The following is a 57671-nucleotide window of genomic DNA, read 5'->3' on the forward strand; positions in this document are numbered from 1 at the left end:
AAGCCGGGCATGAGCCTGCAAGCGGCCGTCGTTTCCCAGCTTTGGAAGGACGGCAAGAAGGAGCAGGTGGAGACGAAGGTAGATTTGACCGAGACGAAGGAAGCGGGCATCTACACCGGCGATTATCCGATCGCTATTGGTACGGCGAGCATCGATACCGTCGAAATGCTGGTCGACGGAGATCGCACTCTGACACCTTTTCCGATTCATAAAAATGTGGCAGGTCGCTTGAAAATCAGCCTGGACGTTCCTGAGGGCAAGGTCTGGAGAGATCCGTTCCAAAGCACATTACTCGAGGTCATGTATTTGAACGATCAGGATTACAAGAGGCGCTACTATACCTGGCAGCAGGTGATGAACGACGTCTGGAGCTACGATTTCGATGTGCCTTACAACGATATTGCATACCGGATGGTTCTGACCCATGGCTCGGGGGTGGTTCCATTAGACATGAATTCGCCGCAAATCGACTATGGGCAAATGACCGAGTTGAAAATCGTCCCTAAATATAGGATGCAGTTTTACGGAGATGTGAGGGGGCCGCAAGGAGAACCGGTCCGTTCGGATTATACATTAACCGATTCCGACGGGAAGGTGGTCCTTCAAGGCAGCATGTACAGCAGCTACGATCTGCGCGTGACGGCGGAGAAGGATAAGGAATACACGCTAAAAGTCATGCCGAATGATGCTTACTACCTCCCTAAAGAGATGAAAATCAGTGCAAATGGAATTATCGTAAAAGGGAACATGACCCTTGACGTAAAGTCTTCACGGAAGCTGGAGGGAATAGTAACGGGTACGGACGGTTCCCCGGTGCAATCCGCCAATGTTACCGCCGTTCTGGAGGGTAGCGGCAAGGCTTTCCAAGTCTATACGAACAAGGACGGGAAATATAGCATCGATATTCCGGCCGGAAATGTGAAAGTGCGGGCCAGCCACAATGGCGCCAAGGGCAAGTTGTCCAAGTTTGTCAACGTAACCGTGCCGGATGGCGGCAATGCTGCCGCAAACTTGCAGCTTTTGGATTTTGCCACGGTGAATTACAAGCTGTATACCGCCTTGAACGGTGTCAAGGAAGGCCCCGTTACCTTCGATTGGCGGGTGGCGACCCATTACCACATGGAGACCTCCCTTCAAATCCTCAGCTATGGACCGCCTTTTCAGGTGGCTGGCGTAGCGGGGGATAAATTCCGCGTATGCGTGGATGGACGCGAAGTATCTATGCCGGCGGCGTGTGATGAGGTGACGATTCCGGAATCAAATCAAGCCGAACTGGAAATGACCCTGCAAGGTATTGGCGCGCAAGTGACCGCCTCCTATATCAATGAGGAGAAGCCGGCGGAGAACAATGTGAGCTTGCAGGTGTACCGTTACGAGAATGGTAAGCTTGCTTACAAGAACGTGAACTATCGCCGGGTAAACGGCAAATACTTGATCGATATTCCCCAACCCGGAGACTACCGGTTGGTCGCGTACGGGGAGGGAGGCAAGACGGCCGTAACGGAATTTGAAGCGGCCGCCTCGGATAACAAGGAACTGCCGCCTCAGAAGCTCAGCGCCAAAGGGAAGTTTGCCGGACAGGAAGGCAGCGGCGTTTACCTTTCCCGGGATCTGACTACTCCAGGCAACTTGATTGTTGCTCGAGTACTGTACGCGAACCGGGACCCACTTTTTTCGGTGTCCGCCGAGCAGGCGGTCGTGACCGTGGAGCTTCCGGAAGGCTTGGAATATATCCCGACGTCGCTCCTCGTGCGCGGCATGCCTGCCGAGGGTACGTTATCCGGCGGCAAGCTGACCGTGCCGGTGGGGACAATCTTGGGCGGAATAGCCGGCGGCGTTCAGTTCTCGCTGAAGGTGAAGGAACAGTCCTTGAACGACGCGACGTTCATGGCCTCTATTTCATACAAAGGGGCACCGCAAGAAGAATTGCTTGGCTCGGCTACAATCCGGCTTGCCTACGCCACCATCCAGGCACCTGAGGTGATGGCCAAGAAGGAGTTTACGGTCAGCGGAATATCGTTCCCTGGCGCTAAAGTAGATGTATACGACGGGGATCTGCTGCTCGGAGAAGCTCAGGTTTCCGAGCAGGGCCGCTGGATGCTCGATATCCAGTTGCCGGAATTGGAAGTGTCGAGCCATGAGCTGCGCACCATCGTGCAAATGGGCGGTGGGCCCGGCATACCCGGACAAACGGCGCTCGTACGGGTTGATCCGGATGATCCCGGCATGGAGCTGGTCTCGATGCGCCAGGGCGACGGTCGGGTGCAGACTTTCCGGACAGACAGCGGCGTGGCGGTATTTCCGTTCGTCTATGTACCTGGAGAGCCGTTCCAGTATAAGCTTACGTTCCGTACGCCGGACCGCATTTCGAATGTGAAGGTGTGGATGGGCTCGGAATCGGCGCAGGCTATACGGGTTGGTAATGAGTTTGTCACCTCCATGATTCTCAAGGGCGATCCAGGACCGATTTCGGTCACGTACGATAAGAAAATGAAGGGGTTTCCGGAGAAACCGCCGACAGAGCAGGAACTGCGGAATACGCTGCCCCGCAGCGTGCGGAACTATGAGGTCGATTGGCTGACGCTTCCGGAAGAACCGACACCCGGAGGTCAAACGCTGCCGCTCGGCACGATTAGCAGTCTGATTCATTTGAATGAAGACATTGACGCGAAGGTTACGATTACCCGGGCAACGGCAGTTGACAGTTCTCCAACCTACCAGGAGCAGCAAAAGATGGATCGAACCGGAATACCAGTGTACGGCATATCATTCTCACATACCCGCGGAGCCAAATCCGGAACCTTTACCTTTAAGATGACGGTGCCCGAATCGGTCGCCGCAGCATTGACGGGAGAGACGGGTACCACCCCGTTCTCTGTTGCTCCTCTGGTTGACCCGGTAAAAGCAGTAAATATCCTTTTTGTAATTGACCTCGCATTCCGGGGCACACAAATCTTTGACATGGGGAGCGCTATCTATTCTCTGATAACCCCTGGCGTGATCGAACGGGTCAATGCAGATTACGAAGCGGCTCGGGCTCTTTGTGATCCGAGAGATGCCAAGTACTATTCCGATTGGGCGATGGACATCAAATATGGTATTGCTATTACCGAGGCTTTCAAGATTGTATTAACTATCATAAGTTCGCGGTTTCCACCAGGCGCGTCTATCATCTTCTGGGGCGAAAACTACTGGGCAAACAAGACAATCGACGAAGGAACAAATGCTGAGTTGGAAGAACTAGAGTCTTTTTTAATACATTACAGCAAATGCAAAGATGTCTACAGGCCGCCGCTGAAGAAAAAGCCGCTGGCAGATCCGAAGTATATTTACGACCCAAGCGGGTACGTATATGAGGGCATGACGGGCAACAGACTGGAGGGCGTTACCGCTACTGCTTTGGAACTGGATCCGGATTCCGGCAACTGGAATGAGTGGGACGCTTCCTGGTATGAGCAAGTGAACCCACAGACTACGGACCTCCATGGAATGTACGGTTGGGATGTACCTCGAGGGAAATGGAAGATCAAGTATGAGAAGGCTGGGTACGAGACGGCTTATAGCGAGGAGATGGATGTACCGCCTCCACGCTTCGAGGTTAACATTCCGCTTGTATCGAAGCTGCCCGCCAAGATCGAATACATCCGGGCTTATCCGGCAGAGGATGGAACCCGCATCAAGGTCCGCTTCACCAAGCCGATCGATATCACGGAGGTAGATCTGAATAAAGCGATAACAGTTACGGAAGGCCTTTATACTTCCGACAATACCGCAGCAGTGGCAGGAACGGTCAAAGCGGTCAACTCCGAGACGATCGGCGGCAAAACGCTGACAATGGAGCTTGAATTTACGCCGACTTCGAACTTGACCGCAGGAGGAGAATATGGGTATGCGGTAAGCGAAAGCCTGTTTAGCTATGCCGGCGTTCCGATCGGCGGCGAGCTCGTCGGTACCGTTATCGCAGGAGATTCGGTTGCGCCGTTAGAAGTGCAGGAACTTAGCGCAAGCATTTCGGGCGGTAAAGCGACCGTCATGTGGTCGATCCCGCACGATGACCTGTCGAACGAGCCGGTGGACCGCGATTTGAGAGCATTTAAAATTACCGTGACAGAGCAGGACAAGGACGGCGCCACCTACGAGTGGACCGTACCCGCTTCACAGAAATGGGCGGTGAAGGAAGGCTTGTCGGATACGCAAGCTTACGTGATCAGCGTATCCGCGGTGGATGAATGGGGTAATGAGTCCAAATCGGTTTCCCAGGTATGGGCGCCGGCAGCAAGGCAGGATTGGTCGGCCCCTCCTATGGTCACTGGCCTTAAGGTCACCTCAACAAGTACCGACCGAATTGCAGTTGCATGGAATGCTTCTTCAGCGCCCGACCTCGATCACTATATCGTAAGCTGGTCGGAAAAGGGAGGGAAGGAACAAGTCAAAACCGTTTCCAAGTCCGAAACGAACTATACCATTCTTAGCCTTAAGCCAGGCACAGATTATGTCATCAGCGTTCTTGCAGTGGATGGGGCAGGAAACAAGTCTGGAGCCGATTCATTGACGGCTGCCACGAAAGTTTCCGGCGGTGGGAATAACGGCGGAGGAAACAACGGCGGAGGAAACAACGGCGGTGGAAACAACGGCGGAGGAAACAACGGCGGAGGGAACAACGGCGGAGGCAACAACGGCGGAGGGAACAACGGCGGAGGCAACAACGGCGGAGGGAACAACGGAGGAGGGAACAACGGCGGTGGGAACAACGGCGGAGGCAACAACGGCGGTGGGAACAACGGCGGAGGCAACAACGGCGGAGCCCACCAGTCCGACACGTTCTGGACCGTTCGCCCGGCGGGTGGAACGTTCCGCACCTCCGACGGTGTGTGGCAGCTCGAAATTCCGGATAAAGCCTTCAACGGGGTGACGAAGCTGGGATACTTCTCTAAATCCGACGGTACGGGTACGCTGCCTGCAGGCTACCAAGCATACAGCGGCACCTTATTGCTGAGTGGTGGAAGCAATGTTCCGAAGAAGAGCTTGAAGCTAGCCGTCAGCTACGACCCTGCGGCTCTGGGGGTGATGGACCCCCGCCGCTTGGGTCTCTACAAGAAGGATGCATCGACATCCACAGGCTGGCGGTATATCGGCGGGACTGCGGATGCGGCGAACCACCGTGTCACAGTACAGATCAAAGAGCTAGGCGAATACGCTCTGCTGGTCTATGATCATTCCTTCGGCGATATGAGCGGTCATTGGAGTCTGCCCGAAGTCAATGTGTTGGCAAGCAGGCACATTGTGTCCGGGGTATCCGGGAGCGAGTTCGAGCCGGGGCGCCAGATTACAAGGGCGGAAGTGACGAAGCTGCTCGTATCTCATCTGCAGCTTAGGACGTCGGCAGCGGGAGAAACGCTTCCGACCGGACAAGGAACAACATTTGCGGACGTAGCAGACGATGTCTGGTACGCCCCGTACGTGAAGACGGCCGCCGAAAGCGGCCTGGTCCAAGGGGAGAACGGAAAGTTCCGTCCCGAGGATCCGGTATCCCGAGAGGAGCTAGCGCTCCTCTTTTCCCGGTTCGCCCGGTTGGCGAAACTGAGCTTGCATGAGCCGGATACGAGTGTGCTTGAGTCATTCCGCGATGCGGACAGGCTGTCCGCTTGGGCTAAAGATGACTTTGCCCAAGCTGTGGCCATGGGTTGGATCGGCGGCGTGGGGAATGACGCCGCCGATCCGGCGGGTAAAGCAACCCGCGCCCAGGCGGCCGTTATGCTTCTGCGGGTATTAGAGAGCTTGGGAGAGTAAAAAGAATAGGACGATACCCCTGGCGATGATTCGCTAGGGGTATTTTTTAAACAAAAATGTTGGCTTCTTCAGGGAAATGGAATCCTTTGATAAATCTTGCATGAATATTATATGATCGAAGTAGGCATGAACATCGAGGAGGAGACCTTAATGGAATAGGTCTTGTTTTCAAGGAGGATAGACATGGATTGCATTTCACCGAAAGAAGCGGCGTTAAAGGTGAAACGGTGGCCTAAAGATACTATAGCGGCGGGGCGTCGTCATACCGTTGGGCTTAAATCGGACGGCACGGTGACGGCTGTGGGTGATAACAAATATGGCCAATGTGATGTAAGCGGCTGGCGCGATATGGTGGCGGTCGCGGCCGGTAATGTTCATATGGCGACGAACACGGGTAATGCTCATACAATCGGGCTTATATCAGATGGTACTGTGGCGGCTGTGGGTTGGAATAAGCATAACCAATGCGATGTAAACGACTGGCGCGATATTGTGGCGGTCGCGGCGGGTTGGCGTCGTACCGTCGGGCTTAAATCGGATGGCACGGTTGTAGCTGTAGGTCGAAATAATGAGGGCCAATGCAATGTAAGCGGCTGGCGTGATATGGTGGCGATAGCGGCGGGTGACTGGCATACCGTCGGGCTTAAATCGGACGGCACGGTGACGATTGTGGGTAATAATCGGTATGGCCAATGCAATGTAAACGACTGGCGCGACATCGTGGCGGCAGCGGCGGGTTACCTTCATACCGTCGGGCTTAAATCGGACGGTACGGTGGCGGCTGTGGGTTTGAATAAGCATGACCAATGCGATGTAAGCGGCTGGCGCGGTATTGTGGCGATAGCGGCGGGGAGTTATCATACGATCGGCCTTAAATCGGATGGCAGGTTGGTTGGTGTGGGCCGAAATAATGAAGGCCAATGCAATGTAAGCGGCTGGCGGGACATTGTGGCGGTTGCAGCGGGGTGCGCTCATACTCTCGGCCTAAAATCGGACGGCACGGTAATTGCTGTGGGTGATAACGAATATGGCCAATGCGATGTAAACGGCTGGCACGGCATCCAGCTGCCCGGCAAATAGTTGCCCTTAAATACCTAGAAAATGAAAAGGTCACTCTATCAGATGCAAGAGTGGCCTGCTCATTTCCGAGGCTATATTCACTTCACTGGGGTTTCTTGAGTTAGGGTTACCCCGGTCACATCCGGTTCGTCCGGATTCGTGACGCTCAGCATTACGATCAGCTGCTTTCCGTTTAGGAATCCGATTCCTATATACGAATCGTCGACCACCGTTTCTTGCATATCCGTGTAACCCGCCGACTTGAAATAGTCTTTGTAAACATCAAGTACTTCTTTAAAGGTTTTCTTCACTTCGTATGATACCGTAATGGCTTTGTCCGATGACATGGCAACCAGGGAGAAAGGGTCCTTGAGGATCGGGATTTCCTTCGGAAACCCATCCGGTATTGTAGCATTCGCCGATACCGAACTATTACTTTCATCCGGGTTATTTGCTTTGGCTTCATCCGGTTTCTCTGCCTTGGCCTCGATTTGGTTTTGGCCGCTACCGCTGGTACTGGCATCCTCGCTTCCACAGCCGGCAATGCCGGTGCACCCCAAGATTGCCAAAGTCATGACAAGAAGCTGTTTTTTAAACAATCCACTCATTCCTTTTTCTATACAGTTTCCAGTGCGGTTTGCAGCCGAGTCCAGCTTAATTGATCAAGTCGGGATTGAGCTAATGCCAACATACCCTTGTAGGCTTCTGGCGGCGCGAATTTTTTCATGTCACCGAACATCCCCAACAGCTCCATATGGCTGATCGACGGAATCATATAATGCATGAAAATGGCCATCGCCTGTGGCGGAATAGAGGATCGAATATTCAAGGAAATCACCTTTAATTCGTCGTCCGTCAGATGCTCCCATAACGCATGCATGCCCGGACCTTCTTCACGCTCCAGATGGGTGAAGTACGCTGCCGTGAAGCGGTTTAGATCTTTGCCGATTCGGTGCCAGATCTTCTGATGCTGGGCAGGCTGCTGCTTGCTGGCTTCTAATTGATCCACCAGTTGCCCGAGTTTCTCGAGCTTGTGTTCCAAACCGGCATGCTCCTCCTCCAATTCGTTCAATGTCTCAGGAGCATATTTCTGATACGATTCATTGATGTGGGCGTCCTCATCTCTCGAATGGGATTCCAGAATAATGACAACCCTTCTGAATTCCTCGACGAACGAATTCACCTTCTCGTCCTCCGTGCTGTCAACCGATCCCGCCTGATAGCATAAGCCGCTCAATGCCGAGCGGATCCCCTTATGGACGGGAGCATATAGATCAAATCGACCGAACATATTCAACTCTCCTTTTAGTTTAGGTTCATTTCGAAGTGCGTCCTGCACAGTTATAAAATTACCATGTTTGCAAAGGAGGTCCTATCGAGTAAATGACGTATTCATGCGAAGACGTATAACGTATTCCAACGCTCATAACATTGTGATTGATACGTAAAAAAACCGCTCATCCTCATCCCGGATCACAGTCGGGTCGAGGAGCAACGGTTTTCCATTAGATGTTTCCCATCAAATATTTAACGAGTGAAGCTCTGGAGTTGATGTCTAGTTTCCGGTAGATTTTCTCAAGGTGCGTACTTACGGTTCGCGGACTAATAAACAGCGCCTCCGCGATTTCGATGTTTGTTAATCCTTCGGCCACCAGACGGGCAACTTCCATTTCCCGGTTGCTCAATTCGGATTCTTTATCATTGACGCTAGTTTTGTTAAGCTTCGGCAAACGCACCCCGAGCTTTTTCATCAGCGCTTGGGTCTTGTTCAAATCGTAATCGGCATGTAGCTGTTCAAAGAACTGCATGCATTGAAGCAACGCGTTTTTGGCTTCCTCGGGATCGTCATCCAGCATCACGTCCGCATAAATCAGCAAGCAGCGTGCATGCTCCAATGGCATTTGCAGCTCTGCAAAATAGCCCGCTGCTTCCTGTATGTGTACCCGCGAAGATTCCCTGTTCCCGAGCCAAAAATCAACTTTGCTGTATAACCGCTTGCCAAGCGCCCAAGCGTAAAGGATTTCTTCCTTCGTCCGGGCAAGCAATTCCTCGGCTGTTTCCATCGCCCCGATCGGATCGCCTGCCGCCAGCTGAATTTCCCCCCACAGGGCAAGGTTATCAATGGGTAATGCGACGTAATAGGGGCGCGTTCGATTCATCGAATCGTAATAGACCGCCGCGGACTCCGTACCGATCGCAATCATCATCTCGGTTGGAGAAATCATATCCTTGACGTGCCCGTCTTTCAGCGGAAAGGCCGGGATCAGCCGTTTCATTTCGTCCAGGCAATGCTGAGCATCCGCATATTCTCCCATCCATGCATGGACGATTGCTTTGGTAATATAGGCGTAGATTAACGGTCTGCCAACGTCGATTCTTCTTGCTTTGGAGAAGCTCATCTCGATTTTGGGCAATGCCGACTTCCAATTTCCGCTGAGCAGATCCGCTTGAACCTGTATCCAATAGCTGCGGATCTCATATTCCAGAATCCGCATTCGCTTCGCGACTTCCAAAGCTTTGTGCGAATAGGTTGCGGCGAGCTCATGCTTGCCGCTGAAGCAGAAATTGATCGCGCTGAGGAAGTAACCGCGAAACAGCGCTTCATCCTCGACTTCCATCTTCTCCAGACTTTCGATCAGTTCCCGAGCTTGATTTGGGCTGAAATTTTCCTTATAAACGTGACTCGTCCAATAATCGATCTCCGCTACTTTTGCCCGTGCGGCAGCCTGAGGAGTACCGATCAGCTTATACACCTGCTGGATTTCTTCAAAGACCTGGCAATATTGCTCCGCTCTTTTGAGTCGGCTAAGAAACATAATACTGGTATGCAGCAGCTCATAGCGGGTTTCAAGCATATCGTGATGTTGTCTGGCGATCGCAAGGCCATCCTCCAAATATTGCACCGACTGCTCGATTTCTCCCGACTCCCAAAATATTAAGGCTAACAACCCATGGAGACGGGCGATTTCTTTCTGATCGTTATACTGCACATACGTGCGTATGGCCTCCAGACAATAACGCGCCGCGTCGTTGTACTCGCCTAGCATTCTATGAGCTTCACCCAAGCGGTTTAGAAGCCGGGGAATGAGAACTTTTTCTTCCGTCATCTTGCTTGTTTGGATGAGCTGGAGGGCGGATTTATCATACTTGGCGGCAGTGGCATAAGCGTATAACAAACGGGATCTCTCCGCATGCCGAAGAAATACGTCGAGAGTCCGTGCAGGATCGGCTTCAGCTCCGGCGCCGTAATACAAATGAGCAAGATGCTCAACATCGTCAAAGCCGCTTTCTTCCAATACATCGATGAATCGCTTGTAGGTACGCCGGCGAACCATAATCGGAAGTTCTTCATATACGACTTCCTTCACCAAAGCGTGGTAAATGCCGTAATGAACTTCCATATCCTGAATCTCTTCAAACATAAGTCCCGAAGATTTCAGTCTTTGAATGGCGGACAATAATTCATCTTCATTCATTTGGGTCAGTCGGCAGAGAACGCGGTGAGATACGGTGCCCTTCGATAGGGCTGCGTACATAAGGACTTTTTGATCTTGGGCATCAATTCTTTGAATTCGCTCTTGAATCAGCTCTTTAATTCGAAAGGGAATCGTCTCGATGGAGTGGACGGACAGCTTCCAAATCCCTTCTTGCTTAGACAATACGTTCGTTTCAAGTAAAGAAAGGAGCAATTCATCAACAAATAACGGCACCCCTTCGGAATGCTTCATGATCAAAGGCAGAAGGCTATCCGGCAAAGATGTGCCTAGACGGTCTGCAAGTAAACGGGCAACGCCTTGTTCGCTCAGGCGGCTGAGGTGGAATGGCTTGAAAAATTGTTCCTTTTTCAAGGATTGGAGAAAGCTGTTCACATTCGCCCGGGCAGACAACTCAAATGAATCCATCGTAAAAACAAGGATCAGCGGAGAAGTATTCATGCCGCGGCACAAGTAGTGAAGGAACTCCAGGGAAGCAGGATCGGCATAATGCAGATCCTCCTGGACGATCACAAGGGGGCGACCTTCCGCCATCCGCTCCACCAGACAGACCAATGATTCGAACAGACGCAGTTTTTCTAGGGAAGGATCGCCGACTCTCGGCGGATCGGGAAGCTGAAATCGGCGCAACAGTTTGCCGAGGTCCGGCAGGTCCTTCGTCCAGGCGGTTACCTTCGCCGGATTGGCGCTTCGAAGCTCCCGATTCAACATTTCAATAATCGGGGTGTAGGCCGTATCGCCGCCTACCAAATAAGAGCGGCCGAACAAAATTTTGCATCGATGCTCATTTGCAATATGGGTGATTTCTTGGGTAAGCCGGGTTTTTCCAATCCCCGGTTCCCCGATGATCCCTACAATAGCGCTCTTTCCATCTATGAGGTTTGCAAGCAGCGCGGGAATCTGGTTGATGTAATTTTCCCGCTCCACGATTTGTGATGGTTGTAATGCCATAACTGGAACACGACCCTTCGCCAGGAATGGATGAAATACGTTATTCACCGGATAGATGAACGTGAACATTTCACATAAAATAGAAGTACGACCGATATAAGGAGTGTTCGATTGTGCGTAGGCTGATTCCTTTTTCAGAGGTACGGGAAAACGACGACATCGGCGCAAAGGCCAAAAACCTTGGGCTTCTGTTTCAATCTCATTTCCCAGTTCCCCAAGGCTTCGTTATCGCGGCTGATGCGTTAGCGCTTGCCGTTCAGGATGCGCAGTGTCCCGATTGTTGGGATTTCCCCGCATCATTTCGTCAAGAAATTGAAGAAGCGTATATCAACTATATAATTCCCCCTGCGGTCGTTCGTTCCTCCTGTTCCGCGGAAGATTTGAGTTCGGCCTCGTTCGCCGGGCAATATCGGACGATTCTGAATGTTACATCCGCTAACCTGCCGGAATCGATCAAGCAGTGCTGGCTTTCGATCCATAAGGACCATGCCCGCTCATACATGGCACACCGATTTTCCACGGATGTTCAGGCGCCTGCCATGTCCGTCATTGTCCAGGAATTCGTAGATGCAGACGTGTCCGGCGTCGTTTTTGGACAGAACCCGATTACGGGAAGCAAAGACGAGGTCCTCATTAATTCCAGTTTTGGATTGGGTGACGCAGTCGTATCAGGCCACGTAACGCCAGACTTTTTCATTCTAGCCAAACACGCCCCCTTAACGTATACAAAGAAGCTTGGCGAAAAAACGTGCAAAACGGTTCCCTATCCGGGCGGAACGCATTTGGTCGAAACGACCGCATATGAAAAATCGAGCTTTAGTTTGCTAGACGAACAGTTGGTTGAACTGAAAAATATGACATTGGCGGTTGAAGCACGCTTCGGTCACCCCGTCGATCTTGAATTTGCGTATCGGAAAGGTAACTTATATCTATTGCAAGCCAGACCTATCACATTGTAAAGGAGAGAAACCGGAATGAACAACCGGATATCGAAATGGAAGGAAAGCTTGATATTGAGCGAAAGCGACAAGCAGCAAGGGTTTTGGATGCTGGACGACACGCACTTCTCCAGACCGTTAACGCCTCTGTTCGCTTCTTTTATGCTGCCCTCCGTAACGATTGGAACGAAAAGGGCCTTTGAAAATATGAAAATGCCGATCGAACAATTCATCGTGAAAACCGATCAGGGCTATTATTATCAGATGATGCCGCCTCATCCTGAGCCGTATGAGGAACGAATAATGAAGCATAAGAAAAGAATGGAGGAGTTTTTCCCCCAGATCAAATCTTATATGGAGCATAAGATCAACGAGTTCTATATGCCATTTTACGAAAAGCTAACCGAACGATCCGTCATGCCTTTATCGATGACGGAGGCGCTGCAGTATGTCGAACAATTGCGGCAGTTCTATGAGAAGGCATGGGAATATCATTTTGAAATCTCGATGCCTCGAAATTCTCTCGCGATCGCTTTGGAGGAAATGTACGCTAAGGTGACGGGATCGGCGGATGCCAGCGAAGTGTACGATCTGCTGCAGGGGGTGATGAATATGTCCCTGGAAACCGATCGCGGATTATGGCTTCTGGCCAAGCAAGTTAAAGCTTCCGCTAATTTGCGCGCCGTATTCGAAACTTCCGGGAATCCAATCGAAACGCTGGCGTCTTCGGTTGAAGGGAAGAAATTTATGATGGAGCTGCAGGATTTCCTGAGCATTTATGGCCATCGTACGGCAAACACCCATGAGTTTGCGGAGGAATCCTGGTTCGAGAATCCATCCTATGCCTTGTCTTTGATCCGGAACTACGTGCATCAAGATTACGATTTCGACGCGGAGTTCAAGCATGTCGTGACGGAACGCAAAGCGAAGGTGAAGGAGCTGTTCGAAAGCCTTCCGGATAGCGAAATGACCGAACTTTTTAAAACGATGTATAAGTGGGCAATCGATTGTTGGGGCGTTGATGAGGACCATCATTTTTACATCGATGCGATGATTGCTGCCAAATCTCGCTATTTCCTTAAGAATATAGGACGCACCTTGGTTCTGCAACATATTATTTCGTGCGAAGAGGATATTTTCTTCTTATACCTAGATGATTTGCTGGATGTTTTGCAGCACCCCAAGGCACTTCACGAGGTCGTTCTTCACAATAAAGAAAGATTCCAAGAATATCAGACAACGCAGCCCAAGCCGTCATTCGGCACCCCGCCAATATCTTCGGACCCGGTAATTGAACGTATTTTTGGCATACAGCGCCATGTCACGGGAAGTCCAATCACTTCATTCGAAGGATATGCCGCTTCCGCCGGTACTTATACCGGAAAAGTCAAGGTATTATACGGCCAGGAGGACTTCGCAAAGCTGGAGAATGGCGATATCCTGGTCTGCAAAACGATGCTGCCGCCATGGACCGTTCTATTCCCCATCGCGGGCGCCCTCATTACCGATGCCGGCGGAATCTTGTCTCATTGCGGCATTGTGGCCAGAGAATATAAGCTGCCTGCAGTCGTCGGGACGAGGGTAGCGACATCGATGTTGAAGGATGGAGATCGAGTTACCGTAGACGGTACGAATGGGGTTGTTTATGTCCAGTCGTAATACTTTCGCCATGTTCCTTCGGATTGAAATGAGCGATTATAGAACCTGTAGGACGCATGTGTACGGTGTAAACGCCACATCGTGTCATACATCGGTTCTTATTCGGACGGTCGTAACGAGGCGGGGATATCGAGTTATCCCGCAGTGCCGTGCATGGTATGTTACGGTATCCTGTACGATCGGGTCGGAAGAACACGATTTGGGGTTCGATTCCCCAATCGCCTTGGGAGCGATTCTGGTAGAGCACTCGACTTTCAATCGAGCGAAAACATTGAACAAAGGACCAAAGGATAGAATCCCTGGCGGCTCGTTTAAGCGCACTGCAGGTAAGGCTTTGCAATCCGTGGATACCGATAGTGCGAAATTCCGGGAGGCTTTGTAGGACGGAAGAGACCGCTTATCTAAAACGAGATTCCGCCTGTACCGCAGTGGGATTCTAATCTAATGGTCGAACATTGAAGGGGGTAATTCCTATGTTGAAAAAAGTAACGATTCAAGCTGACCAGCGTGGTTTGCTCTTTCATAAAGGAAGTTATGTGAAAAAGCTAATTCCGGGGACTTATCATTTTTTATTGTGGTCACAAACCACTGTTGTCGTATTGAATATCGCTAAACCGTTCGTTGTAGAGGGGAAAGACGTGCAGTTGTTCCTTCATGACGAAGACCTCATGCGAGAACTCGATGTTGTAAGAGTGCAAGACCACGAATATGTCCTGCATTACGAGGATGGGCATTTCGTACAACTACTTAAACCCGGTGTCTATGCCTTTTGGAACGTGCTTAAGAAACATACCTTTCTGCATGCAGATATCAGACATCCTGATTTGCCTGCCGAGGTAGACCGTTCGATTGTACCGAAGCTCACAACCTATACCCAGTCTTATGAAATCGCGAGTCACGAATCCGGATTTTTGTTCTATGATCATGTTTCGCAAAGAGAGCTTTCTCCGGGCAAGTACTACTTCTGGAGAGGTCCCGTTTCGGTTATGGTCAAGACGATGGATTTAAGACAACAACAAATGGATCTCATCGGCCAAGAAATGATGACAGAAGACAAAGTTACGCTGCGATTGAACTTCGTTTGCCAATACAAGATTGTAACTCCATTACGTGCTTTACAAATGAAATCGTTCGACGAGCAAATTCATATCCAGCTTCAGCTCGTGCTTCGGGAATATGTCGGAACCCTGAAATTAGACGATCTGTTGAAACGAAAAGAGGAAGTTGCGTCGTTCATCCTATCCCGTTTACGTGAGAAGAGCGAAGAGTTTGGAGTCCAATTCTTGAGCGCGGGAGTTAAAGATATCATTTTGCCGGGGGAAATGAAAGATATCCTAAACACCGTCCTGCTTGCGGAAAAGAAGGCGCAGGCGAATGTAATCACCCGTCGGGAAGAAACAGCCTCGACCCGAAGTCTGCTGAATACGGCGAAGCTGATGGACGAGAACCAGACGTTGTTCCGTCTGAAAGAGCTGGAATTCCTGGAGAAAATATGCGAGAAAATCGGATCCATCTCACTCACTGGTGGCGGAGATCTGTTGGAGCGGTTGAACTCTTTGCTCGGTGAGAAAAAAGCAGCAAGCAAATAACGAACTGGATGAGCTAGCGAAACTCAATTAAAAGAGGCCGATTATGGCCTCTTTTGTGCGCTTGGCGGCAGCGGGAGGAGATCAAACTCCTTCCGGAGACCGATGCCCAAATACATCGGCTGCAGGAGGTAGCTTTTTCTGGTTGGTATATTATGGAGGTGAATACAGAACAGGGGGAAAATAACGTGAACAAGCTCATCGAATTCTCAAAGGTAACGAAAGAATACAAAATCGGAGAAGTGCCCATCAAAGCGCTGGATGGCGTTGATTTCACGATATCGGAAGGGGAATTCGTCGTTATATTGGGTGCAAGCGGCGCGGGCAAAAGCACGATATTGAATATACTTGGCGGCATGGATACGGCGACCTCGGGTCAAGTGTTGGTCGGCGATCAAGAAATAACCAAACTCAGCGAAAAAAAACTAACCGCATACCGCGGCGAGCAGGTGGGCTTTGTCTTTCAATTTTATAACTTGATTCCGAATTTAACCGCGCTGGAAAATGTCGAATTTGCCACGGAAGTATGCAAAGACCACCTGGATGCCCGAGATATTTTACATCAAGTCGGCTTGCAGCATCGGATCAAAAACTTCCCTTCCCAGCTCTCCGGAGGGGAACAGCAGAGGGTGGCTATCGCAAGAGCCGTTGCCAAAAATCCGCTGCTTCTGCTCTGCGACGAACCAACGGGGGCTTTGGATTATGTGACCGGCAAGTCCGTCTTGAAGCTGCTTCAGGATTTGAACAGGGAAACGAAGAAGTGCGTCGTGCTGGTTACCCATAACACGGCCATCGCGCCTATGGCGGATAAAGTGATTCGGGTGAAAAGCGGCAGAATCGAAAGCGTTACGGTGAATGTCGACAAACAAAGCGTTGAAGGGATTGAGTGGTAACTATGAAATTATTCCTGAAATTATTAAGGGATATGAAACAATCTCTCGTTCAATTTATAGCCTTAGCTTTGGTTATCGCCGTAGGAGCTTTTTTCTATTCGGGACTGTATAGCTATAGCAACAAGCATCGTGCTTATACGGAGGCGTATTATAAAGACCATAATTTAAGCGACTTGAATGTATATTACGATCAAATTTCCAAAGATGATGTGGCCAGGTTAAGCTCAATTGAAGGGATCAACAAAATCGAAGGGCGTTATACCTTTGACGCGGCACAATCGTTTGACGGCTATCAAGCTTCGTTAAAAATCCATTCGATCCCTGTAAACAATGAAATCAATACGCCTACGATCATTGAGGGGAAGATCCCGTCGAAGAAGGATGAGATTTTAGTCGATTCCCATTATGCCAAAGAACATCAGTTTCGGATTGGCGATCCAATCCGCATCAGCGCGAACGGCAAAAACTACACCTTCACGATTAGCGGCTTGGGCGAGAATGTGGAATATGTCAAAAAGAACGCCACACAGGACCATAAAACCTTCGGGTTCGCATACATTGCCGAGGAGTCTATAACTGAAATCTCAGATCACTCTGATTTTAATGAAATGATCATCGATGCCCAAGAAGGATACGATATCGACAAATTAGGCAAATCCATTGAAGGACAATCCCAACAGCTTCCTTATGTCGACCAAATAAGCAAAGAACGGTCTTTCGGTTATTCTCAAATTCATCAAACGATTTACAATAATAATATGATGAGCAAGGTTATACCTCTAGTGCTCTTTATGATTTCAGCTGTCATCCTGTTTCTTACGATGTCGAGGACGATCGATTCGGAGCGAACTCAAGTCGGCATTATGAAGGCTTTGGGCGTCAAGAGCAGAAACATCATGCTTCATTACATGGGATACCCTGTGCTGGTAGGCATAGCCGGCTCGATCATCGGTTGTGTCGTTGCCGCTACGGTGTTTATTCCGTTAGTCACTGCGTCGAGCGCAAAGTCCTATTCGCTGCCTGGCATTACATTTTCGCTTTCTTGGTTTTCGATCATACCGCCGATCATCTTCTCCAGCGCTTTTGGACTCCTGTCCGTTTACTTAAGCGGCAGAACGATATTACGAGAACGCGCGGCCCAGGCGATGCGTCCCAAACCGCCCAAGAAGATGAAAAAGCTGCTGATCGAAAGAGTCCCGGGCATCTGGAATCGGATTTCCTACAGCTACAAGCTTATTTTGCGAAATATATTTTTAAATAAACAAAAAGCTTTGGCGAGCTCCATCGGCGTTGTTGTAAGCACCGTGTTATTGATAACCGCTCTGGGCACTCAATCGGCATTGCAAAAAATCGCGAACCAAATTGAGGATGTTTATACTTATGAACTAAGAGTAGATTATAAGCCGGGAACCTCTCTAGATACGTTGCAGCTTCCCTCCGGCATTAAAAATCGTTATTTCTTATCTACCTTTCCCGTTGAATTCATCAAAGGGGATGAGAAAGAAAATGCCACTGTCGTTGTGACGGAACCGGAAAACAATCTCATTCATTTCTTTGACGCCAATGAAAATCGAATTTCTTTAGACAACAATGGCGTGCTGGTACCCAAATCTTATGCCGACCATTATCGAATTGCGGAAGGGGATATCATCACTTTAAAGTTCACATCGCCGGAGCTTAAAAATAAATCCGTGGATTTGAAGGTTTTACATCTATCGACCCAGTATACGAACCCGTCGTTTTATATGACACCGGCCTATTTGAAGAGCTTGGGCATCGACAATAGATCAGCCTCGCTGTTGGTTGAAGCGGGCAGCCCTGCTGATCTTGCAAACGTTCGTAGCTTCTTTGAACAGGATGATCATGTAGATCTCATCGCAGACAAGACGGATCTCCAGAAATCGGCTCAATATATAATGAAACAAAACAGTTTTATGTTTATTATGTTTATCATTTGTGCCGTCGTGCTCTCTTTTAGCGCCATTTACACGATATCCTCCATCAACATTTACGAAAGGAATCGCGAGCTTGCAACGCTTAAGGTATTGGGCTATCCCAAACCTAAAATCAACCGGCTGATCTTTTTCGAAAACATCATCTTGACCTCATTTGCGGTCATCGTCGCTGTACCGATAAGCGGTTATGCGTATAACCTAGTTGTTCGAGCACTGTCCAGCACCCATCAGCAAATCCCGCATCAATTAAATGTTGGGATCATGTTGGTCGCCGTTGCTCTTGCCTTCTTGCTGACCGTTCTATCTAGCTTACTGCTTCGGAGAAAAGTAAGCAGAATCAATATGATTGAATCATTGAAGAGTGTGGAATAACGGGGCATCTACCAATAACTTTATCGACATATTCTCGGAATATATGATATCATGTAGTTCTTGATAAAGTGGTAACGCGATAAAGTAATTGCTACAAAACAAAAGGTGGAGTTGTGTAATTTATGAAACGATTGACAACGATGGCATTAGTATTCATGGCGGCAGTTTCTCTAATTACAGGATGTTCGAGTTCAAAAGGTAACGCAGGTGACACGAAAAAGTTAGTGATCGGCATCGATGATAAATTTGCACCGATGGGATTCCGAGACGAGAAGAATGAGATCGTCGGTTTTGATATCGATTATGCGAAAGCAGCTGCTGAAAAAATGGGTGCAACTGCAGTTTTTCAACCGATTGACTGGGTAACCAAAGAGTCCGAGCTGAACAGCGGCAGGATTGATCTTATTTGGAACGGATATACGATTACGGACGAGCGTAAAGGTAAAGTTCTTTTTACCAAACCGTATTTGAAAAATGCGCAGGTGGCTGTCACGCTGGCTAAATCCAATTTCGCCAAGCTGGATGATCTGTCTGGTAAAGTTGTAGGGCTTCAATCCCTCTCTTCGGCAGCAGACGCATTGAACGAGAGTCCGTTGAAATCCAAAGTCAAGAACGTTACGGAGTATGCGGATAATGTTCTTGCGCTAAGCGATTTGAAGATTGGCCGCGTGGACGCGGTGATCATCGATGAAGTTGTCATTAAGTACTACATGTCCAAAGAAGAGGGAACCTTCAAGCTGCTTGATGAATCGCTTGCTCCTGAAGAATACGGGATTGGCGTGAAGAAAGGCAACGAGGCGCTGCTTCAGAAGCTGCAAAAAGCGCTTGACGAGATGAACCAAGACGGCACCGCTGCGAAAATTTCGCAAAAGTGGTTTGGTGAAGATAAAGTATTGAAGTAAACGTAATCGAAGAAGATAAGGCAAAATCGGATTCCTTTTTGGGAAATCCCGTTTTTGTTTTTGGAGGTATTTTAGATGTCTGCTGATTATATCCATTCGATGGTCATCCCTATGCTGGAAGGGGCCCAAATGACGATCCTTTTGTTCTTGATTGCCATTGTGGTGTCCATCCCGTTGGGTTTTGTCCTTACATTGGCGGTGAAAAGCAGTAACCGACCGATCGCATGGCTCGCGCATACGTATATTTATATCATGCGCGGAACGCCGCTTTTGCTGCAATTGCTCGTGATTTGCTTCGGACTTCCCATGCTGCCAGGGGTCGGACAATATTTGGTGCTGGATCGATTTACCGCTGCCTGTTTAGGTTTTATTCTGAACTATGCGGCTTATTTTGCGGAAATTTTTAGAGGCGGTTTGCTTGCGATTGATAAAGGCCAATATGAGGCTTCGCAGGTGCTAGGTTTTAGTAAGTGGCAGACCATGATAAGAATTATCCTGCCTCAAATGTTTCGAGTTGTCTTGCCCGCGGTATCCAATGAGTCGATTACGCTGATTAAAGATACCGCACTGCTTTATGCTGTTGCAGTTCCGGAATTGCTCCATTTTGCCCAGACGGCGGTCAATCGTGACTTCACCATCATGCCTTTCTTTATCGCGGGCATTATTTATTTGATCATGACACTTCTGTTAACTTTGTTTTTTAAATGGCTGGAGCGAAGATTTAAATTTGAATAAAAGGGATGGCGCGTGTGGCAATCATTGAAGTGGCTAACCTCAGTAAGTCATATGGCGAGTTGAACGTGCTGAAGCAAATGACGTTTCAAGTGGAAAAGAAAGATGTTGTTGCAGTCATTGGCCCCTCGGGTTCCGGCAAAAGTACGATGCTCCGAAGTCTTATTCATCTTGAGCAGATTAATGGAGGCACGATTTACGTATCAGGAGAGGCTTTGGTCAAAGACGGAAATTACGCCAAGCCCTCTGACATCAAACGGATCACCTCCAAGATGGGAATGGTATTCCAGCATTTTAATTTGTTTCCTCATCTTACAGTGAGGGAAAATTTGGAGCTCGCCCCGCGAATCGTTAAAGGTGAGCCGATGGCGGGATTTCGAAGCCGAAGCTTGGAATTATTGGAAAAGGTCGGGCTCTCTGCGCGGGCATCGGATTATCCGGCTAAGCTTTCAGGGGGCCAGAAGCAGAGGGTAGCGATTGCTCGGGCATTAATGATGAACCCCGAAATCCTGTTGTTCGACGAACCTACCTCTGCCCTCGATCCTGAATTGACAGGAGAAGTGATGCAGGTGATGAAGAACCTCGCAGAAGAGCACATGACGATGATCGTCGTGACCCATGAAATGGGCTTCGCCAGAGAAGTTGCGAATCGGGTCATGTTTATCGATAAAGGAGAAATCGTTGAATCCGGCCATCCGCAGCAGCTTTTTACAAATCCGAAGTTCGACCGGACGAAAGCATTCTTGAATGCTGGTTTGGCACCGCAGTGATGGGGGATAAAGATATAACGATCTTAGCCTGATCGCGGCGAATTGTGGGTTTGCCAAGCCACCTCTCGCCTCTACCATGAAGGCCCCGTCCTCGAGGACGGGGCTTTGCTATTACCAAAACATCATCATTAAATAAAGTTCAAATGCCTCATTCGGTTGATGACAGCAAAAACTTCATTCATTCTTGGTCGTTCAAGCCATCTTTCGCAAGCCCACAAGCGGTCCGTAATTGTCTTTATTTCTTGGCAAAATGCTGCCATTGGCAACAAATGCACAAAAATCCGTTGATTTCAGCCATTCGCGGATCTTATTTTGTTTTTTCGCCAATTCATATGCAAGCATATAATCTGCGCGTATCAAACTTAGCAATAAATCGTAAAGTAAACCGTCCCATTTCCCGCTGAAAGAAAATGTTTCCCCACGATGTTCTCGCCAAGCTTGTCCTTGCCATTACTATCCAATAGGGGTTCTCCGGTCACAATAACTATACTGATAAGCGATTATGCGTATAACCTCGTTGTTCGAGCGCTGTCCAGCACCCATCAGCAAATCCCGCATCAATTAAATGTTGGGATCATGCTGGTCGCCGTTGCTCTTGCCTTCTTGCTGACCATTCTGTCTAGCTTGCTGCTTCGGAGAAAAGTGACGAAAATCAATATGATTGAATCATTAAAGAGTGTCGAATAAACTGATTTCGAAAAGTGATGCAGGAGCTTGAAGCTCTCTGCAAGGAACGGACAAAAAATGCATCAATCCAATGCATTCTTCTGCTAGATAGCATGAATTCAATTATGTTATGAGTAGAATGGAAGATGATGATTGGGGACGACATGGGGACGCGAGCGAATCGCGTCCCATTCTAATCGTTATTAGGGTGAGCCGGGTAAATTTCCAATCGATGCAGGTCAACGACCATGTTGCCGTCTTTTAAAATATCCAGACCAATTAGGCCGTTAATGTAATTCATTTCGTCATGGAAGACACCGAAATCAATTGGGATGTTTGTCATAACCAGTTCGCCAAACTGGATTTGATCTAACTGTTTCCGGAATGAATACTCGTCTCCGCCGATCCCAATGCTTCTTACGAGCTTATCTCCGTTTTCAAATTTAATGCCGATCTCAAAAACGGTATCGGATGATAGAAGGGAATGCGCAGCTCCGGTATCAATAATGAGCTTGTCAATTGTTAAAGACTGTCCTTTATAGCAGATTGTCATGGAAGCTTGCAGTAATCCATCAATAAATTGAATTTGCATTCTACCGGCTCCTGTAGAAAGGATTTTTTCTCAGTTCAATTGCTATTTTTTCCTGACCGGTATGATAGACGATATTGTTGTTTCTGCACTTAAATAGTTCCCTGGTTGCTTCGTCAGGATCTTGGATTGCTTTAATTAAGGCAACTTCGTCAACGTACTGAACACTATCTTCTGTATGAGAGTCCAAAATTTCGAGCAGGACATATTGATCAGGATAAATGCTCCGAACTTCTTGCCATTGCATGATAAACACCTCGCCCAATGGTAATTGATAATTACATTATATCAAAATTTTCGAGTCTACTCTCTATTTTGCATCGATTCAAATTAGCGTTGGGTTCTGACTAAATGATGAGCGATCGATAATCCGAGACCCGTTCCGCCTGTATGCCGCGAACGGGCATTCGAACTTGTCCAATGGGACATTGCATCCCAACCGCACGATTACGCGGGACATTTTGTCATTGGCAAAGAGAGGACACCGGTCACATGATGAAAAGCGCTCGACTCCATATAATTTGGAGTATAAGCAGATGCGTGAATACGTATCCCCTGATCAAATCGGAGGAGTGATGATTATGGATAGTCATGTGCAGCCACCCAACCAAGCTAGGCCTGCAGCATCGGCAGGGCGCATTCGCTTCGCCGGCTTGGCGTGCCTCATCGGCGGGTTGTTGTGGGCAGTGTTAGTTAGCGTCGATCAACTACAGGTGCCGGTACCTTCAATCGTCGGCGGTTTACTGATACCTGTCCCGATGTTGCTGGGCATGGCGTGCGGGCCGCTGGGCCTGCTCGCACTTCGTGCCAGCGGCCGGATGAGGCGGGCCGGAGTCATCGGCACGTCGATCAGCTTGTTGGGGGTATTGTCTTATCTGGCGGCTACCTTGTCAAAGTACGTTGCAGGGTATGAAGTGGAATTCTTTTATCCCATAGGTGCATTGCTGGTTGGAATCGGTATGCTCATGCTGGGGATCGCGGTGTTCGTTGCGCGAAGGCTGCCGGGATGGCGCAGGATGGCGCCGCTTATTGTCGGATTGTACTACGTAGCGATGATCCCGTTCCAAATCGTCTTCTTTATTATCCCGAACGGGGAGCCTTCGCCAATATTGCTCGGGATTTGGAGCGTCGCATGGATTCTGTTCGGATATGCCGTCTGGTCTAGCGCTCCTTCCTTAGAACAGGAGGAATCGACGAAATCGTTGCCGCCGTCTACTTCGACACCATAAATTCCAGCTCATCCAGGAGTATGGCTCCATGCAGGAAGCCGATCAGTGTGCAGGACCATCTCCATAAACGGCTCTCCCGTCTACAAGCGGCGAGGGCTGTTTTGCTATATTTATCTTCGGCTCGAGTTGGATGAAAATACAACTCCGCTCATACTCATTTATGCTCGTTACCATTAACAAAATATTAAAATTATGCGCGCTTGTTTCTCGCCCTTGTTTAAAAGGTTTGTAAATACGGCCAAATTGGTTGACTCTGCATGTTCCCTAATCTAAGCTAATGCTAGGAAACGAACATAAACGAGTGCAAATGAACAAATATTTCGATTTATTGTGCAAAGGGGCAAAAACCGATGTTGGCTGTCGAACGTAAAATGCGCATCGTAGAGTTCGTTAAACAGAAGCGGGTTGCAACCGTAGCGAATCTGGCAAAGGAATTTCAAGTTCATGAGGCGACAATAAGGCGGGATCTTGCGGAGATCGAGCTTGAAGGGCTGCTTCGGAGAACGCACGGGGGGGTTGTGGTCGATCAAGGAGCGAATATAGAAGCCTCCTTCTCGGAAAGAGCCTATGAACAGGTTGACCAAAAGCAGCGGATCGGCAAAGCGGCGGCTGCCTTAATCGAGGATGGCGATCATGTCATTCTGGACTCGGGAACGACAACCATGTACATCGCCCAGCACCTCCAGAACCGGTCGCGGATCACCGTCGTGACGAACGATATCAACATTGCCGCGGAGCTGCGGGACGCGCCGGGCATTACGGTTATCGTGACGGGAGGGCTGCTGTATCATTCCAGCTTTATGCTGAACGGGATGTTCACCGATCAAGTGCTGGGTACACTCCATGTGCAAAAAGCGTTTCTCGGAACGCCTGCGATCCATCCGAAGTTTGGGCTAACGCATCCGGAAGCCCAGCTCGTGCCGACCAAGCAGGGCATGATCAAAGCCGCGCAGGAAATTATCGTCGTAGCGGACGATACGAAGATCGGCAAAATGTCGCTGCATACGGTCGCGCCGATGGGCGCGGTGCATCAGTTCATCACGGGGGCAGAAGCTTCCGATGCGCAGGTCAAAGCATTCCTCGATCTGGGAGTAAAGGTCGTGAGGGTGTAAGGCGAGATTAATTTCCTCGGGCGGCATGAAAGGAGGTGATATTGTTGCTTGAGGAAGGGAATAACGCCGTACGATCCCGGGCCTATCGGCTAATTCAAGCCGGGGTGGTAGAGGAGACGATACTTACGCATCCGGTTCCGAAAGACCATGTTGTCATAGAGCCTTCGCTGGGCAGCATCTGCCATGCGGACTTGCGATATTTTACCGGCAACAGAAGGCAGGAGGCCATGGCGAGCAAGCTGCCGATGGCGCTCATTCACGAAGGAATCGGGCATGTCGTTCGCAGTGAAGCGGCGGAGCTCGTTCCCGGACAGCGGGTCGTGATCGTGCCGAATGTTCCGGGGTATTCGCTCGACGGGAAGACGGCGGAAGAGTGCTGTCCGGCATGCCGGGAAGGACTCGGCAGCACGTATTGTGCCAGAGGCTATTTTCTCGCCAGCGGTACCGACGGCATCGCCCAGGATCGGCTTGTCATACCCGTGGCCAACGCGATTCCGGTACCGGACGATATTCCGGACGACATCGCGGTTCTCGCCGAGTTATGCTCCGTTTCTTGCCAAGCGCTGAGCCGGGTCAAACATCGGCTGCCCAAAGCGCGGGCGGCGGTTTTCGGCGACGGGCCGGTAGGTTTTCTGACCGCGGCAATGCTGCATCATGTTTACGGCTTGAACAGCGACCGGCTGCAAGTTTTCGGGGCGATCGAAGAGAAGCTGAACGAGTTTTCGTTTGCCGGCAGAGTGATGGTGCAAAATTATGATTTCAGCAGCGGTGCAGGCGTGGACATTGCAGTGGAATGCACGGGCGGACGCTTTAGCGAAAGCGCGGTCAACCAAGCGATCGAGCTGCTTAATCCGGGCGGCGTCCTTCTGCTGATGGGCGTTACCGAGGAGCGCGTTCCGATCAATACGCGGGATGTGCTGGAGAAGGGGATTACGTTAATCGGCAGCAGCCGGAGCTGTTCCGAAGATTTCATCCAAGTGCTGCATGCGATGCAGGATTCTGCTTGCCAGGCTACGCTGGGGCGGCTGCTGCAGGAGCAGCGGCATCGGGTTTCGTCAGTCGAGCATTTTATAGAAGCTATGAATGAGGCGAGCGTGCATCGTCATTGGAAAAAAAAGATACTGGCCTTTCACTGGTAAACAACCAATAAATCGACACAGTACCCAAGAACAAAGAATATGCTCTTATATTGTACATGATAGAGAGAAAATATAAAACCTATTGCATGAATATGTGACTCCTAAAGTCGCATGATTTGTCGCGGGCACTGGAGAAAGCGCTTTATTTTTATTGAGATTTTGTAAATGTTATTGAAGACAGTTGAAAATAGGAGGAATTCATAGTGGCATTCAAAGCGAAGAAAAAGATACTGACGACGGCTGCGGCAGTTATGCTTTCGAGTATGGTCTTGGCGGCATGCGGGAACAGCCCGGACAAACCGGCCGACACCGGGGCGGAAAAAGCTGACAACAAACCTGCAAGCAACGAAGCCGTAAGCACCGAACCGGTAAACAAGAACATCAAGGTGCTCTTATCCCATAATAATTCGGGATTTGCTTCTAAAGCCCCGGAAGAAAAGAAAAAGAAGTATTACGATGAGCTGGCCAAGCTGTCCGGATATAAAGTCGATTATGAATTTCTTGGGCATGACATCGATTTCCGCCAGCAGCTGTCGCTGCGCTTCGCATCCGGCGAGCTGGCCGACTTGGTCAGAACCGGCAGCATCGACTGGGAAGTGCATCAAGGGGCAGTCGATAACGGCGTATTCCTTGAGCTCGGTCCGCTGATCGACGAGTATGCGCCGACCCTGAAGAAGAAAATTCCGGAGGTTGCCTGGAAAAGTCCGAAGGTAACCAAGGATGGCAAAATCTATGGGATTCCGGTGCTTTCCGGAGCGGTTGCCGACCGAGTCATGTTCTATCGCCAGGACTTCTTGGACAAGCTCAATATGCCCGTGCCGACAACGCTGGACGAGTTCATGAAGTTCGCCGAAGCCGTACATACGACCGACGTCAACAACGACGGCATCAAGGACAATACATGGGCGCTTTCCTTGACGGACGCCATGTCATGGAACGACGTGCTGACCGGTTCCTTCGGCCTCAAGCCGGGAACGTGGCATATGCGGAACGGGAAGATGGAGCCGGACATTATCCAGCCGCAAATGAAGGAAGCGATTGCGTTCTACAAGCAGCTGTATGACAAAGGCTACATCGAGAAGGACTTTATTACGAAGAAGCAAGGCGACCGCGGTACAGACATCGTCAATGGTACTGTCGCCGCATGGGGGGCCGCTGCCTACCAGTATGACGCCGTCTCCAGACAGGAGTACAAGAATGCGCCGGATGCTGCCATCACGATGGCGGTACCTCCGAAAGGGCCGCGCGGAGAAAGCTTTTTGGATGTAGCCAAAGATCAAATCTATTTCGTATGGACCATTCCGGCGACAACGAAAAATCCGGAGGAAGTCATCAAGTTTCTGGAGTGGGCGTGGTCTTCGCCGGAAGCGGACAAGTTTTTCGCATATGGGATCAAAGATTACAACTACACGGAAGAGAACGGTACGATCAAGTTTGACCCGACGGGCCCGAACAACTCGGAGCTTAACGAAAGAGAGTTTTTCCAGCTGTCCATCAACGTCCGCGAGAACGGCTTGAACAACCCGCTTGCGATTAAGGTGCTGCCGAACAGCGACAAGATTCTGAAGGGTTATGAAGACGCCAAAACGACGATCATCCCGAACGATGCGATGTACATGCCTGCTCTTAAGGCGATGGATGGCCGTCCTGAACTAAGTCCGGGCTTCGTGGCGGGCAGCTTGTTCTACGATACGTTCGCCAAGCTGGTCATCGGCAAGGAAGATTTGGACAAAGGCTTCGACAGCTTCGTCGCCGAATGGAGAAGCCGCGGCGGAGACGCGGCCATTGAGGAAGCGACGGACTGGTACAACAACTTCAACAAGAAATAAGCAACCGAACTGGCGTACTCGCGACATAGGAAAAGGGCCCTCTGGCGGACGCAGATCGAGGGCCCTTCTTCTCTAGAAAGGAGACGTTATTTTGTTCCGAAAAGCTAAATCGCGGGATTCGATCGTGCTGCTGCTGCTCGCACTGCCGGCGCTCGCCCATTTTCTCATCTTCAAATATATCCCGCTGGCCGGCAATGTCATCGCATTCCAGGACTACAACATGTTCGCAGGCGCATTCCATAGCAAATGGGTCGGCTTCAAGCATTTCCAATTCATGTTCCAGTATCCCGAATTCATGATGGTGCTGAAAAACTCGCTGAAATTCGGACTGTATTCCATCCTGTTCGGCTTCCCGGCCCCTCTGCTGTTGGCCATATTGCTGAATGAAATCCGCAAGAGCTGGTTCAAGCGCACGGCGCAGACGCTGCTGTATGTGCCTCACTTTTTGTCGTGGGTCATCGTTGGCGGCATTTTCACCGAGCTGCTCGCCAATGAAGGAGTCGTCAATCGGGTATTGGGCCTGTTCGGCATGGAGCCGGTCTCTTTTCTGACGGAGCCCCGTTATTTCATGGGGATGGTAATCGGCCTCGGCATCTGGAAGGAAGTCGGCTGGTCCATGATTATTTATTTGGCCGCGCTCTCCGGAATTAACCCGAATCTGTACGAGGCAGCGATGGTGGACGGGGCGGGGCGCATGAAGCAAGCCTGGTATATTACGCTGCCCTTGCTTACGCCAACGATCATCGTACTGTTGCTGCTGCGGATCGGCCATATTCTCGACGCCAACGTCGAGCAAATCTTATTTTTCCTGAATCCGCTCGTCCGGGAGGCCGGCGATGTATTCGATACGTATGTGTACCGCGTCGGGTTGGTAGGCGGGCAATACAGCTATACGACGGCGATCGGTTTGTTTAAGGCGCTTGTCGGCATCATTCTCGTCGTCGGTCTGAACAAGTTCAGCCGCAGAACGACCGGTGAGAGCATTTATTAGGAGGACACGAACGATGAAGATTCAACGCTCGGAGAAATCGTTTCAATGGATAAACGCCGCCTTTTTCGTCGCGTTGTGCTTTACGATGGTCTCCCCCATGATTCATCTGCTCGCCGTTTCGCTCAGCGATCCGAAATTCGCGAACAGCAAATTGGTCGTGTTGTGGCCTAAAGGGTTTCAGATGAACGTTTACGAATCTCTGCTGCACATGAAGGACATGTGGAGAGCGATGGGGGTGAGCGTCTACATCACGATCATGGGAACGCTGCTATGTCTGATCATGACATCGGCACTTGCTTATGCGCTGACGCGTCCGATGATGCCGGGCAGGAAGCTGATCCTAAAGCTCATACTGATCACGTTCATTTTCCCAGTTCCGCTTATACCAAGCTATTTGATCGTCAAGGAGCTCGGCATGATCAACACGCTGTGGTCGCTTATTATTCCCGGCGCCGTCGGGGCATACAATGTATTTATTATGAAGACCTTTTTCCAGGGCATATCGTCCGAGCTTATCGATGCGATGAAAATAGACGGCAGCGGCGAATCCGGCATATATACGAGGCTTGTGCTGCCACTGTCCGCACCTGTTCTGGCGACGATAGCACTATTCCATTCCGTGGGAACGTGGAACGGCTATTTCGGAGCGATGATTTATCTTCGCTCTGAGAAATTGTTTCCGCTACAGCTGAAGCTCAAAAATATGGTGGCAACGAGCGCCACCGATTCGGGCCTGGATCACATCGCTCTCGATTCCGGCGTATTGTCCAGCCCCGAGACGATCAAAGCGGCCGTGATAATCTTTTCGACGCTGCCGATCCTGATCGTTTATCCGTTCTTGCAAAAATATTTCGTGAAGGGCGCCATGCTCGGATCGCTGAAGGAATAGGAGGAAAAATAATGACTATTTTTATCATTATGTTCGAGAAGACCCCTACTTCTTTAAGTGGGGGATGAATCGGACGGTCTATATTCTTTGCTTTTCTCTTCCAATAACCAGAACAAACATTCCCATCAGATCCTCCCTTATGGTATAATTAACCACAAGGGAGGTGAAGGAGTGATCGTTCAGAGGGCGTACAAGTATCGAATTTTTCCAACTCAGGAGCAGCAATCGCTGATCCATAAAACGATTGGCTGCAGCCGTTTTGTGTTTAACCACTTCCTTTCCTTACGCAGAATAAGCTATCAGGAAACTGGGAGCGGCTTAAGCTACGGCGACTGCTCGGCTCAATTGCCGAAATTGAAAAAAGAGCTGCCATGGCTTAAGGAAGTCGACAGTATTGCGCTGCAATCTGCGCTTCGTAATTTGGACGATGCCTATAGGCGGTTCTTTAGGAAGCAAAGCGACGCCCCTAAGTACAAAAGCAAGAAAAATCCTATCCAGTCGTACACCACCAAGCAAACGAACGGCAACATCGCGATCGTCGGTCGTACCGTCAAATTGCCGAAGCTTGGACTCGTCAAATTTGCCAAGTCGAGAGAAGTCGAAGGGCGGATCATCCATGCAACGATTCGTCGCAGTCCAGCAGGCAAATATTTTGTGTCTATTCTTGCTGAAGTCGAAGTGACGCCGCTGACGAAGACGAACAAGGAGGTCGGAATCGATCTTGGACTGAAGCAATTTGCCGTTTGTTCGGACGGCGAACAATACGGTAATCCGCGGTTCCTGCGCCGGATTGAGAAGAAGCTGATCCGTGAGCAGCGCATATTGTCAAGACGAACGAAAGGATCAGCGAACTGGAACAAACAGCGGATTAAGGTAGCTCTTATCCATGAGCGCCTGACAAATGCCCGTAAAGATTACCTGGATAAACTTTCAACGCATCTTGTCAAAAACCACGACCTGATTGCGATTGAAGATTTGCAGGTAATGAATATGCTACAAAATCACCGATTGGCTAAAGCGATCTCGGAAGTATCGTGGAGACAGTTTCGTACCATGCTGGAATATAAATCGGCTTGGTACGGGCGCACGCTGATCGTTGTAGGCAAAGCCTATGCATCGTCGCAACTATGTTCGGTATGCGAATACCGGCATAAAGAGGTAAAAGACCTTCACCTTCGAGAGTGGCAGTGTCCGTCTTGCGGAACAAACCATGACCGAGACATCAACGCGAGTCGAAACATTCTTCGCGAAGCGAAAAGATTGCTGTCGGCATAATGCCTGAACCGTCGGAACGACGGGGATAGCTTGGGATCGAAGTTGGCGGTAGCTGACTGTTTCCAAGAATCTCCCATCCTCTATAGGTGGGAGAGGTTCAATAATATGCTGCCCTATATGTACCGGATCGAGGACTGCAAGGAGCTTCTTGCGCGGTGGTCCGGCGGTTTGGAAATTTCGATGGACGGGCCGAATTGGCTCGAGCCTGTCAATTGGAATGTAGAATTCGGGCGCTTCAAAAACCATCCGGGACCGTTAAGCGTGCATTCGCCGATCTGGGAGCTGAATATCGCCTCGGCGCGTTTCGATCTGCTCGCGCAGTATTCTGTTGAAGTGTTTAGGAATGTCTGGCTTGGTCCGCGCATATCGGGGCCGAGCAAATGGTACTGCATCCGAGCTTGTATTCCACGCAGTTATTCCTGCGGAAGCAATCCCAGCAGCGGTCGATCGACAACCTGAAGCGTCTAGGCGACGAAGCACAGAAGCTTGGCATCGACCTCGCTGTGGAAAACGTAGGGTTTCGCGATGGAGCGCTGTTCGATCAGGAAGAGTTTGTCCGCTTGTTCGAAGAAATTCCAACGATCACGGCGCTCGTAGATGTGGGGCACGCGCATATCAACGGCTGGAACACGCCGGAGCTCCTGCGCGCATTGGGCGAACGGCTCAGCGCAGTTCACTTTCACGACAATGTCGGCTACGACGACTTGCACCAGCCTATCGGCGAAGGAACGATCGAATGGCAGCCGATTTGGGACGCGCTCAAGGAAATGCGGCATCCGCTTCGTTATATATTGGAGTATCAGTTCGAAACACCGGTGGAAACCGTTCTGCAGCATGCGACGATGGTGGAAAAAAGCTTGAAAGGGATGAATCTTGAATGATCGATCGGCTTGGGCAAAATAACTCGATGATCGTTGCCGGGCACAGAGGCTGGAAGTCGGCTTATCCCGAGAATACGCTGCTCGCTTTTCGGGCGGCATTGGAGCTGGGGGTCGATATGCTTGAATTCGATCTCAGACTGTCCAAAGACAAAGCCGTCGTTGTCATACACGACGAAACCGTAGACCGGACGACCGACGGCACGGGCAGAGTAAGCGAATATACGCTCGCCGAGCTGAAAAAGCTGGATGCGGGCGGATGGTTCGGCATCGTGTACGAGGGGTTGAAAATCCCTACTCTTGACGAGCTATGCCAGTTGCTTGCTTCCTATCCGGACGTCCTTCTGAATGTGGAGGTGAAACCGGGCATTGACGCCAAAGAGGCGGCAGATGCGACGATCGCGATATTGAAGGAATACGGGTATCTTTCGCGATGCGTGTTCACTTGTTTTGACGCGGCGATTCTTGCTTACATTCACGATGAGTACCAATTGAGAACTCAGGGATTTCCTGAGGAGTCGATGTCGAACTATGTTACCGGCGCGAACGGCACCTTGTCCAAAATGTGGGCGGTCGGGATCAGCATGAAGCAGCTGACGCCGCAGCGTGTGAAGGAGTATGAAGCTCTAGGTGTGCTGCCCTGGTGCTATTGTCCTGACGACGAGAAGCAGGTTTATTATGCGCTTGGATGCGGTGCCATACTTATGACTGTTAATGATCCGCAGCCTGCGCTGCGGATACGTGAGCGATTGTCGATGACTCCAGTACAAATTATGGCCTTACCACGCTAGCGAATCGACTTGCATACGGTGAGTGTTGATTCTGTTGCACGGCCTGGGGCCGGAAATTAACGTGTCTGTACTAAAAAATCCATTATTGAATATAAACCGCGAAGTTGATGCTACGCGGTTTTTTGCTTTTTATTGGCTCCATGCGTACCGCGAAAGCTCTCGCGGCCAAAGACGAGGTAAGGAAGAAAGTGGAGTGCAGGTTCCGTCAATCGACGCTCATACAGATGAAAGGGTGGAAAATCGGCTTCTTCTCCGGTTCTGTCGCCGCGGTGCTGCAAACGTTAAGCAGTGTTACCGTGCTGTATGCAGGGGTGTACGAACAGTTTGAAGAAAAGATCAGGGGTATGGAAATCTCAAATAGATAACGCAGAGAAGCCGCCACATATGATGGTGGCTTCTCTGGCATGAAGTGATGGCAAGTGTATTTGAATAGAGGCGCAACAATTATCGACTGGATACAGAAAGACACTTCCTGTCGTGGTAAGTGTCTTTCTGTGAAAATTATACACAAACAGCTCCCTTATTTCGTATCTCAATAAGCTGACGGTTTAACAAGCATTCGATCAGCTTTACCGTTTCATAAGCGGCAACGTAATCCACTGTTTCACGGTCCGTATGTTCATTCATATAACCTGCCGACAAATTCACGCTAGGAATACCAAACGTTTGAGACAGTATTTTCGCATCGCTGGAGCCTCCCGCGGTGACCTTCCAATCCGTCATACCGGCCAATCGGCCCGCTTCTTCGAACAGCATCCCATATTCTACAGGGCAGAAAGAAATGACACCCCTACAGGAAGTAACAATGTCGCGGGTACCTCGGCGATCGACAACGATGGCTGCGTCGACATCTTCCAGAAAAAACGGGTCCAGCCCTTGTGAACCGATGAGGCCGATTTCTTCCCTGACGGTGAAGGCGATCTTTAGGGTTCCATTAAAATTGGTCTGGTGGATATTATTCACCAATTCCAGGATAACGGCAATTCCGGCCCGATCATCTGCCCCCAATACCCCTATTGTTGATCGTAACGTTGTTTCGTCTTGGATGATGATTCGCCCTTCATCCAGCTCCTGATAGATATCCATATGGGCTGACAGTAATACGGTAGGCCCTTCACCGCAATAAATTGCCGCGCATAAATTTCCTGCCCGATCGATGAATAGGTCGTCCACCTTCGGCCGCAGTTTCCCTCGCAGTAGCTGTCTGATTTGTGCCTCATTGCCGCTTTCGCCCGGAATCGTAAGCAGTTCGATCAAGCGGTGTTTAAATTGTTCAGCCTTGTATTGGATGAGAGAAGAGGGATTTATAATTATTTCATATAGCCTCTCGGCGAACTGCAGCAGTAGCTCCTTTTGACCCCCACACTCCAAATCCATCGATTTGTCCCGTACGCGAATGGTCATTCCATCTGGAGCAAGTGCCTGCAAAAGCTCGATCTGCTTGCGCGTAAGACGAGCAAGTGTGCCGACTATAGGTATACGGCGGCCGTGTCCATCGCAGCTGTGGAACGTGTACATGCCGAGTTCATTCATCCATCGGCATATGCCGCGCATGTAGAGATCGATATCAGCAAGAGGCAGTTCATCTTTTGCCGGATTTGTAAGGCACTCGCCGCCGCGGCGCTCGACCAGGAAAGAAGCGGCCTGTAATGCCTCAACCCAGCTTTTTTCAGAAACAGACGATAATTCATCCAGAGTGATGCCGATATTCGTAAGCGTCCGATTGAGCAGTTCGCAGGCATGGCTTGGGCGGTCATTATATCGTCCATTTACATCCGAGGTTTTAAAGCCGTATTGAGCAAGAAGTTGAGTTGTTGTTTTCATCTTGAATCATCTCCTTTGATCTAGTAGCTTTATTGTAGAAGACTAGTGTGACCCGCTGTCACACTGAAGTGAGGAGCAGCGATGATGGAAGACAGAGAGCAGCACATGGTTCCATACGAACAGGAAAGGGAACTGAGGCGGAAATATAAAGAAGCCAGGGAGCGTATGGATCAGACCGATGTTAAACGTTTTCGCGACGAGTTGGTCACGCTTTATGTGTATTATGGAGAATCGTACAAGAATTCAGACGCCCCGGATCCTCGTTCGGCCAAATGGTGTCTGGAAAAAGCGTTAGAACTCCAAAAGGATCATCCCGTTGCCAATTATCGCTATGGGCATTTGATGTATGCAGATCAGGAGTATGCTTTAGCTGCTTATCATTTCAAGCAAGCTGTAGATGGCAGCACGGAGCAATGTCTTAGTGACACTCAACGACTTATTGCGAACATTATTACAGTCAATTGCGGCCTGCTAATGGCCAAACAGGCTATACAGGAAATTGATGAAATCGAAGAACTTCAAGACGATCCGGCTGATTATGCCAAACGGGAGGATTATCTTAGCCGCATGCTGGTTGATAGCGAGGAGATGCTTGCGCAGCATATGTACTTGAAGGTAACCCCTTTAGGAAACGAATATATCTCTCAAGAACGGTATATGGCAGAAAAGGAGGAAGTGAAGGAGAAGGGGATCAAAATATGCGTCACGCCAAACGATAGAGTAATGTTGTTTCAGAATCGGGAGCCGCAGTCCATTTCGCAAACGGAGTTTTATGTAGTACATACGATTTTAATGTCCGCGGCGTACCTTGAGACCAAGGATATAGGGGAAGCACTTAAGGAGCTAGAAAAAGTAATCAGACCGGAAGCGATGCGTAAATGCCTAAGCCGGCTAAGCACGAATGTTCCGTTCTGGGATTTGATTGTGGATACTGACCAGAAGGGAAATTACTCGGCGCGCAGGAGGCGTAATGGGATCAAATATACGCTGTTGTGTCACAGTAGTATTGTGGTTCCGTAGGTGAGACGAAAGTAATAATAGGTGAAGTAACCTTTTTCCAGAAGTTGCGTCTAACAATAATAACGTTTGAAGGAGCGGATTAGTTTGAGAATGACTTGCTTCCACGGTTATATGGACATGGGCTACATCTATTTAAAGCCGCCGGTAGAGGGTGAATATGAAGAATATTTAAGAAAGAAAAACGAGATTGCCAAGTATGTCAACTTTGATGAAATTACGATTCCCTATGTGACAAATACAAAACTAACTTCTGAGCTTGATCAAATGACCATAGCCGCACACACATTTAAAGAAGATTATGAAGTAGGCTACAATACCGAATATGGAAACGATATGGATGATGATGGATATGTTACGGGGGTTGAGTTAAAGCTGTACCCTGAAAGATTTATCGATCTAATTAAAAATCAAGCTTTTAAGGTATTTCAAGTTAAATGGAAGGACAAGGAGTTTCATCTAGTCACACTTGATCGTGAGGAGATCGTGTTCAACCCGGAGAATGTCATTTACAAAATGACCGATAAGGAAGATGCTTTTGTTATCGTACAGCTTGAAGAACCCGAGAAGCTTGGACACCATTACCCAGATCCGGCGGAGAGACGTCCAATCGCATTGATTAAAGGGTTAATCTCGGCAAGAAACGATATTTATCCACTAGAATACATGATACAGCCAGAATTTCATTTGCAGAAAGACTCATCGTTTCAAATTATTGATAACGACATAGTTTGTGAAGTTGACGCATTACAATTCTGGAATGGTATAACGGTGGAACAACGTGATCACATCATCAACAATGTTTATTGCGGGAATTGTTCAAATGTTGTCAAAGTTATCGATTGTACAATTCATAATGATCCATACGGCGTATTACTGAGTGCAAAATGCAACAATTGTAGAAATCGCATAGCGAGATTTGTTGAACGGAACTGAAAAGTCAACGTCTCTAATTACTGACGGTCCAGATGCTTACACTGGCCGTCTTTTTTGCTTTAAGAACATATATTGGCTGACATTGTTTTGTCGTGGTAAAACGATATTATAAAGGTCTCTAACACGATACCAGTCAGAGAAGCTTGATCACAACTCACCGTGCTATATGCGGGGGCTGGGTTTATAATCGGGGAGAAGCTGACCGTTGGGGAACTGATGGCTTTCAGCGCGGTGTATGCGCTCGTAACGGGTGCGGCGCTGGGCTTAATCGCGATGTGGGATCAGTTTCAAAGTGTACGGATTGCCTTGGAACGGCTTGACGACGTATACGAGACGGAGCAGGAGGAACCCGATCCGACCCGGTTGACGACGCTGCCGAAGCTGCAGGGAGCGGTCGAATTCGATCGAGTATCGTTCCGCTATGATGCCGACGGGAAGAATGTGCTCCAGAACATTATCTTCGACGTGGCCCCAAGCGGGTCAGGGAAATCAACTTTGGCGAATTTACTGCTCAAGCTCTATGTGCCAAGCAGCGGAACGGTTAGCATCGACGGGCACGACCTGAAGCAGGACTTTTTAGCGGGACGATTCGTGAAAATATTGCTTATCAAATCCCCGATGCGTCGATGGATGAGGTGATGGCCGCTTCCATGCTTGCAGGAGCGCACGAATTCATTACGACACTTCCGAATGGCTACGATACACAGGTTGGGGAGCGGGGGGCGAGCTTATCCGGAGGGAAATGCCAGCGAATCGCCATTGCGCGGGCGCTGATCGGCAATCCGCGCTTTTTGATCTTCGACGAAGCGACAAGTGCGTTAGACAATGAATCCGAGAAGACGATTCAGCGGAATATGAGTACGATCCTCCAAGATCGAACGACCCTCATCATCGCGAATCGACTGAGCACCATCCGGCATGCGGACCGCATTCTCGTCCTGGATCAAGGGGTTATAGCTGAGTCGGGTAATCATGAGCAGTTAATGGCCGCGGGAGGGCTGTACTACATGTTGGTTAGTCAGGGGTTGGATTAATGCCTGATATCTTTTCACCTAATTGCTTTATTTGGTGCTGGAAGAAGCAACGGCTGCCTTCCAATATGTGGATGATTCGGATGGGGATATTGGCATGCTTGTGGAAGCGGGCTTCACATTGCGGTCATTGTAGCTTTACCCATAAACGGCTATGTTTATGCCATTGTTGTTCAAGCACAGCTAGTACCCATCGACAAATCCCTGATCATAAGACCTTAGTAGAATCTATCAAGAATTTAACGAGGCATTTTTGTTATATTTTGGTGGTTGTTGTTGGATTTTGTCTAGAATATATGTTATGTTAAACATATAACTACATAAACTTGAGAAACTAGTAGTAAGTTATCATGGCTGCTTTTACCCATGGGGATTTTGTAAAAAAGGAGATATATTAGGTGGCACTATTCAGAGACTCAAAGTTTGATGAATTGGAGAAGAGTTATTTATCGGGGAAAGAATTCCACCTTGATGGATTATTATTTACATTGACCTTATCAAAGATATTCCCGGATCCTAAAGGAATCTTAGATTATGACTGGATAGTATCTTTATCAAATGGAACTGAGTTCTCTGTAAAAATGGCTCCCAATAATTTAAGTTACCCTTCAACAAGGCTGCAATCGATAATTGAGAAACTAAAAAAAGCTGATTCCTACGATAATGACGATCTAGCAAATGCAATAAATGACCAAATTGACGAAATATACCGTAAATTTAATAAATGATCGGTGGACGATTTTAAGCATTAATTAAAGGAGAAGTTAGGAGACGCACATAGTAGTCTCCTTTTTTGATATTCAAGGATACGATGGCCTGGGAGTGGTTGATGAATGAAATTTATATATTCTAGTTTGCTCGAATCATTAGCAGAAGATTTTAAGAGGGCAAAAAATGAAGTTCTAATCGTCACACCTTATGTGAAAAGAGAAGCCGTAAATAAACTAATTAAACTAATTAATTATGGGCGATCAAAAGCAAAGCCATCTTTACATTTTATTACCTTACCTCCAGGTAAGGAGTACATAGAAGGTGCAACTGATCCAACAGCCATAACTGATTTGCAAGATGCAGGATTCACAATCTACCTATTAGAAGATTTGCATGCAAAATTATATATGTTTGACCGGAAAGTTGTTTTTATTGGGTCGGCTAACTTAACCAATCGAGGCTTAGGAATTAGTGATGAATCAGTGGGATTCAAGGCAAATAAGGAAGTGTTGGTTAGACTGGAGGTTACCTCCACTGAATCTAAAAGTATTCGAACAGCGTTTGTGAATTGTGCAACTGAAATATCTATTCCTAAGGGATGGGCAAGTAACATCGAGATGTTACTTGGACATTTGGGGGATATACCCATTAGCATAATGTATGAAGAAACCTTAAATAAAATAAAAAATAGTCTTAGTATAGAGAGCAAGCAGGTCAAGTTTTTAAAGCAATTAGTAAAAGCAGGGAAAATACAAAATTTTGATCATGTGACTAATGGATTGCACAAGCATGCTTTTAAAATAAATCAGCAGTATGCTGTAAAAGTATTTCGTTCTAAACTGGGAGTCCATGATAACCATACATATAGTTATCAAATCACAACACCAACTGCCACACTTATTCACCAGAGAAAAATTAAAGCAGTGCTGTTCATTTTAGAAGAGGACCCAGATCATTTCGTAAGCCTACCTTCCGGTTTTCTGATTAATGAAGTACTAACGAAAGACTACCGAACCGAGAAAAACAAGGATTGGCAAATCAAGATTAAACGTATGACTGACCAGAGTCTTTGGTTATCTCCTGGTGGTAGGAACGAATCGTACCGTATCCCACTAACAAAGTATGAAGATTCTTTTATTATTAAGATAAAATAGAGGTCAGGTTATATATTCCCTTGTTTCGCAACCTGCCAGAGGCTAGCTGAAATGAGTTTGATGCTGTATAATGTAATTAAATCAAGGGAAAAGGATGATTAGATGAAGTATATTGTTATTTTATGTTATCTTATTGCTATCGTTTCAGCAAATGTTATTACTGCTGATACTAAGCCGTTTGTCTACGGGGTATTTATTATTCCAGCGGGAACTTTTGTTATTGGTGCTACTTTCATATTGAGGGATCTAGTCCAAAATTATGTTGGGCGTAGAACAACATATTACACGATTGCTATCGCAATGATCTTGTCAGCAATAACATCATTTATGTTGGGTGACACGCTATGGATAGTCTTTGCATCGATTTTAACATTTGCAATTTCTGAAACTACCGATACAGAGATCTATACTCGTCTAAAACTTCCATTGTCTTTAAGGGTTGCCTACAGCGGTATTGTAGGGGGGGTACTGGATAGTGTTATCTTTGTTATAGTTGGTTTATCACCTCTAGGAGCAAACATTCTTCCTTGGGATGCTGTCGCCTATGCTGTATTGGGACAAATTATCGTAAAAACTGTTATTCAGTTATTTGCGGCGGTTATAATCCGCATTATCTGGGGAAGACTTGGTAACACACTGCATAATTGAATATTTTCATGGGCCATGCGGCCCTTTTTTTATTACTAATAATTTCGAGTATGATGAATTTGAAAACTATGTTAGTATTTTTCTAGTGATTACAATTACAAAAAGGTGATTAGACCAATGAAAAAACGCATTCTTGTTGTTACTTCGTGTACAGGGGAGAAGTTACATAAACCAGAGAATCAATTAATTTTAGAAGACTTTGAAGATATTGGTAGATTCAAAAAAAGAGAAGAAGAATTAAGTCAGTATCGAGCGAAAGCGGTTGAAATGTATACAGGTAAGCAGCATTTATTTTTATTGGATGGGATACAAAAATACCGACAGGCAGGTGGACAAATTGAACTTGATATTATATCTGCTGGTTACGGCTTAATCAATGAGAATGATTGCATTGTCCCATATGAAGTCACCTTTAATACAATGGATGCAACAAGTATTAAGCGGTGGTCTAAAAGACAAGGGATAACTGAAAAGTTAAGTAATAGAATTAAAAAGTTCGATTTAGTTTTTTTCTTGTTAGGAGATAAATATTTACAATCTGTAGAATGGCCTCTAGAAATAAAATCTGATCAAAGATTTATTTTCTTTGCGGGGGAATCTAGTAAATCAAAAATATTAGTTGAAGAAAACTATTATCTTATGGCAATAGGGGAACAAGAAGCCAAGAAATTTAGATGTGGCTTAATAGGAATAAAAGGATTTCTATTTTCCCGATTATTAAAAAAAATTATGTCTGACGAACAACTGTGGGATAGGGTATTCAATGTACCTGAAAGTGTAAGGGAAATAATTCTAAAGCCTTATCAAGAAGCGGATATGCAGCTGGAACTATTTGAAGATGTTGCAGGAGAAGTACCACTTTTGAAATTTTATAGCGAACTATTCCCAGTTCCAGATGATTTGATTGCAAAAAACTATAGGACTGAGTTAAAATACTTTATGCCCGAAAATGATGACCGAGTAGATCCAAATTATGATTTCCTCTTAGACTTTTCAGATAAATTTAGGAATCCACTTGTAAATGATGTATACGCACATGAAATTTATGGGGTACCGCAATACGACGGAATACTGATTTCAAAAGTTAATATAGATGCAGCCACTCAACAAAAGAGAAAGTTAATTAAACAACATGGAATAAGAAAATTCCTGAAGTTACCGGATGACTATCCTATTATGGGAGACTGCGGGGCCTTTAGTTATATAACTGCTGATGAACCACCCTACACTACTGAGGAGATTCTTCGCTATTATGAAGAATATAAGTTTGATTATGGTGTCTCGGTCGATCACCTTATAGTCGGTCCTTTTCAGGCAGATGAAGAGGTTAAGAAAAAACGGTACGATTTGACTTTGAGAATGGCAAAAGAATTTATTACCAAACACAAGGAGTTAGAATGTACTTTTAAACCAATTGGGATTGCTCAAGGATGGAACCCCGATTCCTTCCGTGAAGCAGTACAGTATTTAATTAGTTTAGGTTACAAGAGGGTTGCCTTAGGTGGACTTGCAAGAGAGCAATCTGAGAAAATTTACGAAATATTAAAAGAGATATCTCCTATAATACCAGACAAAGACTTTAGGCTTCACTTATTCGGTGTTGCACGTGATATGAGGACTATGTATGCCTTCCATAAACTCGGTGTTACTTCTTTCGACTCAGCTTCCCCACTTAGGAGGGCATGGCTAGGTTCCGGTCATAACTATCATACTGCGGAGGGGCAACACTTTACTGCAATCCGAATTCCAGAGGCTAAAGAAACTGCGGGTCGAATCAAGAAAATGCTACTTGAAGGCAAGGGAGAGTTTCTACAGTATAAAGAGCTTGAACAAAAGGCACTAAAAGCTCTGAGAGGATTTAGTGATAAGAAAATAGAATTAGAAGAAGCGCTAGAAGCTATTCTAAAATATGATGAATTATTGGGCGAGAAAAGGGAAGTCCACGAACAAATGTATCGTGAAGTATTAGAAGAAAGACCTTGGGAAAAATGTGATTGCAGGATATGTAAAGAAATAGGGATTGATGTAATCGTATTCCGCGGCAATAATAGAAACCGTCGCAGAGGCTTTCATAACACGTTGTCTTATTACTCGCAAGTTATGAAGTTGAGGAACAAATTTATGCATAACTGATTAACCGTATAATAGTAGCGAGTGCCCCAGTTTCTTGTCCTGGGGTTTAGTTGCGTAAATTGGGGGTATTTATGTTAGTTTTATCTGAACTTACAAGGCTATATCGAGACAAGAGTAATGTACTATACGGAGTTTTCACGGTAAACGAAGTGAAAAGTTGGAATCTAGTTAATGTCAGTAATACAACCATACCGGAAACTATCGTTATTTGTTTTTCTAAAGTGTATGAATGTATCGAAGAAGTATATGAGTTTACTGAGCCTCAGTTAATGACTCCTATTCCCAATGTTAAAGGTGATGATCAATATATAGTCTTATTTATCGAACAGACCAATTACTTGCCACTTTATATTGAACAAGTTCTATTATCTATAACCCCTTTTGCGAAAATAATCGATGAAAATCTTAATACAAGTAAAAAATCCACAAAAATACTAAAAAAACATTTTCTGAGAGAGATTATAAATCGTACATTTAATCAACCGATACCAAATAATGAATGGGGTAAATTGTCTGAAGGTTTAATAAAATACATTAATATATTGATGGATACCTATCCCCACCTAGGTTATCTTCCGGTTGCCGCACGTATAAAATATAAGGAAGAATTCATTGGTGACCAATATTTCGCATGGGAATTGTACATTAAATATTTTTATGAAAAATGGATGTCTGATCCAAACAGAATCAATGTACCTGACTTGAATAAAACTTATTCTGCTGATTCCTGGCAAGGTAATTTCTTTGATCGTTCTAATCCATTGTGGCTAATATACTTAAAAGGGAAATCCAAAATAAATTTTACAATAGCCCAAAGATTAGAGATTTATTCGGTGTGGAGACAGTTTATTGAATGATCTAAAGCTATTGATTGTAATATGTAAATTATGGATAAACTAGTAAGAGAGTCGTCGATGACTCTCTTATTTTTTTTATTATAAAAGAGTAGTTCAATAAAACAAAATATGGTATCATAAAGAAAATCACGTAAAATCACGTAAGAAAGGGTGAGGAGATTGCAGTTTTATATTGGATGGTCCCATAGTGATGCTTTGTATTCAGATTACTTTTCAGACTGTCCTACACTTGTTAGTGCACTGCAAGATAACAAAGGAACGCTAAAAAGGTTTAATAACAAGCCGAATAAATTAATTATTGATTGTGGGTCTGTATTCTATGTTAAGCAACAACAAAGACCTTCACTAAAGCATGTATTTGAAATTCAACAGGCAATAATAGATGAATGTCCAATCTCAAGTCCAATAAAGCTAGTACATTTTGATGAACCTATGTTTAATAGATCAACATTATCTGATCAATATTTTGCTATGGAAAGAACTTTATATAACGCCTACGAATATTTAAAAGTCATATCAAACGTAAGATTATCTGGGAATGTTTCTGTAATGGGGGTAATTCAAGGTTTTGACAAAGCAAGCATTCAGTATTCCGCTTATGAGTTAAAAAAGATGGGATATACTTTTTTCGGTATAGGATCATTACTTTCAAAAAATCAAACTCAGCAAATAAAATTTATAAAATATGCAATAGAGGCAGTTGGCGCAGAAAATCTTCACGTATTTGGTGTGACAGGACTTCCTCAGATGGAAAGTATGGTGAGATTAGGGATTTCTTCTTTTGACTCTACCCGACCAACGATGGCAGCAGCTTATTATCAGGTGTTTTATAGCAACCCGTTTAGGACATATATTTTAAGTGCCTCGCGTGCCAAGCCACAATCTGAACGTCTTGGAGAACCATTAGATTGTGAGTGCCCAGTTTGTAAAGAGAATCCATATGATTTGTTTATTCCTTCGCCGCGGCAATATATGAGGTTAAGATCCATACATAACTATTATCACTTAATAAAAACACTGGACAGAATGAAAGAAGAAAAGAAGAGAGATGAGGTGGTTTAATATGCTATTTCAAATGTGCTACGGTCCTGAAATACGTACAATATTTGAGTGCATAAGCAGAGGTGAAGCACGGAGTTTACATGAGTTACGGACTTTAATGCAGTATAAAGAAGAGGGCGATATCTCTTCATTAATTGAGGGTGTCTTAGTGTTTCTAAAAGACATAGAGTTCGTTGAGCAAAGAGATCAAAAGTTCTTTTCATTAATACCAGTATGGAGTACATTGCAGGTTTTGAAAAAGTTTAAAGAAATAGCGGGACAAACTACTGAAGATTCGCTGAACTATGTTTACACAAACTTATTTGATCATTTATTTGTAAAACCGAATCGTATGTTTCTCGTCAACATACATTATCATGCCAACACTGGTTTCAATAAAACAATGGTTGGGCATGAAAAAATAAATGCTTGGAAACGTGTAATGGAATTCCTAGGAGTAGGTAGGCGCGTCTATTCGGGTTTTTATGCGCTACCACAACTGGATTTGATCAAGGAGATTATAAGGGAGGTTGGACCTTGGGAGGGAGCCCTTCATCCATTCTGTGAGAGGTACATTGACCCTATATTACCTTGTATTACATCGGACGGCAAAGTTTATAATGGTTTGTTATTTGGATTAGGAGCATTAAGTGAATCGAAATATTTGGACATAAGTCATAAACAAGATCTACCCTTTAAATCTTACGGACCTAAATTTGAGTGGAATTGGATAAAAATTGGAGAGGGTGAAAATAATGATTCCTTGCCTAAATAAAGAATCTCTTAAACTGCTAGTAGGAACAGCTGACGAAAGGTATTCATATTCACCAGAGTACTTCCGGGAGACGCATTTCCCACAAGTTCTACATAGATACCAAGGAAATTATTTAACTGCAGAAGTAACCGAATCGGAGTTCCTGGACGAGTTATCAACTATTGATACCAATGGTAATAGAGTATATCTAATATTTGGATCTACAGGTTCTGGTAAATCAGAATTATTATGTTGGGTTAGAGATCAATGGATTAATAAGGTGGGCGAACGTCCCGTTGTACGCATTTCTAGAAGTGAATTGAATCCTCAGGTATTAGTAAAGAAATGTTACGAAACATTTAAAATACCAATGGGGATACGTATTGATGAAAGTCAATGGGAGTTAATTAAAAAGAAACCCGTTACCTTAATTAATCAGATGGTGTGGTCAACTCTGGCAGATATTTTAGAGTCAGATGAAGAGATTGTACCTATAGCTCTACTATTAAGACATCAAATTGAGAAGAATATAATGCAATTCACGAAACAGGTTGAGAGTGGAAAAATAACAAAGCCATTAGAAGTTCTTTACCCAGAGCAGTTTCAAGAGTTAGTAGTAAATACAACAATTCATTTACCACTTGATTATGAAACCATAAGACAAGCATTGGCACGAAAACTAGACCATTTCTTATTTGAAGGCTGGGATATGGGTTCGCTGTTTAAACATCTATCAAAGGAGTTAGTTACGAGAAATGTTCGCCCGCTTTTATTGATAGATGATCTTGTTCAATCGGTTAACATATATGCTAATGATTTATTAGATCAATTAATAACTTTAGAAGAAGGTAACTGGGATGTAGTTATAGGTTTAACGCCGGGGTCGCTACTCGATTCAAACAGGGGGAGTGATCTTACTACGAGAATCCAAACCCTTGATACTATTGATGATCGAGTAAAGAAACTATGGCTTTCAGATGAAACAGGGAAAGCATTTTTTAACTTAGATCGAAATCAATCTGTTTCTTATATGACAAAATATATGCAGCAACTTAAGGCTAGCCAAGGCTTCAGTTGTTCTAATAAGTGCCCACATGCGAAGGACTGTAAAAATTTAGTGGTCACGAATAAAGAAGTAGTTGAAGAAACAGATATTGTATTACTTCCTTTCAACGGCGCTATGATTAGAAGAGTTTATGATGGTATCCCCATTGGGAAAGGGAAATTACGGTATATGATCCTTTACACAAAAGAGATTATACGTTTTTTTCATATAGGGGACCGAAATAGGCTTCAAAGGGTTCTACCATATATTGAAAGAGAAACTTTTGCAGAGAATGGTGATATATTCCTAAAGACAGTGGCTGAATGGATGGTAACAGAAAAAGAAGATTCAATTGTATTACCACGTGCTTTGTTAAAAAAATTCGGTTATCAACTACCTGATCAAACCATTCGATTGCAATCCCTTGGAGCGACGGCTGCAGCTGATGTAGATTATGAAAAAACTAAGGAACTAATTCAAACGGTAACGGTGGATCAACTCGTTGTTCGTGATTGGGTAGAAGGAAAAAAAATTAATATTGAATTGTTGGAACCAGTCCGGGCTGGGGTAGCTAGTCTGATCAACGATGTAACAAAAGCGACGAATCTATTAAGACCATTTACTCCAAGGACGAACTCAATCATTCAAAAGAGAGAAGTTTATAGAGGCTATAAATACCCCATAAGTTTCGAACCGGTAGGAAAGGCAAAAGATTCAAGTGTTTCTGTTAGAAGAGGTTTTGCGGCTCTTGAGATATCTAATTTCCAACAATTTAAACCGTCTGAGCGAGCAAAGAAATTTCAGAAGATTTCAGGAGAGTGGGACACAGCGTACTGGGTTTATCAATGTGACTTATTACATAAGGATTGGGAAAATAAATTGGAGTGTGAACTAGGACTAACATTGTCCGAATTCTCTTGCATGTTGAAGATCTGGGCAAATGAATGGTGTAAAATAAGTGAAGGCAGTTGGACAAGAATAAAATTTTCCCCATTCTCAAACGAGTTACAAGAGATCGCGGAACAGTTATATCTTGATTGGTTTTTACTGCGAGACAACATGATTGATCCATTAATGACTATCAAGCGTCTGGATTTTGAGATATGGCTAGACGGGCTAAAACATGGCAAGACTCTGGAGCAATATCAGATTGGCCCACACTTATCACTCTATACTTTTTTATTTAAGCTTAAAGAAGAATTTAAATCATATAAGGCAGCATTGTCGGTTGCCCTAAGAGATATATTGAAGGAAAGTACAGAACTATCTCTTTATCTAAAAACAACTGAAGATGGAGCATATAATCATCATGCTAACACATTGGACATGTTAAGGGGAAAACAAACATTAGAATTTGCTGATTTCATGTCGTACTATCAATTAAATAAACAGTTGGAACAAGCAGGTATCTATCAACAATTTCAAGTAGCCCAAGAGAATCATAAGATCATATCAGGTTGGTTAAATAATATCAATGATTTAAAAAACCAGATGATAATATTAGTATCGGATATTGAGGATACCAGGCCTAACTTAACTACAGAAACTACTGTATCATGGATACATAGTGAGGAAAGTGAATATCTATATATTCAATTAACTGGTGCTATGAATCGATGGAATCAATGTTTAACAGTGACGCCACGAGGCGTTGTTAAAGAAATTCTTAAATCAACAACTTGCTCAGCGAATGTAAGGATTGTACGGAAACAATGGGATGAGGTTTATACAATCGGCAAAATGTTATTGGGTGGAAGTTGTCCAGATGAAAATTTCATATTTCAATTACATGCATGGGAAACAATTGATTTTCACAAAATTAAGTCCGAAATAATGCAGTTGGACAAAAAAACTGCAGAAATATTGGATATTGTATCTAGAATATACGAAGATATGGGATGGTATGATGACTTAGGAGTACAGGTGGCTATATCCCGCATTAATAATTGCGCTGAACTTCGGCCATCCATAAGGAGACAATTAATTCAGTTGTTGGAGGGTGGTAGTAGTAGCCTTCCAAATATTCAATGGAAAAAATTAATTGAAGAAATGAAGATAAGATTTCCAAAAGTTTTTGAGGCAGTTGATATTAAATTGGTGGCTGGTAAGGAAAGATAAGGTAAATGTAAAATGCGAGTGAGTCATCTTTAGGATGGCTCTTTTTTACTTGTGGGGTAAATAAAGGAATAACTGAAGGGATCTCGATTCAGCAAGTGCTAAATTCGAGCCTAGGCTTTCAAAATGCAATAGGAAAATTTTGTTGACCTTATTCGACAAATTTGATACCTTTATACTAGATTTAACTAGACGATGTTTATCGCAATTATCGAATTGAATAAGGTATGACCATAAACTCTACAATTTCACTGTAGAGTTTTTTTTTCGGGTAGCCATCTACCTATGATGCATAATATGGGGATTTTGATCTATTCAAAATTGGGGGAATCTTTATGCCCAGAATATATGTAGGTTCGTTTGTAAAGGTGTCAACCAACTCGAGAGGGATAGGCAAATTGACCTCCCTATCTCCGGATAAAAAAATTGCGCAAGTCACTTATTTTCACTCTATACATAAGCAGGAAACGTTAACTTGCCCCGCAACGGATATCAAAGGTGTCGTGCTCGGACATCAAACCCGGTGTTATTATTACGTTGCCGAACAAGAATGTTGGGTGATGGGAAGGGCGCTCCGGATGGTCGATCAGGAATATGAGGTTGATTTCCCAGATCAGTATTCGAAATACATCCCCCAAAAAGATATATACGTCCGGTGCGAGGACTCCCTGCCCAACCCGACGGAGGTTATTTCCATATTAGGACAAGAAACTGCCTTTTTTCACGCCAGGCGTGCCATCTTTATGAAATCACTCATGGAACAGCGGGCTGCGGCCAAAGGCTTGACGGGACTCATCTCCTCCAATATTGCGCTGATGGCCCACCAGGTTGAAGTCGTACGGCGGGTACTTGAGGATCCGGTGCCGCGTTATTTGCTCGCCGACGAAGTAGGACTCGGAAAGACGATCGAGGCCGGCGTTATCCTCAGGCAAATGTTACTTGATGAGGCCGATCGGAAAGCGCTCGTGCTTGTACCAGCATTTCTGCTCGCACAGTGGGAAGGCGAGTTGACGTATCGCTGCCAGGTCGACCAGTTCCCAGGCCGCGTCCGATTCGCGGCCGTGGAAACGTTTGACTTCGGCCACGATGAGAACCCGGATATCGTCATTATCGACGAAGCGCATGAAGTCGCCAAGTTGGCATTTACCACGGAACCGGGTGCCAAACAAAAATACGAACGGATAAAAACGATTTGTCACCAGGCGTATGCACTTTTGTTGCTGTCAGCGACGCCTGTGCTCAACAACGAAAACGAGTTCTTGTCAATGCTGCACCTCCTTGATCCGGATAATTATAAACTAGACAAGTTGGATCTTTTCCGACGCAAAGTAACCTTCCGTCAGGATGTGGGAAAAAGTTTGCTCTCATTCCGGGAAGATACCAAACCTTTCTTGCTAAAGAGAGGCATCGCGAATCTGCGGAATTTGTTCGAACAAGACACGTTGTTGGAAGGGATGCTGCTGCAATTGGAGCAAGGCTTGGACCGGTTCGGAGAAGAGGAGAGGCGCGAACTTATCCGACGCATCCGGGTGCATATCTCCGAAACTTACCGTTTGCACCGCCGCATGTTAAGAAACCGTCGAGAGAACGTAGGGGATCTGCTCAGGCACAACCGGGGCGAACATCCAGTTATGGAGCAGTTCGATCTCGACGAGCGGACGGAATTGCTGCATCAATTGCTGGATGAATATAGGTACGAAGCGTGGGCATCAGAAAGGGATTTGTGGAATGACGAGCGTGCAACCGAATCGGCGCTATTTCATATCTGGCTTCTTCTTCTTGAAGCGGCGGGATGCGATGAAATTATATTCCGCGACGTTGTCAAGACGCGTCTCACGGAGAAAGCGGTACGAGGACTCGAGGACGTTTATTCGCACGATAAGCTCGGGTTATTGACGGATTCACCGCATTTCCCAGGGGAGTGGGAATTGCTGAACCGCATGCTGAATGTGTTCAAATACCCGAGCGAAGACGGGGATAAGCCGAAATTACTTCTTGGTATTGTAAAAGATATTCAGGAAAAAGCACGCAGAAACCACGAATCGCCGCAAAAAATCATTGTCTTCACGCAATTCGCCCGGGTATGTGCAGATCTCGCCGATTTTCTCGCCGATAGGCTCGGGAATGAGGTGGTCGGCGCCTACCACGCAGGTCTCGACAGGGAACAGATCGAGTCGGTGGCGGAGGCTTTCCGGAACAATCAAGACTTCCTTGTACTGGTGTGTGATAGCACTGGGGAAGTCGGGCGCAATTTTCAATTTACCGATCACATGATTCATTACGATCTGCCGCAATCACCCAACCGGTTGGAGCAGCGTATCGGCCGATTAGATCGGCTAGGACGGGATAAACCGTTCCGGATGACCGTCATGACGGGGCCCGACGCGACGGTAAACTTCCAATATGAATGGCATCTTTTGATGAAGAACGGGTTGGATATTTATCGCACCTCGATTTCTTCTCTGCAGTTTTTCGTTGACAAGCATATTCCGCTTATTTTGCGGAATTTATATATCAACGGTTTGCATGGACTTGAATCAGCCGCCATGGAACTCGGGGAGACAATCCGGCAGGAAAAAATAAAAATTGCCGAGCAACAAATCATTGACGAAATCGATGCCAGAGAAAGTCAGGCGTCGTCGTTCTTCGATCAACTGATCCGGTACGAAAGCCATCCAAAGAAAATTCAGACATCCATGGAACCGTGGATTTGTGAAGCCTTGAACTTCGAAAAGAGGGGAGGGGAATGCAACGGCCAATTTCTCTACAAGGCGACTGCTCGGACACTCGTTCCGACGGCGAATCTTCAAGTCTTGCACATGCAAATGGAAAACCCGGGTTGTTATGATCGGGCACAATCCGTTCAACTCAAGAAGAGCAAGATGTTCCGAATCGGCGAACCATTCTTTGACACGCTGAGCGATTATTTGCGCTGGGACGACCGGGGGCAAACGTATGCGATCTGGCGAAGAGTACCGGATTGGGACAAAGATCGTCATGATTGGTTAGGATTTTGCCTTCATTATATCGTGGAAGGCGATACGGAGCCGCTGAAACGGTTGCTTGTATCCCGCGGCGAGGGGCATAAACTGAAATCATACCGGAGGCTACTGGACAAGTTTTTCGAGCCGGCTTACGTGTCGGTACATCTCGACTACCGCGGAGAGGCCGCGGATCCGGCTTATTCCGAACTTCTGACGGCGCCTTATTTGGACGTCGACGACGGCGGCAACGATACGAACATCATTAAAGAGCGTCTCGGCGTGATCCGGGAACTATTTTCCTCTAAAGTATGGCAGAAGATTTGTATGCAATCTGGGGAAAAATCACGGGAGCACTTATATGCCGAACTCTCCTTTCAACAATTGTGCGCGGCCAATGCGGAGCGCGCCCGATCGCATATACAATATATGAAAACACAAATGGAACTGCGTAACAGTTACGAATGCAGATGGGGAAAGCAGGAAACGTTCGACGACACGTTTTATGCCGCTGTGCTGAAGGGGATCGAGCACCCAAACGTCTATTTGGACACGGCTGGATTAATCGTGCTATCGGCCAAACAACTGGGAAAGCAGAAGCGAAAAGGAGGGGGCGCATTTGAACGAATGGGATGAATTAAAACGCTGGTTGGAGCAGGACGGGGGCGATATTCCCGAAATTCAAAATCAGTATTTCCTCCGGTTCGCTTTGGCGGTTAGAAGTGGGGCGACAGGAAGTGATTTGGCGGCGCTCGTCCGGGGCATACTTCGCACGGAATCGGAGAGGAACAGTGGTCAGCGGATTGTGCTTCGAGTGCCCCGTAAGCCGCATTGGCCGACGCCGGAACTATATCGTGACGCCGGGGTTATCGTACTGGAAGAGAGTGAAGAAGCCTATCTCTTATACGCGGAGCGATGGGCACCATCCTGGTTGCCTCATTCCGCTGGGGAGGAACCAGATCGGCAACTCTTCGGCCTTATGCCGCGAACCCATCTGAAAGAAGTGCAGGGTGATCCGTTTTTGTCCGAGGCAGGCAAACGGGTTTACCGATGCGGCCCGCAGCGAGACGCGATGAGGACAATCTTGACGGCACCGGAAGACGCAACGATGCTCGTCAATCTCCCTACTGGCGCAGGAAAAAGCTTATGTGGTCAACTACCTGCTCTTATGCTGTCAAAGCAAGAAGGGGTCACCGTTGTTGTCGTGCCAACCGTAGCGTTGGCGCTTGATCAGGAACGGGCCCTCATGCCGCTAGTGGATCAGCCTACGGCGTATTTCTCCAGCGCTACGCGACATGCGGAGAATGAGGCGATTCGAGCCAAAATTGTGGATGGCACGCAGCGAATCGTGTTTACATCGCCGGAAAGTGTGCTGCAGTCATTGAATTTTCCACTTCAATTGGCGGCGCAGCGTGGGTATTTTAAAATGCTGGTGATCGACGAGGCCCACACGGTGGACGGCTGGGGAGAAAGTTTCCGCCCCGCGTTCCAGGAACTGGCCGGTTGGCGGAGGATGATGCTACGGAAAGCGATGGTACCATTCCGAACAATTCTGTTGTCGGCTACGGTGACCGAATCGTGCCTCGATACGTTGGAGACGCTCTTCGGTGGACCAGGCCAGTTTGAGGCATTTTCGGCTGTGTCGCTTAGGCCGGAACCGGCTTATTGGATCACGAAATGCGCGAGTGCGTCGGAGAAAACAAGACGACTGCTGGATGCCGTTCACCATTTGCCCCGCCCCTTGATCGTCTATACGACCGAAGTAAAGCACGCCATCGGCTTATGCGCCGAGTTACGGGATGCCGGGTACAAACGGATTTGCGCGTTCCACGGCGATACGAAACAGGACGAACGCGAAACGATCATCGATGACTGGCAGCACCGCCGTATTGATATCGTAGTCGCGACATCTGCATTCGGGCTTGGCGTCGACCAAGCGGAGGTACGGGCCGTCATCCATGCATGCGTTCCTGAGGGGATCGACCGATTTTACCAGGAAGTGGGTCGCGGTGGTCGGGACGGCAGGGCGTGCATATCGCTTATGCTTTACGATTACGACGACAGAGAGCTCGCACGAAAGATGAACGCGCCGATGTTAATCGGTGTGGAGAAAGGGCGTCCGCGCTGGCTACGGATGTTTGCAAACCGCCGGGCCATGTCCGGGGAGTTGGATATGCTGCGTTTGCCGGTAACGATATCGCCAGGTACGGAACCGGATCGGATCGACAGCCGAAACGATTACAACGAACAGTGGCATCTGCGTACATTAACGATGTTGTCGCGCATGGGCGTTCTTGAATTCGACTGGGAAGAGGTTGGGGAATCACAGCAATTCGGGAAGGATTCGGCAGACGAAAACTGGAGGATCGTACGCATGCTCCGGCACGATCACAGAGAAGATGCCTTCTGGGAAGAAGTGGAGCAGTTCCGTAAAGTGAGCAAACGTTCGAACCGCAGCGAGTTCGAGTTGATGGAACGTCTGCTAGCCGGTGAAGAATGTGTGGCGGCGCTATTCAAAGAGATATATTCGATACCCGGTCGTGAAGGCCAGGAGTCCCCCCGGCGCGAAGTTTTTGTAGCGGCGGCATGCGGCGGTTGTCCCGCGTGCAGGAAAGCCGACCGGAAGCCGGGTTTGCCGGCTTTAACTTCATACCCGCTGCAATGGCCCCCTGAAGATAAGATCACGGAGTTAATGAGACGCTATCTGGATTCAGTCCGCAACCAGTTGGTGCTATTCCGCGACCCCTGTATCGCCGGCTCGAATACGGTTCCGATGAGAGAGAAGCAGGCGATGCTGCGTACGATCCGCTGGTTTGCCAACCAGGGCATTGCCCATGTGGCAGCACCGGAACGATGGCTGCAGTGGATACAGGAAGATGACATCTTGTCCCGGCGGTACATGCTCTTCACAAGCGAAATCCGGGAATTCGCCCGGCTCGCAAGGTTAAAGTGGAAAATCCCGACGCTTGTCATCCACGAAAATAAGGAGGATGACAGCATCGTATTCCGCTGGATGGATACATCCGCGGCGCAGGAATATCCCGTTATATTCATAATCCCTGATGTGATGGAGCATCCGACGCGCCCGGGCCGCGTTCTAAGCGATACGCTCGGCATACGCTCGTATCGCTACGAAGCATTCAGACAGGAGGTCGGTTTATGAGTTTGTTGAAAAATGCTCAGGCTTCGCCGAGCCGAGTTTATGCGATATACAGGATGACGCTTCAAACGGCCGACCACCGTATCGGTGCGGACTCGCTGAGACGTCTCATTATGCCCCAGGCTTTCGCCGCTACGGATAGCAATGAAACAGACTTCGTCGGCGCCACCATACCCGAATTGGTTTCCCTCGGTCTTCTTGTCCCGGGAAAGGATGGGGCGTTGTCGGTTGCCGGCGGTCTGCAGCCCGAGTTGCTCGACGGCGAACGCGTGGATGCGGCATTGCCGCATACGATCAGGGAACTCGCGCTCTCTCTGGCTGATAGGGAGAACAACGTCAATGAAGATTTGGCGAAAATGATTGCCTGGTATATGTCGCAAAATCCATACAAGGCTCCAGGTAACTGGAAAGCTGTGGAGGAGGCCCTGTTTCGGCAACTGAAGACGAAAATGGATTGTACGAGCGATGTGCGGTATGGTCAGTTTGAAGATTGGATTCTTTACTTCGGCCTCGCTTCCCGCTTGCAGAAACTGTTAATCCCTGATCCGACGCGTGCGATCCGGCATTATTTGCCCCGGTTGTTCCATGACAAGCGTACGCACAATGTGGATACGGTCGTCAAGCGACTGTCCGACCTTTGTCCTGTATTTGAGTTAGGGCGATACCGCGAATGGATGAGGCAGCAATTCGGAGCGGAAACGCTGAAAGAAGGTCACTTATCACAGGTGACTTCTTTCGCCTGGCTACGTCTCCATGAGGAGAATGCGGTCCGTCTGCAAAAGAAGTCGGACGCCGACGTCTATTTGTTTACGGAGCATCAAGATACATACCGTTATTCGGAAATCACTTGGCTTGGAGAGGAGGAGGACCGTTGATCCCGCAAGTTTGCTGGCAAACAGAACAGATCCACAAAGTGATGGATACGGATGCGTTGCATGTTCAGCGGCATATGTTTTTGGCAACGCACCATCCGATCCGGATGTATAAACAAACGGCCGGTATGAAAGTGCAGGAGCGAGGAACCCCTTACGACGAAGCGGCCTTTCTGCGCGATTTTATGATGAAGAAGGAACATATTTTTGTGCCAATTTTGGGGGAATCGGGGACAGGGAAGTCGCATTTGGTTCGCTGGTTGGATGCCCGAATTGACAAGACAGGCCGGAAAGTGCTGCTAATTCCGAGGTTGACGAATCTGAAAGAAATAATTCTGATGATGCTCGAAGGGCTTGAGGAACCGGTATTCGAAGAATTCCGACAGCGGGTCCGGCATTCCGTGGGGAACGTGTCATTTTCCCAGGCGAAAGAGATGCTTCACAACAACATAACGCTCGCAATCGGACCTAACGGCAATCATTCCGTGGAGCGTTTGAACGATTACGAGATTCACTTGATGGAAAATTTGCCACATTTGTTCCGGGATCCAGCGCTTTTTCAAGTATGGTTCAAGGAAGGCGGCGTAATCCATCAGTTAGCGGAGCACATCGTCGGCGGGAACGGCGGACGGTTAAATGAACGAAGAGAATTTTCCGTCGAAGATTTGCCGCTTAATCTGACATTTATCGATCGGGCGAGCCAGGATACCATCTCTATCTATTCGGACCTTGTGGGCGATTATGAACTGCAGCAGATGGCGGTCGATTGGATCAACCGCAATCTCGATCAGGCGATTTCAGCCATGCTGAGCTTGTCCAGCACGGATTTGGTCAAGTTGATGAACCAAGTACGCACCGCGCTCGCTCGCAAAGGGATCGAACTGGTGCTGTTGATCGAAGACTTTACCGTTCTGCAAGGTATTGATTATCAGTTGCTGGACGCGCTTATTTACAAGCCTGCGGACGATACCGGCGGCGAACGGCTTTGCGATATGCGCGTCGCTCTCGGATGTACTACCGGTTATTTCAAGCGATTCGAGGATACCGTACTCACCCGTATTGACTTTCGCGTGACGCTAGACGTAGGCGAGGAGCTCGTGCCTGCGGAGGAAATGGAACGGTTCGCAGCCAAATATTTGAATGCAATCCGCATGCCGGAAGACCGGATCCGTCAATGGTTTGCCGAGGAAGAGGCGGGTAAACCACTGCGATCGGCTTGCGCTGAACTCGAGTGTCCTTTCATGCACCAATGTCACGAGGCGTTCGGGCAGGTGGACGGGATCGGGCTTTACCCGTTTAACAGGACGGCTATTCGTACAATGTATAACCGGAGCACGAAAGAGGATAATTTTAATCCCCGCTTGATGATCAGTAAAGTGCTTCGGCATATAACAGAAAATTATTCAGATTCGATTCGGGAAGGCCAGTTCCCGTCGCCTGCTTTGTTTGAGCACTTCGGTGGAAAAACGGCCAACCGATTGACGACGATGGCGAAAAATGAAATTGATCGAAGAGACCCAGTTGACAGCGACCGCCGTAATGCGCTTATCGAAATGTGGACTGATGAATATGAGGTCGTCGATCTGCACCCGTTCGTGCACGAAAGCTTTCAGTTGCTGCCGCTGAATGCGCGAGTTGCCGACCCGAAGGGGGGCGGAGCGGGAAAAAGTACGGTTAGCGATGCAGATGCAGGAAGTGGTACGGGTACGAGCGTAGGGGCAGAGGCGGGCGAGCGTACCGAAACAGGTACGGATACAAACTCTGCTGACCCGCCGAAGCCGCCGGTAAAGTCGGTACCGCAGGTCGAACAGTTACCGACTAATGTCGAGCAGTTGTTGCGAGTCATCGACGTTTGGGTGAACGAGGGCATGATCAGTCAAAATCATACCCAGGATCTGCGTAACATATTGTTCGACGCCTTGAACGATTATATCCAGTGGGATAGCGAGCGGTTGAACTTGAGATGGTTTATAGATTCGGGGCTATGGAAAAAAACAAACATCAATTTCGTCTCGCAATCGACCCAGCAAAGCACAGGACCGATTCAACTCACGCTTCCCGAGCGGGAGAGCCAATGGAAAGATACGGCGCTTGCGCTGCAAGGACTGATTTATTTCAATTATTATAAACATTGGGAATTCCGGCAAGGCCCTCGGTTTATGAGATTTGCCGCCCGGTATCTCGAGAAGTGGAGCATTTCTGTTCTCGAACAACTGCGTAACATCCCGTTGGCGGACGGCGCTTGGAATCCGCTGCCTTCCGCCATTGAAGTGCTTGCCGTCACAGCGGTGATGGGCGGACTGGTTGAAGATGGTTCTCCGGAATCGCTAACGACGGCATTGTTTAGCCCAATTGCCGAAAAAGGCGGAAAACGCGCTAGCGAGTGGGAGAAATTGTTCGGATTTCTCGTACAGCATAGGGAAGAAATCATGAAAATTGCGACGTCCCGGTTGGCGATAATGAAAGGGGGCGGCGGTAGTCGGATCCGATTAATCGATGCCTCCCAAGCTATGGAACAGTTAACCATTCTCCGCTTGGATCAGTTAACTCCGCCGCCGGAAGATAAAGTGAGCACGTTTGATAAATTGGTCAGATGTGCGGAGTTGCTGCACAAAGAAGCGGTGAAGGCTGTCGAAGCGGAACAGAGCGACAAAACGGATTGGGCTGAACGCATGAAACAGGCTCTCGGGGATAGGCTTGATGCCAAAGAGGCGGCACAACTGGTCAAGAAAGCTTATCAATGCGCGATAACTTCCGCTTCGCTTCGCGAGGACGAGGCGAAAATTAAGGCAGCCGTCACCAGCCTTGAGAGCCGCCCGATCAAGACGCTGGTCAAGAGCATACAAGGGCTCGCGGGCAAAAAACAGCTGGAAGCGGCTGTAGAACTCGGGCGGCTTCCTACA

General features: G+C 47.4%; 44 protein-coding genes (2 of these 44 cut by a window edge). 37 read left to right on the top strand and 7 right to left on the bottom strand.

The features are described from left to right. Both AC0LWM_RS13470 and AC0LWM_RS13475 read left to right on the top strand, forming a co-directional pair. On the top strand, nt 1–5790 hold the 3' portion of the coding sequence (locus tag AC0LWM_RS13470) for an S-layer homology domain-containing protein (RefSeq protein ID WP_474675468.1). It extends 2784 nt beyond the left edge of the window; the window shows 5790 of its 8574 coding nt (coding positions 2785–8574); the start codon falls outside the window, past its left edge; its stop codon occupies nt 5788–5790. Nucleotides 5791–5973: 183 nt separating this feature from the next. Continuing rightward, on the top strand, nt 5974–6870 hold the full coding sequence (locus tag AC0LWM_RS13475) for an RCC1 domain-containing protein (protein WP_474675469.1): 897 nt from the start codon (nt 5974–5976) through the stop codon (nt 6868–6870). Between the two features lie 77 nt (nt 6871–6947). On the opposite strand, the gene AC0LWM_RS13480 is transcribed toward AC0LWM_RS13475, so the two are convergent. From AC0LWM_RS13480 to AC0LWM_RS13490, 3 genes are all read right to left on the bottom strand, one after another. Then, nucleotides 6948–7448 carry a hypothetical protein gene (locus AC0LWM_RS13480; protein WP_474675470.1) on the bottom strand — a complete coding sequence of 167 codons (501 nt, stop codon included), beginning with the start codon at nt 7446–7448 and terminating at the stop codon, nt 6948–6950. 17 nt (nt 7449–7465) lie between these two features. After that, nucleotides 7466–8140: a hemerythrin domain-containing protein gene (locus AC0LWM_RS13485; protein WP_474675471.1), complete on the bottom strand. Its 675-nt coding sequence runs from the start codon at nt 8138–8140 to the stop codon at nt 7466–7468. 214 nt (nt 8141–8354) lie between these two features. Continuing rightward, nucleotides 8355–11294 (bottom strand): helix-turn-helix transcriptional regulator, encoded by a 2940-nt coding sequence (locus AC0LWM_RS13490; protein WP_474675472.1) that lies wholly within the window; start codon nt 11292–11294, stop codon nt 8355–8357. Nucleotides 11295–11407: 113 nt separating this feature from the next. On the opposite strand from AC0LWM_RS13490, the gene AC0LWM_RS13495 reads away from it, so the two are divergent. From AC0LWM_RS13495 to AC0LWM_RS13530, 8 genes are all read left to right on the top strand, one after another. Beyond that, nucleotides 11408–12253 (top strand): PEP/pyruvate-binding domain-containing protein, encoded by an 846-nt coding sequence (locus AC0LWM_RS13495; RefSeq protein WP_474675473.1) that lies wholly within the window; start codon nt 11408–11410, stop codon nt 12251–12253. A 15-nt stretch (nt 12254–12268) separates the two neighbouring features. Continuing rightward, the gene (locus AC0LWM_RS13500) at nt 12269–13891 is read left to right on the top strand and encodes a PEP-utilizing enzyme (protein ID WP_474675474.1); all 1623 of its coding nucleotides are present in this window, start codon (nt 12269–12271) and stop codon (nt 13889–13891) included. Nucleotides 13892–14364: 473 nt separating this feature from the next. Further along, a complete protein-coding gene (locus tag AC0LWM_RS13505) occupies nt 14365–15480 on the top strand; it encodes a slipin family protein (protein ID WP_474675475.1) in 1116 nt (371 codons plus the stop codon). 185 nt (nt 15481–15665) lie between these two features. Beyond that, a complete protein-coding gene (locus AC0LWM_RS13510; protein WP_474675476.1) occupies nt 15666–16370 on the top strand; it encodes an ABC transporter ATP-binding protein in 705 nt (234 codons plus the stop codon). 2 nt (nt 16371–16372) lie between these two features. Next, a complete protein-coding gene (locus AC0LWM_RS13515; RefSeq protein WP_474675651.1) occupies nt 16373–18697 on the top strand; it encodes an ABC transporter permease in 2325 nt (774 codons plus the stop codon). 122 nt (nt 18698–18819) lie between these two features. Further along, on the top strand, nt 18820–19599 hold the full coding sequence (locus tag AC0LWM_RS13520) for an amino acid ABC transporter substrate-binding protein (RefSeq protein WP_474675477.1): 780 nt from the start codon (nt 18820–18822) through the stop codon (nt 19597–19599). 75 nt (nt 19600–19674) lie between these two features. Next, nucleotides 19675–20334 carry an amino acid ABC transporter permease gene (locus AC0LWM_RS13525; protein WP_474675478.1) on the top strand — a complete coding sequence of 220 codons (660 nt, stop codon included), beginning with the start codon at nt 19675–19677 and terminating at the stop codon, nt 20332–20334. Between the two features lie 14 nt (nt 20335–20348). Beyond that, nucleotides 20349–21101, top strand: coding sequence for an amino acid ABC transporter ATP-binding protein (locus AC0LWM_RS13530; protein WP_474675479.1), 753 nt, complete (start codon nt 20349–20351; stop codon nt 21099–21101). 192 nt (nt 21102–21293) lie between these two features. Here the strand turns inward: AC0LWM_RS13530 and AC0LWM_RS13535 are convergent, their stop codons facing one another. From AC0LWM_RS13535 to AC0LWM_RS13545, 3 genes are all read right to left on the bottom strand, one after another. Next, nucleotides 21294–21443, bottom strand: a complete 150-nt coding sequence (locus AC0LWM_RS13535) for a P-loop domain-containing protein (protein ID WP_474675480.1) — start codon at nt 21441–21443, stop codon at nt 21294–21296. 517 nt (nt 21444–21960) lie between these two features. Then, nucleotides 21961–22359 (bottom strand): retropepsin-like aspartic protease, encoded by a 399-nt coding sequence (locus tag AC0LWM_RS13540; RefSeq protein WP_474675481.1) that lies wholly within the window; start codon nt 22357–22359, stop codon nt 21961–21963. 1 nt (nt 22360) lies between these two features. After that, a complete protein-coding gene (locus tag AC0LWM_RS13545) occupies nt 22361–22603 on the bottom strand; it encodes a hypothetical protein (protein WP_474675482.1) in 243 nt (80 codons plus the stop codon). Between the two features lie 334 nt (nt 22604–22937). Here AC0LWM_RS13545 and AC0LWM_RS13550 point away from each other — a divergent pair, with 334 nt between their 5' ends. The 11 genes from AC0LWM_RS13550 to AC0LWM_RS13600 all read left to right on the top strand — a co-directional run bounded on the left by AC0LWM_RS13550 (nt 22938) and on the right by AC0LWM_RS13600 (nt 32854). Beyond that, complete coding sequence (locus AC0LWM_RS13550; RefSeq protein ID WP_474675483.1) at nt 22938–23585, top strand: DUF418 domain-containing protein; 648 nt, start codon at nt 22938–22940, stop codon at nt 23583–23585. Nucleotides 23586–23935: 350 nt separating this feature from the next. After that, the gene (locus AC0LWM_RS13555) at nt 23936–24697 is read left to right on the top strand and encodes a DeoR/GlpR family DNA-binding transcription regulator (protein ID WP_474675484.1); all 762 of its coding nucleotides are present in this window, start codon (nt 23936–23938) and stop codon (nt 24695–24697) included. A gap of 44 nt (nt 24698–24741) precedes the next feature. Next, nucleotides 24742–25836: a zinc-binding dehydrogenase gene (locus AC0LWM_RS13560; protein WP_474675485.1), complete on the top strand. Its 1095-nt coding sequence runs from the start codon at nt 24742–24744 to the stop codon at nt 25834–25836. Between the two features lie 203 nt (nt 25837–26039). Continuing rightward, nucleotides 26040–27665, top strand: a complete 1626-nt coding sequence (locus tag AC0LWM_RS13565) for a type 2 periplasmic-binding domain-containing protein (RefSeq protein WP_474675486.1) — start codon at nt 26040–26042, stop codon at nt 27663–27665. A gap of 91 nt (nt 27666–27756) precedes the next feature. Further along, entirely contained in the window at nt 27757–28656 is a 900-nt protein-coding gene (locus AC0LWM_RS13570; protein WP_474675487.1) for an ABC transporter permease, read from the top strand. Nucleotides 28657–28669: 13 nt separating this feature from the next. Beyond that, nucleotides 28670–29545 carry a carbohydrate ABC transporter permease gene (locus AC0LWM_RS13575; RefSeq protein ID WP_474675488.1) on the top strand — a complete coding sequence of 292 codons (876 nt, stop codon included), beginning with the start codon at nt 28670–28672 and terminating at the stop codon, nt 29543–29545. 174 nt (nt 29546–29719) lie between these two features. After that, nucleotides 29720–30820: an IS200/IS605 family element RNA-guided endonuclease TnpB gene (gene tnpB / locus AC0LWM_RS13580; protein WP_474675652.1), complete on the top strand. Its 1101-nt coding sequence runs from the start codon at nt 29720–29722 to the stop codon at nt 30818–30820. 105 nt (nt 30821–30925) lie between these two features. Then, complete coding sequence (locus AC0LWM_RS13585) at nt 30926–31279, top strand: hypothetical protein (RefSeq protein ID WP_474675489.1); 354 nt, start codon at nt 30926–30928, stop codon at nt 31277–31279. Continuing rightward, entirely contained in the window at nt 31201–31701 is a 501-nt protein-coding gene (locus tag AC0LWM_RS13590) for a sugar phosphate isomerase/epimerase family protein (RefSeq protein ID WP_474675490.1), read from the top strand. Before AC0LWM_RS13585 ends, AC0LWM_RS13590 begins: the two co-directional genes overlap by 79 nt. Next, nucleotides 31698–32489, top strand: coding sequence for a glycerophosphodiester phosphodiesterase family protein (locus AC0LWM_RS13595; protein WP_474675491.1), 792 nt, complete (start codon nt 31698–31700; stop codon nt 32487–32489). The genes AC0LWM_RS13590 and AC0LWM_RS13595 overlap by 4 nt, the downstream gene beginning before the upstream one ends. A 188-nt stretch (nt 32490–32677) precedes the next feature. Beyond that, nucleotides 32678–32854 carry a hypothetical protein gene (locus AC0LWM_RS13600; RefSeq protein WP_474675492.1) on the top strand — a complete coding sequence of 59 codons (177 nt, stop codon included), beginning with the start codon at nt 32678–32680 and terminating at the stop codon, nt 32852–32854. 136 nt (nt 32855–32990) lie between these two features. On the opposite strand, the gene AC0LWM_RS13605 is transcribed toward AC0LWM_RS13600, so the two are convergent. Beyond that, on the bottom strand, nt 32991–34313 hold the full coding sequence (locus AC0LWM_RS13605) for a M28 family peptidase (RefSeq protein WP_474675493.1): 1323 nt from the start codon (nt 34311–34313) through the stop codon (nt 32991–32993). Between the two features lie 84 nt (nt 34314–34397). Between AC0LWM_RS13605 and AC0LWM_RS13610 the strand changes: the two genes are divergently transcribed. The 16 genes from AC0LWM_RS13610 to dpdH form a co-directional block, all read left to right on the top strand. Beyond that, nucleotides 34398–35333, top strand: coding sequence for a tetratricopeptide repeat protein (locus AC0LWM_RS13610; protein WP_474675494.1), 936 nt, complete (start codon nt 34398–34400; stop codon nt 35331–35333). A gap of 84 nt (nt 35334–35417) precedes the next feature. After that, nucleotides 35418–36266, top strand: coding sequence for a hypothetical protein (locus AC0LWM_RS13615; RefSeq protein WP_474675495.1), 849 nt, complete (start codon nt 35418–35420; stop codon nt 36264–36266). Between the two features lie 216 nt (nt 36267–36482). Further along, nucleotides 36483–36905 (top strand): ATP-binding cassette domain-containing protein, encoded by a 423-nt coding sequence (locus AC0LWM_RS13620; RefSeq protein WP_474675496.1) that lies wholly within the window; start codon nt 36483–36485, stop codon nt 36903–36905. Beyond that, a complete protein-coding gene (locus AC0LWM_RS13625) occupies nt 36905–37300 on the top strand; it encodes an ATP-binding cassette domain-containing protein (RefSeq protein WP_474675497.1) in 396 nt (131 codons plus the stop codon). Before AC0LWM_RS13620 ends, AC0LWM_RS13625 begins: the two co-directional genes overlap by 1 nt. 395 nt (nt 37301–37695) lie before the next feature. Continuing rightward, nucleotides 37696–38025 (top strand): hypothetical protein, encoded by a 330-nt coding sequence (locus AC0LWM_RS13630; RefSeq protein ID WP_474675498.1) that lies wholly within the window; start codon nt 37696–37698, stop codon nt 38023–38025. Nucleotides 38026–38130: 105 nt separating this feature from the next. After that, the gene (locus AC0LWM_RS13635) at nt 38131–39162 is read left to right on the top strand and encodes a phospholipase D-like domain-containing protein (RefSeq protein WP_474675499.1); all 1032 of its coding nucleotides are present in this window, start codon (nt 38131–38133) and stop codon (nt 39160–39162) included. Nucleotides 39163–39273: 111 nt separating this feature from the next. Continuing rightward, nucleotides 39274–39810 carry a VUT family protein gene (locus AC0LWM_RS13640; protein WP_474675653.1) on the top strand — a complete coding sequence of 179 codons (537 nt, stop codon included), beginning with the start codon at nt 39274–39276 and terminating at the stop codon, nt 39808–39810. A gap of 117 nt (nt 39811–39927) precedes the next feature. Next, complete coding sequence (gene dpdA / locus AC0LWM_RS13645; RefSeq protein WP_474675500.1) at nt 39928–41943, top strand: tRNA-guanine transglycosylase DpdA; 2016 nt, start codon at nt 39928–39930, stop codon at nt 41941–41943. Nucleotides 41944–42014: 71 nt separating this feature from the next. Further along, nucleotides 42015–42800, top strand: coding sequence for a hypothetical protein (locus AC0LWM_RS13650; RefSeq protein WP_474675501.1), 786 nt, complete (start codon nt 42015–42017; stop codon nt 42798–42800). A gap of 159 nt (nt 42801–42959) precedes the next feature. Further along, on the top strand, nt 42960–43862 hold the full coding sequence (locus tag AC0LWM_RS13655; RefSeq protein WP_474675502.1) for a queuine tRNA-ribosyltransferase: 903 nt from the start codon (nt 42960–42962) through the stop codon (nt 43860–43862). A gap of 97 nt (nt 43863–43959) precedes the next feature. Then, nucleotides 43960–44616, top strand: a complete 657-nt coding sequence (locus AC0LWM_RS13660; protein ID WP_474675503.1) for a hypothetical protein — start codon at nt 43960–43962, stop codon at nt 44614–44616. Then, nucleotides 44588–47758: a hypothetical protein gene (locus tag AC0LWM_RS13665; protein WP_474675504.1), complete on the top strand. Its 3171-nt coding sequence runs from the start codon at nt 44588–44590 to the stop codon at nt 47756–47758. Before AC0LWM_RS13660 ends, AC0LWM_RS13665 begins: the two co-directional genes overlap by 29 nt. A 332-nt stretch (nt 47759–48090) precedes the next feature. Beyond that, the gene (gene dpdE, locus AC0LWM_RS13670) at nt 48091–51372 is read left to right on the top strand and encodes a protein DpdE (protein ID WP_474675505.1); all 3282 of its coding nucleotides are present in this window, start codon (nt 48091–48093) and stop codon (nt 51370–51372) included. Beyond that, nucleotides 51356–53899: a protein DpdF gene (dpdF, locus tag AC0LWM_RS13675; RefSeq protein WP_474675506.1), complete on the top strand. Its 2544-nt coding sequence runs from the start codon at nt 51356–51358 to the stop codon at nt 53897–53899. Before dpdE ends, dpdF begins: the two co-directional genes overlap by 17 nt. Continuing rightward, on the top strand, nt 53896–54771 hold the full coding sequence (gene dpdG, locus AC0LWM_RS13680) for a protein DpdG (RefSeq protein WP_474675507.1): 876 nt from the start codon (nt 53896–53898) through the stop codon (nt 54769–54771). Before dpdF ends, dpdG begins: the two co-directional genes overlap by 4 nt. Further along, a protein-coding gene (gene dpdH, locus AC0LWM_RS13685; protein WP_474675508.1) for a protein DpdH crosses the window boundary here: on the top strand, nt 54768–57671 show its 5' portion. The gene runs 213 nt beyond the window's last position; the window shows 2904 of its 3117 coding nt (coding positions 1–2904); it begins with the start codon at nt 54768–54770; its stop codon lies beyond the right edge, outside the window. The genes dpdG and dpdH overlap by 4 nt, the downstream gene beginning before the upstream one ends.

This window comes from Paenibacillus sp. sgz302148, assembly GCF_056120465.1.

What these genes read in the sequence shown, in the direction of transcription:
- AC0LWM_RS13475 (WP_474675469.1), top strand. Translation starts at nt 5,974, where the DNA reads ATGGATTGCATTTCACCGAAAGAAGCGGCGTTAAAGGTGAAACGGTGG.
- AC0LWM_RS13485 (WP_474675471.1), bottom strand. Translation starts at nt 8,140, where the DNA reads ATGTTCGGTCGATTTGATCTATATGCTCCCGTCCATAAGGGGATCCGC.
- AC0LWM_RS13490 (WP_474675472.1), bottom strand. Translation starts at nt 11,294, where the DNA reads ATGGCATTACAACCATCACAAATCGTGGAGCGGGAAAATTACATCAAC.
- AC0LWM_RS13500 (WP_474675474.1), top strand. Translation starts at nt 12,269, where the DNA reads ATGAACAACCGGATATCGAAATGGAAGGAAAGCTTGATATTGAGCGAA.
- AC0LWM_RS13505 (WP_474675475.1), top strand. Translation starts at nt 14,365, where the DNA reads ATGTTGAAAAAAGTAACGATTCAAGCTGACCAGCGTGGTTTGCTCTTT.
- AC0LWM_RS13515 (WP_474675651.1), top strand. Translation starts at nt 16,373, where the DNA reads ATGAAATTATTCCTGAAATTATTAAGGGATATGAAACAATCTCTCGTT.
- AC0LWM_RS13520 (WP_474675477.1), top strand. Translation starts at nt 18,820, where the DNA reads ATGAAACGATTGACAACGATGGCATTAGTATTCATGGCGGCAGTTTCT.
- AC0LWM_RS13525 (WP_474675478.1), top strand. Translation starts at nt 19,675, where the DNA reads ATGTCTGCTGATTATATCCATTCGATGGTCATCCCTATGCTGGAAGGG.
- AC0LWM_RS13535 (WP_474675480.1), bottom strand. Translation starts at nt 21,443, where the DNA reads ATGCTTGCATATGAATTGGCGAAAAAACAAAATAAGATCCGCGAATGG.
- AC0LWM_RS13540 (WP_474675481.1), bottom strand. Translation starts at nt 22,359, where the DNA reads ATGCAAATTCAATTTATTGATGGATTACTGCAAGCTTCCATGACAATC.
- AC0LWM_RS13545 (WP_474675482.1), bottom strand. Translation starts at nt 22,603, where the DNA reads ATGCAATGGCAAGAAGTTCGGAGCATTTATCCTGATCAATATGTCCTG.
- AC0LWM_RS13550 (WP_474675483.1), top strand. Translation starts at nt 22,938, where the DNA reads ATGGATAGTCATGTGCAGCCACCCAACCAAGCTAGGCCTGCAGCATCG.
- AC0LWM_RS13555 (WP_474675484.1), top strand. Translation starts at nt 23,936, where the DNA reads ATGTTGGCTGTCGAACGTAAAATGCGCATCGTAGAGTTCGTTAAACAG.
- AC0LWM_RS13575 (WP_474675488.1), top strand. Translation starts at nt 28,670, where the DNA reads ATGAAGATTCAACGCTCGGAGAAATCGTTTCAATGGATAAACGCCGCC.
- AC0LWM_RS13585 (WP_474675489.1), top strand. Translation starts at nt 30,926, where the DNA reads ATGCTGCCCTATATGTACCGGATCGAGGACTGCAAGGAGCTTCTTGCG.
- AC0LWM_RS13590 (WP_474675490.1), top strand. Translation starts at nt 31,201, where the DNA reads ATGGTACTGCATCCGAGCTTGTATTCCACGCAGTTATTCCTGCGGAAG.
- AC0LWM_RS13595 (WP_474675491.1), top strand. Translation starts at nt 31,698, where the DNA reads ATGATCGATCGGCTTGGGCAAAATAACTCGATGATCGTTGCCGGGCAC.
- AC0LWM_RS13605 (WP_474675493.1), bottom strand. Translation starts at nt 34,313, where the DNA reads ATGAAAACAACAACTCAACTTCTTGCTCAATACGGCTTTAAAACCTCG.
- AC0LWM_RS13610 (WP_474675494.1), top strand. Translation starts at nt 34,398, where the DNA reads ATGGAAGACAGAGAGCAGCACATGGTTCCATACGAACAGGAAAGGGAA.
- AC0LWM_RS13620 (WP_474675496.1), top strand. Translation starts at nt 36,483, where the DNA reads ATGGCTTTCAGCGCGGTGTATGCGCTCGTAACGGGTGCGGCGCTGGGC.
- AC0LWM_RS13625 (WP_474675497.1), top strand. Translation starts at nt 36,905, where the DNA reads ATGGCCGCTTCCATGCTTGCAGGAGCGCACGAATTCATTACGACACTT.
- AC0LWM_RS13635 (WP_474675499.1), top strand. Translation starts at nt 38,131, where the DNA reads ATGAAATTTATATATTCTAGTTTGCTCGAATCATTAGCAGAAGATTTT.
- dpdA (WP_474675500.1), top strand. Translation starts at nt 39,928, where the DNA reads ATGAAAAAACGCATTCTTGTTGTTACTTCGTGTACAGGGGAGAAGTTA.
- AC0LWM_RS13650 (WP_474675501.1), top strand. Translation starts at nt 42,015, where the DNA reads ATGTTAGTTTTATCTGAACTTACAAGGCTATATCGAGACAAGAGTAAT.
- AC0LWM_RS13660 (WP_474675503.1), top strand. Translation starts at nt 43,960, where the DNA reads ATGCAGTATAAAGAAGAGGGCGATATCTCTTCATTAATTGAGGGTGTC.
- dpdE (WP_474675505.1), top strand. Translation starts at nt 48,091, where the DNA reads ATGCCCAGAATATATGTAGGTTCGTTTGTAAAGGTGTCAACCAACTCG.
- dpdG (WP_474675507.1), top strand. Translation starts at nt 53,896, where the DNA reads ATGAGTTTGTTGAAAAATGCTCAGGCTTCGCCGAGCCGAGTTTATGCG.